A 56,743-nucleotide genomic window follows, 5' to 3' on the forward strand; every position below is an offset into this window, starting at 1 on the left:
GTGTGGCGGTCACGGTCAGCGTGCCCTGCGAGACCGTGCGCAGCAGCACCTGGAAGTCGCGAAGCTGGTTCGCCGCGAGCGTGATGCCCGAGCAGGTCAGCGTGCCGGGGCCGGCAGTGCCCACGGAAATGGTCGCCGAGCAGCTGCCCACGGGGACCGGGCCGGTGCCCATGTAGATCGAATTGCCGGGAATCGTGTACGTGAACGACGCACCCGGTGCGCCGATCGGCAGGCTGTCGGTCTCGGCGATGGTGACGGTGCTCGTCACCGTGCCGCCGGCGGGAAGGATGTCCGGCGAATGCACCAGGCTCGACACCTGCGGCACCGCGTGCGCGGCCGTGGCGAAGAGCAGCCCCGCGAGAGGCGCGGCGATGCGCCTCAGGCAGTGCCGCAGTCGCGCGGCGTTGGAAGACAAGTCGCGGCGCGCCTGCGCGTGCGACAGATTCGATGGGGTCCTGAACATCCCGTCCCTCGTGATGGCTCTGGTGGCCGGGCACCTTTCGTTCTGGCGCCGCGAAGGCGGCGGGGTGCTCCGGAAAGGGCGGGATTCTTCGGCGGCCCCCCAGGGGCCACTTTTGCGATTCAGGACAAAAGCTTTGCCAATGATGACATTTGTTTACTAATGCAACATAATGTGAACTGAATGTGAACTAATTCACGCTGCGTTTAGGCGACGCACTCCTACGCTCGACGCCCATGTCCTACTGGTCGACCACGCCGCCCCGGCGCGCGCACATCCTCGTCATCGACGACAACATCGAAGAGCTGCAGCTGTTGCTGGCAACGCTGCGAGAGGCGGGGCACCGCATCAGCCTCGCATTCGATGCGCTCGAGGGCTACCGCCGTGCGACCGCGCTGCAGCCCGACCTGGTGCTGCTGGACGTGCGCATGGGCGCCACCGACGGCTACGCCACCTGCCGGCTGCTGAAGGCAGATCGCGCGACGGCGCGCATCCCGGTGATCTTCGTGACCTCGTCGAGCTCGGTGGAAGAGCGCCTCACCGGCCTGCGCGAAGGCGCCGTCGACTACATCCTCAAGCCCTTCGAGCCGGCGGAAGTGCTGGCGCGCGTGGCCGTACACCTCGCGCTCGCGAGCTGCCGCGAGCAGGCGCAGGCCTGCATCGAAGAGGCCGAGAGCGCGCTGGAGCACGCCCGTGGCGAGCCCGCTGCGGACCATGCCGACCGCGTGCTCGCGCAGGCGGTCGAGCGGCTGGTGCGCGCCGACCTCGCGAACGTGCCGGCGCTGCCCGCGCTGGCGGCCAGCGTGGGCACGCACGAGAAGCGCCTGTCGCGCGTGTTCAGGGAGCAGACCGGCCGCACGGTGTTCGAGTTCGCGCGCGAGGCCCGGCTTGCCGAGGCGCAGCGGCTGCTCGCGGGCTCGGCGCTCAGCGTGGAAGAAGTGGCTCTGGCAGTGGGTTTTTCGGGTGCCGCCAATTTCTCGACCGCATTCCGCGAACGCTTCGGCCGCACGCCCACCGCATTCCGCCAGGCGCGCGCCGCGCCAGCCGCGCCGCCGTCGGTGCCTTCGGCCTGACGCGGCAGCGCAAAGGCGGTGACCACCCCGGGCCCTTGCGGCATTCGCGGCATTCACTGCGCTCGCGCGCTCCTGCTGTGCGCCGTCCTCTGGCTGATGGCGCTTCCCGCTGCCCGGGCGGACGTGCTGCGCATCGACGACGAGACCCGCTGGCCGGTGCTGCTCGACACGCGCGTCGAAATGTTCGAGGACACCGGCGCGCAGCTCACGCTCGACGAGGTCGATGCGCTGCAGGACGACTCGCCCGACGGCTTCCAGCCCGGTAACTCCGCGCGCATGCGTCCGGGCTTCTCCAGATCCGCCTTCTGGCTGCGCCTGACCGTGGTGAACGGCAGCGCCACCATCCAGCCGCTGCGGCTGGTGCTCGATGCCACCTGGCTGCAGTTCGTCGACTTCCACGCCCGCCGCGAACTCGCCGGCTGGGCCAGCTGGACGCACGAGCAGGCGGGCGTGTCGGCGCGCTCCAGCGCGGGCCGCGACCGTGACCGCGTGCCCACGCTGGACCTCGACCTGCGCCCCGGCGAGCAGGCGCGCGTGCTGGTGCGCGTGCGCACCGACAGCAGCGTCAAGCTCGTGCCGAAGCTGTATTCGGCGGAGGCTTGGCGCATGTCGGAAAGCAGCCACGCGCTGATCGACGGCCTGCTCATCGGCGGGCTGCTGGTGCTGTCGGTGTATTCGCTGTCGCTTTGGGTCATCTCGCGCAACCTCGCGATGGCGCTGCAGAGCATGGGCTTCGCGCTGGTGGCGCTCTACGAGAGCACCTACCGCGGCCACGCGCGGCTCGCGCTGTGGCCCGACAGCATCGAGTGGAGCTACCGCGCGGCCGGCGTCACCGCGGGCTGCTGCGTGCTCTCGCTGATGTGGTACCTGTACACCGTGTCGCGGCGCGGGCCGGTGCGCGTACCCGGGCTGCGATGGCTTTTCGTGCTCGCGCTCGCGCAGTGCGTGGTGGTGCTGGGCACGCTCGTCGGCCCCTATGCGCCCTTCGCGATGGCGGGCACGCTGAGCGCGCCGCTGGTGGTGGTTTCGCTGACCGTCAGCACCTTCATCTACATGCGCCGCGCGGGGCCGGGCGGGAGGCTGGCGTTTCCGGTGATGAGCATCGTCGCCGTCGGCGTGTGCCTGCGGCTGGTCGAGCTGGCGATGCCGGCGCACATGATCCGCGGCTTCGACGCCTATGCGCTGGGCTTCCCGGGCATGCTGGTCGGTCTGGTGGCGCTGGCGGCGTGGGCGCAGCACCTGTCGCGGCAGCGGCATTCGGCGCAGCGCACGCTGGCGCACTGGCAGGCGGAGGAGCAGCAGCGGCTGCGCGAGGAAGTGGAGCGCAAGACGCACGCGCTGAACGCGGCGCTGGAGCAGGCCGACCAGCAGGCGCGCGAGCAGACGCAGCTGCTGGCCTACATCAGCCACGACCTGCGCGCGCCGCTGTCGACCATCATCGGCAACGTGCGCCGGCTCAACGAAGACGACGCTGTGCCGCCCGAGAGGCTGCAGGCCATCGAGCGCAGCGCGGCCTACCAGCTCGCGCTCGTGGACGACCTGCTCGACTACGCCAGGAGCGAGCTGCTGCCCTTTTCCTTCGAAGCGAAGCCGGTGCACCTGCGTGCGCTGATCGACGACATCGCGCAGTACGCCGACACGCTCGCGCAGCGCCAGCACAACCGCTTCGAGCTCGACGTGCTCGGCGCGCTGCCGACCGCCGTGTACCTGGACAGCAAGCGCTTCCAGCAGCTGCTGCTGAACCTCCTGTCGAACTCCGCGAAGTTCACGCGCGACGGCAAGATGGGCCTGCGCGTGCAGGCCCGGCCGCGCGAGGATTCATGGCGGCTCGAGTTCGACGTGTGGGACAGCGGCGTGGGCATCGAGAAGGAAGAGCAGGCGCGCATCATGCGCGCCTTCGAGCAGGGTGCGCCCAGTTCCAACGGCCATGGGCTCGGGCTGGCCATCGCCCGGCGCATCGTGCAGCACATGGGCGGGCGGCTGCAGCTGGAGAGCCGCCGCAACCTGGGCACGCGCGTGCGCTTCTCGGTGATCGTGAAGGAGGCGCCGAAGGAACTGGTGCCCGTGGTCGCAAGGCCGCTGCCGAACCCGGCGCTGGTCCACAAGCCCAGGCGCATGCCGGTGCCCGCCATCGAGCCGTTGCCCGCGGCGGTGCGCGACGAACTGGAAACGCTCGCGCGCGACGGCCGCTGGAGCGACCTTCACGAATGGGCCGACCGCCTCGCGGCCGACGCGCGCCACTCGGCGCTGGTCGAGGCCGTGCGGCACGCACTGGACCTGCTCGATTTCGAGCACATCCGGCTGCTGGCGCGTGCGACGCCGAACGCCAGCCAGTGATCTTCGGCCCGGCTGAGGCCGGAGCTATTGCGGCGAGGCCTGTGCCTGTGCTTCCTGCGGCGGTGTCTGTGCCTGCAGCTGGGCCTGCTGCGCGTCGGGCGCGCCGGCCTGTTCGCTCCCGGCGTGGTGCCTTATCGCGATGCCCTTGACGAGGTGGCGGGGCAGGTGGTGCGTCTTCCGCAACTGAGCCAGCGCCTCGCTGCGCGCCGGCTCGCATACCGGTAGAAACATGTGCAAAACGCTCATGGTGTCGTCCCGTGGAGTAACCGGCGGACATTGTGAGCGCATGAAGACCGCAATGGGGGAATCGCCCTCCCGGCGCAGATGCTTTGGCCGCAGCGCCAGCGGCCCCGGTGCGGGATTCCACCAAGCTTGCGCTTCCGTAGGCGGGGCGCATACTGCGCAAAAAACACCACCAGCCACTCGTCGGCCCCTGCGGGGTTCCGGGCGACAGCCAGGAGACACGTGTTGCAGCGAACGAACATTGCCAACCCGGCCTACTTTCACAAGGTCGTCGATTGCCAGTACGCCTGCCCGGCGCACACTCCCGTCCCCGAGTACATACGCATGATCGCGCAGCGCCGATACGGCGATGCGTACATGGTCAACTGGGTCTCCAACGTCTTCCCCGGCATCCTGGGGCGCACCTGCGACAGGCCCTGCGAGCCGGCCTGCAGGCGCGGGCGTGTGGAAGAAAGCAATACAGAGGCCCCGGAGCCGGTCGCCATCTGCAGACTCAAGCGCGTGGCCGCCGACATGAAGGAGGACGTGCGCGCGCGCATGCCCAGGCCCGTGCCGAAGAACGGCAAGCGCGTCGCTTGCATCGGCGCGGGGCCGGCCTCGCTCACCGTCGCGCGCGACCTGGCGCCATTGGGCTATGAGGTGACGGTGTTCGACGGCGAAGCCAAGCCCGGCGGCTTCATCCGCACGCAGATACCGCGCTTTCGCCTGCCCGAGTCGATCATCGACGAGGAGACGGGCTACGTGCTCGACCTGGGCGCGGAGTTCCGCGGCGGCGAGCGCATCGATTCGATGAAGACGCTGATGGGGCAGGGCTGGGACGCGATCTTCGTCGGCTGCGGTGCGCCACGCGGGCGCGACCTGGACATTCCGGGCCGCAAGGAAGCCGCAGCCAGCATCCACATCGGCATCGACTGGCTGAGCTCCGTCTCTTTCGGCCATGTGAGCAGCATCGGCCGGCGCGTGATCGTGCTGGGCGGCGGCAACACCGCCATGGACTGCTGCCGCTCGGCGCGGCGCCTCGGCGGCAGCGACGTGAAGGTCATCGTGCGCAGCGGTTTCGAGGAGATGAAGGCTTCGCCCTGGGAGAAGGAGGACGCCGCGCACGAGGGCATTCCGATCATCAATTTCCACGTGCCCAAGGCCTTCGTGCACGACAAAGGCAAGCTCGTGGGCATGCGCTTCGAGATCGTCAAGGCCGTGTACGACGACAAGGGCCGCCGCACGCTGGAGCCCACGGGCGAGCCCGAGGCCTACTTCGAATGCGACGAGGTGCTGGTGGCGGTGGGCCAGGAAAATTCCTTCCCCTGGATCGAGCGCGACTGCGGCATCGACTTCGACAAGTGGGGCCTGCCGGTGCTGGACGCGAACACTTTCCAGTCGACAGTGCCCAACGTGTTCTTCGGCGGCGACGCAGCCTTCGGGCCGAAGAACATCATCACCGCCGTGGCGCACGGCCACGAGGCAGCGGTGTCCATCGACAGGCTGCTGCGCGCGGAGCCGATCGAGGTCCGCCCGCCGCCGATGACCAACCTGGTGTCGCAGAAGATGGGCATCCATGAGTGGAGCTACGACAACGACACCTCCAACGACCTTCGCTACAAGGTGCCGTGGGCCAAGGCCGAGGCGGCGCTGGCCAGCATCCGGGTGGAGGTGGAACTGGGCTTCGACGCCGCCACCGCCTTCAAGGAAGCCGCGCGCTGCCTGAACTGCGACGTGCAGACGGTGTTCAACGAGCCCGCCTGCATCGAATGCGACGCGTGCGTGGACATCTGCCCCATGGACTGCATCAACTTCGTCGAGAACGCCGATGAAGAGGGGTTGCGCTCGCGCCTGAAGGCGCCCGCGCTCAATCTGGCGCAGGACCTGTACGTATCCGGCGGGCTGAAGACGGGCCGCGTGATGGTGAAGGACGAGGACGTCTGCCTGCACTGCGGCCTGTGCGCCGAACGCTGCCCGACCGGCGCGTGGGACATGCAGAAGTTCCTGCTGAAGATGACGCTTGCCGGGCAGGAAAAGACCCCGGAGCAAAGCCGCAAGGAGACCGCATGAAGCAGATCGAGGCGGTCAACGACTTCGTCATCAAGTTCGCCAACGTCAACGGCTCGGGTTCGGCCTCGGCCAACGAACTGTTCGCCAAGGCCATCCTGCGCATGGGCGTGCCGGTGAGCCCGCGCAACATCTTCCCCAGCAACATCCAGGGCCTGCCGACCTGGTACGAGGTGCGCGTGACCGAGCAGGGACACCTGGGCCGGCGCGGCGGCACCGACATGATGGTGGCGATGAACCCGCAGACCTGGGACGCCGACATCGCCGAGCTGGCGCCCGGCGGCTATCTCTTCTACGACAGCACGCGGCCGCTGCCGCCTTCGAAGTTCCGCGAGGACATCCGCGTGATCGGCATGCCGCTCACCGAGATCTGCAACGCCGTCTACCAGGACCCGCGCCAGCGGCAGCTGTTCAAGAACATCGTCTACGTGGGCGCGCTGGCCATCCTGCTGGGCATCGAGCCCGAGGTGGTCGAGAAGCTCTTCGGCGAGCAGTACAAGGGCAAGGAGAAACTGCTCGCCTCCAACGTGCAGGCCCTTCACCTGGGCTGCGACTTCGCGCGCGAGAACCTGCGCGAGCCCGTGGGGCTGAAGGTGCGGCGCGCCGACCGGGTGGGTGACAGGATCTTCGTGGACGGCAACAGCGCGGCTGCGCTGGGTTGCGTGTACGGCGGCGCGACGGTGGCCGCGTGGTATCCGATCACGCCGTCGTCATCGGTGGCCGAGGCCTTCCAGAAGTACTGCACCAAGTTCCGCGTCGATCCATCCACCGGCCAGCACCGCTTCGCCATCGTGCAGGCCGAGGACGAGCTCGCATCGATCGGCGTGGTGGTCGGTGCCGGATGGAACGGCGCGCGGGCCTTCACCGCGACCTCGGGGCCGGGCATTTCGCTGATGACGGAGTTCATCGGGCTGGCCTACTTCGCGGAGATTCCGGTCACGCTCATCAACGTGCAGCGCGGCGGGCCTTCGACCGGCATGCCCACGCGCACGCAGCAGGCCGACATTCTTTGCTGCGCCTATGCGTCGCACGGCGATACCAAACATGTGCTGCTCTTCCCCGAAGACCCGCACGAGTGCTTCGAGCACGCGGCGGCGGCGCTGGACCTGGCCGACCGGCTGCAGACGCCGGTGTTCGTGATGACCGACCTCGACATCGGCATGAACCAGCGCCTGTGCAAGCCCTTCGAGTGGGACGACAGCAAGGCCTACGACCGCGGCAAGGTCATGACCGCCGAGGAGCTGGAGGCGGGCCGCGACTTCGGCCGCTACAAGGACGTGGACGGCGACGGCATCCCCTGGCGCACGCTGCCGGGCACGCACCCGACCAAGGGCAGCTACTTCACGCGCGGCACGACGCGCGATGCCTATGCGCGCTACTCGGAGCGCGGGCCGGACTACATCTACAACATGGAGCGGCTGCTGAAGAAGTTCGCGACCGCGGCCACGCTGGTGCCGCAACCGGTGCTGCGGCCTGCTGCCCAGAAGACCGGGCTCGGCGTGATCTATTTCGGCTCCACCAGCCCGTCCATGCACGAGGCGCTGCAGGAGCTGGAAGGGCGCGGCATCCATCTGGACGCGATGCGGCTGCGGGCCTTTCCGTTTCCCGACAGCGTGTTGCAGTTCCTGGCCGAGCATGAGCGCGTGTTCGTGGTGGAGCAGAACCGCGATGCGCAGATGCGCAGCCTGCTGGTCAACGAGCTGGATGCCGATCCGGCGAAGCTGGTACGGGTGCTGCACTTCGACGGAACGCCCATCACCGCGCGCTTCATCGTGCAGGCGATCGATGCGCACGTCGGCAAGGCGAACGTGCAAGGCAACACCACGACCGGCGCGAAGGAGGCCGCATGACTTACCTCGCCAAGCCGAAGCTGCGGCACCCGACGCTGGCCACCAACAAGGTCGGCTACACGCGGCGCGACTACGAAGGAAAGATCTCCACGCTGTGCGCGGGCTGCGGTCACGACTCCATCTCGGCCTCGATCATCGAGGCCTGCTGGGAGCTCGACATCGAGCCGCATCGCGTCGCCAAGCTCTCGGGCATCGGCTGCAGCTCGAAGACGCCGGACTATTTTCTCGGCGCATCGCACGGCTTCAACACGGTGCACGGCCGCATGCCCAGCGTGCTGACCGGCGCCAACCTGGCCAACCGCGACCTGCTGTACCTCGGCGTCTCGGGCGACGGCGACTCCGCTTCCATCGGCCTGGGCCAGTTCGCCCACGCCATGCGCAGAGGTGTGCGCATGGCCTACATCGTGGAGAACAACGGCGTCTACGGCCTCACCAAGGGCCAGTTCTCGGCCACGGCCGACCAGGGCTCCAAGAGCAAGAAGGGCGTGGTCAACACCGACAGCCCGGTCGACCTGGTCGCCATGGCGCTGCAACTCGGCGCGAGCTACGTGGGGCGGGGCTTCTCGGGCAACAAGGCGCAGTTGGTGCCGCTCATCAAGGGCGCGATCAGCCATGGAGGCTCGGCCTTCATCGACGTGATCAGCCCCTGCGTGGCCTTCAACAACCACCCGGGCAGCACCAAGAGCTACGACTACATCCGCGAGCACAACGAGGCAGTGAGCCGCATCGACTTCATCAGCGGGCGGGAGGAGATCGCCGTGGACATGGAGCCCGGCGAAGTGATGGACGTGCGCCAGCACGACGGCACGCTGCTGCGCCTGCGCAGCCTGCACCCGGACTACGACCCGGGCGACCGCTTCGCCGCCATGGCCTACATGCAGCGGCATCACGAGATGGGCGAGGTGGTGACGGGGCTGCTCTACGTCGACCCGCTGGCCACCGACCTGCACACCGCACTCAACACCTGCGACCGGCCGCTCAATGCGTTGGGGCCGCAACAGCTGTGCCCCGGCGCCCAGGCGCTGGAACGGCTCAACGCCTCCTTGCGCTGAGCAACGGCCGGCGGCACCATTCAGGGTTCGACTCACGGAGGGCGCATCATGTCCGAGCGCACCGTTTTCCAATCGATTTCGCGCAAGCACGTGCTCAGCGTGGCCCCGCAGGCCACGGTGCGCGACGCCGCATGCGTGATGACGCGCGCCAACTGCGGCAGCGTGCTCGTCATGGAGCTGCCCGACACGCTGCTGGGCATATTGACCGAGCGCGACCTCATGACCCGCGTGCTCGCCAGGGGGCTGGACCCCGACGGCACCTCGGTGCGCGAGGTGATGACACCCAACCCGATCTGCGTGCCGCCCGAGACGCTGGTGTCCGACGCCGTGGTGCTGATGCTGGAGCGGGGCTTTCGACATCTGCCGCTGGTGGCGGGCGCGAAGGTACTGGGCGTGTTCTCGGTGCGCGATGCGCTGCCGAGGGAGATCGGCGCGGCGGTGAGCCTGAGCGAGTTCAGGGAGCAGGTGAACGACGCGCTGGGCTGAAGCGCGGCGAGGCCCCGTTCAAGGGGTCACGTAGTCGGGATACTGCTTGCAGATATCGTTCACCGCGCTGAGCGTGCCCGACAGGTGCTTGCGCAGCGCGGCCTGGGCGGCGTCCGGATCCTTCGCCTCGATGGCCCGCACGATGGCGCGGTGGTCGCGCAGGATCGCCTCGGTCTTGCCGGCGGTCGGCAGGTGCAGGCGGCGCAGCCGGTCGACATGGCCCGAGACGCGGCCCACCAGGTCCCACAGGCCCAGCACGCCGCCGGCTTCGTACATCAGGCGATGGAACGCGCGGTCGGCGCTGACGAAATCGCTGTAGCGCTGCGAGTTGGCGAGCGATGCCTGCTGGGCGATGACGCCCTTGAGCTGGTCGACCAGCCCCGGCGATTCTTCGATTGCCAGCTGGTGCACCAGCTCCAGCTCGATGGAGCGGCGAAGGAAGTGCGCTTCGCGCGCGGCAGAGATGTCGATGCGGCTCACCAGCGTGGCGTGCTGCGGATACACGTTCACCAGCCCTTCCTCGTCGAGCCTGAGCAGCGCCTCGCGCACGGGTGTCTGGCTCACGCCGAAACGATCGGCCAGCTCCTGCCGCTGCAGCACGGTGCCGGGGACGAGTTCGAGCGCAAGGATGGCTTCGCGCAGTTTCTCCAGCACCTGGGGCGCGGCAAGGCGGGTGCGGTCAAGTCGGATCTTCGGGGAGGCGCTCATCGCCGGCGATTGTGTCATTGACGCACTAATATACTAGTGTTTTAATTCTCGGAAAGACGCCGGCGCGGGCCGGCAAGGCCGCACCTGCAGTGCAGCGCCCATGGAGACAACCCCTTGACGAAACGCCCCTACGAATCCCTTCGCAGCGCCCGCTGGTTCGCGCCCGACGACTTCCGCTCCTTCGGCCATCGCTCGCGCGTGCTGCAGATGGGCTACAGCTACGCCGACTGGATGGGCAAGCCCGTCATCGCCATCGTCAACACCTGGAGCGACGCCAACCAGTGCCACTCGCACTTCAGGCAGCGCGTGGAAGACGTGAAGCGCGGCGTGCTGCAGGCGGGCGGCTTTCCGCTCGAGCTGCCGGCCATCTCGCTTTCCGAGAGCATGGTCAAGCCAACCACCATGCTCTATCGCAACTTCCTTGCGATGGAAACCGAAGAGCTGCTGCGCAGCCACCCCATCGACGGTGCCGTGCTGATGGGCGGCTGCGACAAGACCACGCCCGGCCTCACCATGGGCGCGCTCAGCATGGGCATTCCCTTCATCTACCTGCCGGCCGGCCCCATGCTGCGCGGCAACTGGAAGGGCAAGGTGCTGGGCTCCGGCTCCGACGCGTTCAAGTACTGGGACGAGCGCCGCGCCGGCCGCCTTGGCGAACAGGCCTGGGCCGAGATGGAAGCCGGCATCGCCCGCAGCCACGGCACCTGCATGACCATGGGCACGGCCGCCACCATGATGGGCATCGCCGAAGCCGTGGGGCTGACGCTGCCGGGTGCGTCGAGCATTCCCGCGGCGGACGCCAACCACATCCGCATGAGCGCCGACTGCGGCCGCCGCATCGTCGAGATGGTGTGGGAAGACCTGACGCCCGCGAAGATGCTCACGCGCGCCAACTTCGAAAACGGCATCGCCTGCGCGATGGCCATGGGCTGCAGCACCAACGCCGTCATCCACCTGATCGCCATGTCGCGCCGCGCCGGCCACGCCGTGAGCCTCGACGACTTCGACGCCTTCAGCCGCCGCGTGCCCGTCATCGCCAACATCCGGCCCAGTGGCGATGCCTACCTGATGGAAGACTTCTTCTACGCAGGCGGCCTGCCCGCGATGCTGGAGCGCATCCGCGGCCACCTGCGCACCGAGGCGCTCACCGTCAACGGCCGCACCATCGGCCAGAACATCGAAGGCGCCGAGGTCTACGACGACGACGTGATCCGGCCGCTTGCCAACCCCATCTACGCCGAAGGCGCGCTGGCCGTGCTGCGCGGCAACCTCGCGCCCGACGGCGTGGTCATCAAGCCCAGCGCCTGCGCGCCGCACCTCTTGAAGCACACCGGCCGCGCGCTGGTGTTCGACGACTACCCGTCGCTCAAGAAGGCCGTGGACGATCCGGAGCTCGACGTGACCGGCGACGACATCCTCGTGCTGCGCAACGCCGGCCCGCGCGGCGCGGGCATGCCGGAGTGGGGCATGCTGCCTATCCCCACCAAGCTGCTGAAGCAGGGCGTGAAGGACATGCTGCGCCTGTCCGACGCGCGCATGAGCGGCACCAGCTACGGCGGCTGCCTGCTGCACTGCTCGCCCGAGGCAGCCATCGGCGGCCCGCTCGCACTCGTGCAGATCGGCGACCGCATCAGCGTCGACGTGCCCGCGCGCAGCATCCACCTTGAAATCGACGATGCCGAACTTGCCCGCCGCAAGGCCGCGTGGACACCGCCGCCACCGCGCTACGAGCGCGGCTACGGCTGGATGTTCGGCCGCCACATCCGCCAGGCCGACGAGGGCTGCGACTTCGACTTCCTCGAAACCAGCTTCGGCAAGCCGGTGCCCGAGCCCGACATCTTCTGACCCCAATCCGATTCCACCCACTTCCAGACAACGGAGACCCCACGTGAATCCCGCCACCCGCGAGCAGCTCATGAAGGTGAGCACCGCCACCCTGTGCACGGCCCTGTTCAAGCGCGGCCTGCGCCACCAGTTCATCCAGGACGTGCGGCCGCTCAACGCCGGCCTGCCCAACATGGTCGGCGAAGCCTTCACGCTGCGCTACATGCCCGCGCGCGAAGACCTGAACCAGATCGGCGTCTTCCTCGACCGCGACCATCCGCAGCGCAAGGCCGTGGAGCAGTGCCCCGAGGGCGCGGTGCTCGTCATCGACAGCCGCAAGGACGCGCGCGCCGCATCGGCCGGCGGCATCCTCGTCACGCGGCTCATGAAGCGCGGCGTGGCCGGCGTGGTCACCGACGGCGGCTTCCGCGACAGCCCAGACATCGCGAAGCTGGGCTTTCCCGCCTACCACCACCGCCCCAGCGCGCCCACCAACCTCACGCTGCACCAGGCCATCGACATCAACGTGCCCATCGGCTGCGGCGACGCGCCCGTCTTCCCCGGCGACGTGATCGTGGGCGATGCCGAAGGCGTGATCGTCATCCCGGCCCACATGGCCGACGAGATCGCCGCCGAGGCGACGGAGATGACCGCCTTCGAGGACTTCGTGCAGGAGAAGGTGCTCGAAGGCCGCTCCATCCTCGGCCTCTATCCGCCCACCGACGAACAGAGCCGCACCGACTTCGCTGCCTGGCGCCAGGCCAACGGCCGCTGAGCCCGCATCGATCACAGAAATCCAAGGAGACAAGACATGCGTTTCATCCGCTTCACTGCGGCGCTGCTTTCGGCTGCGCTCGTTCCCCTGGCCGCCACGGCCCAGACACCCGACTGGCCTGCCGCCAAGCCCATCGTCTACGTCGTGCCATTCACGCCCGGCGGCTCCACCGACATCGTGGGCCGTACGCTGGCCCAGAAGCTGGGCGAGAGCCTCAAGCAGTCGGTGGTGGTCGACAACAAGCCCGGACAGGCCGGAGGCATCGGCGCCGCCTACGTGGCGAAGGCGCCGCCCGATGGCTACACGCTCTTCGGCGGAACCATCAGCACGCACGCCATCAATGCCAGCCTCTACAAGAAGCTGTCGTACGACCCGATGAAGGACTTCGAGCCCGTCTCGCTGGTCGCGCGCCTGCCCAACGTGCTCATCGTCAACAGCCAGCTCGGCGTGAACTCGGTGGCCGACCTCGTGGCGCTGCTGAAGAAGGACGAGAGCAAGCGCACCTTCGCCTCATCGGGTGCCGGCACCTCGACGCACCTTGCCGGCGAGATGTTCGCCGACCTCATCGGCGTGAAGCTCACCCACGTGCCGTACAAGGGCACGCCTCCCGCGCTGACCGACGTGGCAGCTGGGCAGGTGCCTTTCATGTTCGACCAGGTCACGGCCGCGCTGCCGCTGGTCAAGAGCGGCAAGCTCAAGCTGCTGGCCGTGACCACTGCGAAGCGCATCGCGCTCGTGCCCGACCTTCCGACCATGATCGAGTCGGGCATTCCCGGCTTCGAGATGTCGTCATGGCAGGCCGTGTACGCGCCCAAGGGCACGCCCAAGCCCATCGTTCAGCGCCTCAACGCAGAGATCGTGAAGGCGCTGCACCAGCCCGACGTGCAGGCCAAGCTCTCCGGGCAGCTCGCGATGGAACTCGTGGGCAGCACGCCCGAGGAGCTGCGCGACCACATGGCCCGGGAGATTCCGCGCTGGGCCGAGCTGGTGAAGAAGTCCGGTGCCGTAGCCGACTGAACGACCCGGAACAACCGACAAGAACACCAGGAGACAACCGATGCAGAACAAGACGAACAACGGCCGCCGCCGATTCCTCAAGACAGCCGCGGGCGCCGGCGCCGCAGCCTTCGGCACGCTCGCGGGCGCACAGGCCTTCGATTTCAAGCCCAGCCAGCGCTACCCCGACCCGGCGGTGCTGATCCTCGACCCGAGCTTCACCAGGTACCGGCTCTACAGCAGCACGCTCGAGCAACTGGGCTCCGGCATGCGCTGGGCCGAAGGGCCGGTGTACTTTCCCGAGCACGGCTACCTGCTGCTGAGCGACATCCCCAACAACCGGCTCATGAAGTACGACGAGAAGACCGGCAAGTTCAGCGTGCACAAGACCGGCGTCAACTACGCCAACGGCAACACCCGCGACCGCCAGGGCCGCCTCGTCACCTGCGAGCACTCCGTCACGCGGCGCGTGGTGCGCACCGAGAAGGATGGCCGCATCACGGTGCTGGCCGACAGCTACCAGGGCAAGCGCCTCAACGCGCCCAACGACGTCGTCGTGAAGTCGGACGACACCGTCTGGTTCACAGACCCCACCTTCGGCATCAACGGCGAATGGGAGGGAAGCAAGGCCCCGTCCGAGCAGGCGACCACCAACGTCTACCGCATCGCGACCGACGGCAAGCTCACGGCGGTCATCACCGATCTCGTCAACCCCAACGGCATCGCCTTCTCGCCCGACGAGAAGAAACTCTACGTCGTCGAGTGGAAGGGAACGCCCAACCGCAGCATCTGGAGCTACGACGTGTCACCGGACGGCACGAGCGTCTCGAACAAGACCAAGCTCATCGACGCCGACGGCCCCGGCTCGCTCGACGGCTTCCGCGTCGACCGCGACGGCAATCTCTGGTGCGGATGGGGCCACTCCGGCGCCATCGCTTCGGAGCCCACCGACGTCGGAGGCGGCATGAAGGCCTACCTGCCCACTGGCAAGTCGGAGGAAATGGACGGCGTGAAGGTCTTCAACCCGCAGGGCAAGCCCATCGGCTTCGTCCGCCTGCCCGAGCGCTGCGCGAACCTGGAGTTCGGCGGGCCCAAGCGCAACCGGCTCTACATGGCGAGCAGCCATTCGCTGTATGCGCTCTATGTGGAGGCGCACGGGGCGGTTTGAGGGGCCGCTGCCGGGCGGGGGCGCCGAGCCCGCGCCCGGGCAGGAGTGGCTCAGTTGAACTTCGAATTGTCGGAGTCGCTGGTGTAGGCGGACTTCGTGACCGCTATGGACGAAATGGCAATCGGCTGCAGGAATGTGGTCACCGTGCCCGCGTAGGTCTTCAGGGCTTCCCAGTTCGTACCGGGGTCGTATTTCGCTTCCTTCTTGCAATAGCACCACAGCTTGCAGCCCACGTGCTTCGTCTTGTGCTCCAGGATCTTGGTGTCATGAGCGGGATTGCCGGGAATCAGGAGACCCATCTCGGCAATCTCTTTGCGTGTCTTCTCCATGATCTTGTTGGTGGCCTGCGTGAGCAGCGTCTCCTGGTTGCGCTCCAGGTCCGCGATCCAGCCGTCCACCGCGTCCATCACCCTCTTGAACTTTCCCAATTCCTGGTTGAGCCTCTTCTTGCGCCGCTGAACCTGCTCGTACAGAAGAGCAAACTGGTACATGTCGTCGCATGTCTGCCCGCTGTTGTTGTAGGCCTCGATTCCCTGGTTGAGCTCTTCGAATGCATGGGCCACCTTCCAGCGGTACCTGTCCAGGTTCTCGACGGTCAGCTCCTTGATGCCGAACTTGGCCACCTCCGCGTTCGAGGCGGTGGCACCAAGATGCCCTTCATGAAGCGCGCCCCGGACCTTTCCGTTGACCGCATCGACAACCGCGCCCACGACGGACCCCACGACAGGCACCGGTATGAGGGTAAGGAACAGTTTCCCCACGCCCACGAGGGCTCCGATGCCTTTGCTGGCGCGGGATCCGCCGCTCGAGAACGCACTGCGTGTCGAGTGGAAGATGCGGGAGTGCGCGATCTGCGAGCCCATGCTCTTGTTCGCCACCTCCAGCTCGGCCTGCTTGAATGGATCTGGATTGAACGCCATGTCATTTCCTCAAAAAATAAAACGTCGATGAATGAAGCGAAGCCATCCCGCTCAGAGAGGCATTTGTCCGAAACAGGAGCGGCTCGCGCAGGGCCATTGCCGGCTGGGGCGTCGGGTGGAGAACCCGGCCGGCTCACTCCGGCCTGATGCCCAGAATCGAGAAGTAGCGGTTCAGGTCGCCGTCCTCGCGCAACACCTCCTGCATCAACTGCGGCAGCGGCATGCGTCCCCAGGCCACGGCACGGTTCACGAGGTAGGGCGTCGGGCTGTGCGGCTCCTCGCGCATCAGGTAGGCGGCCGCGAGTTCCAGCAGCTGGTAGGCCTCGGCGCGGTTGCCGATGCGGCCGCTCGCCACGGCCTGCGGCAGCGACCCGGGAGCAGGGGAGAGGGGGGTGTCGCTCATGTCGTTGTCGTCCATCGGGATCGCGGGAGGGGTTGATTCGCCCGCCATCCATCTGGCGGGAGCTTCGGCCGGTGCAAGCGGTTCTTCTTCCTTGTCGCGCGGATCGCGCCCCTGCAGCAGGCTGCGCAGCGCCTGCCGCATGCGGGCGAGCATCTCCGTCACCTTCGACAGGCTCGGCGCATCGATGCCCAGCCGCCCGTCGAGCAGGGCTTGCAGGCTTTGCCACGCATCGGTGGCCGCGGCGACGCGGTCGTCGAGCGCGGCGAGCGCATGCAGGTCGCGCGCTGCACGGTCGAGGATGTCCTGGCGCGACACCGTCTGGGCGCTCGGCTCCTCGGCCACTTCCTTCGCTTTCGCCTTGGCGTTGCCCGCGGCGCCGGCAGCTGCCGTGCCGTACTCGCTGGTCAGCGCGCGCTGCCAGTCGCCCAGCGTGATGAAGGGCGGCGAGAAATCCGGCCATTCGAGCAGCGGCACCCGCATCAGCAGCACGTGCGCGATGGTGTCGTTGACCCACACGAAGGTGGCGGTGCGCATGTCGGCGTCGCCGTCGTCGCCGATGCGCGGATGCGCGTCTTCCCAGAATTCGCGCGCCAGCCCTTCGAGCAGGCGCGCACCGGCGGCCAGTCCGTCGATCGAATGGCGGTGCACCCAGGCCTCGGTGAGCCAGGCGGCCATCTGCAAGTCCTTGCTGCGGCGCTGCAGGACCTCGGTGCAGAGCATCTCGGCGGTACGCCAGTCGGCCTTCTTCAGCGGGCGGGTCCATTCGCCCATCGGCAGGCTGGCGTCTTCCTCGGTGCGCGCCTCGCGGATGCGGGCGCACACCGGGTCGTAGCGCAGCGGAGGGCCGGCGGGGCCTTCGGGGCCTTGCAGCGGCAGGAGAAAGCTCGCGAGGTCGGGCGCGAAACCGCCGGTGGTTTCGTCTGCATCGGCGTTCAGGGGGGGAAGCAGGGCGGCCATCAGGGCATGTTCCATTCGGGAGCGCGCGCGGGGAACGCGGCGGGCCAGATCAGGGCGTTCTTCTTGCCGGCGGGGCTGGCCGCGATGCGCAGGAACACGCGTGCGCGTCCTCCGTCGGGTGCCTGCGCGGCGTCGCCGGCCGACTGGGCCACCAGCGGAAACTCGAACTTCAGCAGCTGCGAGCGGCCGTCGGGGCGCTGGGCGGGGTCGCCTTCGCGCTGCCGCTGCGCCAGCGTGAACAGCGCCCACGGGTCGGCAAAACGGAAGCTCACGGTCTGGCCGTCGGTGATCAGCGCGTGCTGCTGCGGATCGGCGCGCGCCATCAGCGGAGAGTCCTTCGCGATGCGCAGCACCAGCGCCACCGGCGTGCCGTATTCCCAGCGCAGCGTGCGCGGCGCGTCGCGCAGCCTGAGCACCTGGTCGCCGACCTCGAAGGACCAGTCGATGATCTTGTTGCCCTCGATCTCGGCCGTGGTGTTGGCGCGGAAATCCACGCTCAGGTCATAGCCCGGTGCTGCACCTTCCTCGCTCGGGAACAGCGGCTGCAGGAAGTCGCGTGCACGGGCGAACTGCTCCGTGAAACGGCGCGCGCCCGCTCCGGGCATGCCTGCATTGCGCACCCCGGCGTCCGCGCCGCGGTTCTCCTTCAGCGCGCGTGCCAGCGGGTCGAAGGCGCGCGTCAGGTCGTTCACGTCGGCCGGGTCGGCCAGCTCGAAAGCCCGTCCCGTCGCCGGGCCGAACGGATGGCGGCCCGCCAGCGAACGGTTGAAGCGGGTGGAGAACTGCGTCCACAGCTCCTGCTGGTCGCCGAACTGCAGCTCCTGGCAGCGCGCGAGCAGGGCGCTGTAGATCTGCTGGTGGCGGTCGGCGAAGTAGTCGCCGATGCGCGTCGCCGGCGCCTTGCCGGCCAGCTTTGCGCCGCAGGTCTCGCGATCGATCTCCGCGCCGGTGGTGCCCAGGAACTGTTCGAGCAGCAGCAGGCTGCTGTTCGGGTTCTTCAGGCGGTAGCGCTCCAGGTCGCGGTTGATCGCCTGCCAGCGCTGCGCGAGCACCGAGCCGGCGCCCACGCCGTCGAGTGCCGCGATGTAGCTGTCGGCCTGCTTGCCCAGCGTTTCGGTGCGGTTGAACTGCTGGCCCAGGTAGGCGGCGAGCGAGCCCACGTCCGAGACGCCGAAGGCCACCAGCATCGGCCCGCGCTCGCCGCGCCAGGCCTGGAAGTCGCGTCCGCGCATGGCGTAGAGCTCCGACTGGTTGAAGGCCTCGTCCACGGCCTCCAGGCGCTGCAGCGCGTCGCGCGAGATCATCGCGCGAAGGTCTTCGGCGCGGGAGCCGGCTCCCAGCTCGTACAGCAGCGCCTGGATCTTCACGAGGCGCTGGCGCGAGGCCTCGTAGGCGGTCGCCTGGGTGTCGATGGAGCGGCCGCCGTCGCCCATGCCGTTCGCGGCCTCGGCCACCTGGTCGACCACCAGCTGCGCGAAGTGCGCGTTCAGCGCGCCCTCGATGCCGGGGCGCAGCGTGGCCGGGAATGCCTGCATGCCCTCGCTCATGTAGCGCTTGCGGATGTCGCCGACGGCCAGCGCCTGGTCGAGCCGGGGCAGGTCCCACACGGCCATGGTGCGCATTCCCGCGCCGGGCAGCTCGCGATCGCGCGCGGGCGCCATGAAGGGCTGCGCCAGCAGTGCGGTCAGCGCGTCGCGCAGCGCGATGCGCTCGGGCGCCAGCGCGAAGCGGCCGTCCTTGTCTTGCCACACCAGGCCGGGCTGCGCGCCGCCGAAGCGCAGGCTGAACTCGACGCGGAATTTCTGGAAGGCGTCCTGCGCGCGGTTTTTGACCGCGTCGGCCGATTCCAGCCCCAGCAGCCGGTTCTGCTCGATGCGCGCGATGGTCCGGTCATACGAAGAGCCCAGCACCAGCACCGGCTGGCGCATCCAGCCGCCCTTGCCCGATGCGACCAGGTCTTCCTGGTCCTTGATGGCGGCGATCACCTCGCGGTAGCTCGCGGTGGTGCGCGCGAAGGTGCCGGTGCTCGCGAGCGAGGGCAGCAGCCGCGCCAGCGACTGCTCCGACACCAGCAGCTCGTTGTTGACGAAGAGCCGGGCATCGAGCTGCGCCGTGCCCTTGTCGAGCGCGCAGCGCAGCGCCGTCTGCACGGGCGCCAGCGGAATGGCCAGCGCATTGCCCTCGGCCGCCTGGCGGAAGTAGCGCAGGTTGCGGCTCAGGTCGGCCGGCAGCTCGGCGCCCAGCGCGTAGCGCACGGCCACGCGCAGGTCGTCGGCATTGCCGGTGGCGGGCTGGCGCAGCCGCTCCACCGCCTGCAGGGCGGCATCGAGCTGCTCGACCGAGCCCAGGTAGCGCTGCAGCGCGCCGAACTCGGGCTGGTCTTCCACCAGCAGGCCGTTCTTGCGCGGCGCGTCGCCGATGGTCCTGAAGCTCGGCGGAAGGCCGCAGCTGGCGCCGACGATGAATTCGCCGGTCGCCTCGTCCTGCTCCACGCCACTGATCTGGCTCACGCGCGCCATCAGCTCGCGCCGCAGCGTGCTCACCGCGATGTCGCCGAATTCGCGCTCGATGCGCTCGATCACGCGCTCGTTCAGGTCGTCGAAGGGCTGCCACGAACCCGGCATGAAGAAGGAGTACGTGCCGTCGGTGCGCAGCCGTTCGTTCATGGCCAGCAGCGACAGCGCCTTGTTGCGGTACCACGCGGTGGGAATGGTCTCGCCGCGCTGCAGCGCGCGCATGCGGTACTGCGCGTCGTGCTGCAGCTGGGCCAGCGCCGGCACCAGCGTGGCGTTGTGCCGATGCAGCTGCCAGGTCGCGACCATCAGGCCGATGCCCCAGCCGCCGAGGAAGATCACCGCCGCCCAGCGCAGCGCACGGTGCAGCACCGGGCGCGTGAGCGTCTGCGTGCGCGAAGGCCTCGTGAGGCCGTACTCCAGGAATATCTTCTTCTCGAACAGGTCGCGCAGGAAGGCCGGCTGGCGCATCAGCTGCGCGATCAGGTCGCCGCCGATGGGCTCCAGGTCCTTGTGGCCGTAGGCGTCGTGCTGGGCATCGATGGCCGCGACCGTCTGCGCCGACTCGCCGCTGTCGCCCGTGAGGTAGATGCCGCGGAAGAAGAAGGGCTCGTGGTAAGCGCTGGGGCGCATGAGTTCGTCGACGTACAGCTGCAGCTGGCCGCGCAGCGCCTCGACGCGCGAGGGCAGCAGCAGCTGCGCGCCGGCGCCTTGCGGCTCGGTACCGGTGGCGAAGAGCTCGGCCGACACGTCAGACACCGAGCGCACCACCGTGCCCACCGCCTCGTCGACCCATGCCGGCTGGTAGGTGGTCGACAGGTCATAGGGCGAAGACCAGCCCAGCATGCTCGCGCGCAGCGGCTCGGGCAGCGCGCTCGCGAAGGCGCTGAAGCCTTCGAGCTGCTCCGCGCCGGTCACCAGCACGTACACCGCGAAGCGCATCGCGAAGCGGTTCTGCGCGAGCCACAGGCGCCGGTGCGCGAGCTTGGCGCGCTTGGAGAGTTCGAGCCGGCCGTCGGTGCTGTCGTCCAGCAGCAGCGCGGCCGGGATGGTGATGACCACCGAGTCGAAGGGCCGCTGCGGCCGGTAGGCGCGGCACATGCCGAGGAACTCGTCCCACGGCTTCTCGGAGGCATCGTCGTCATCGGGCGAGCCCAGGTACGCGCCCTGGATGTCGATGACCACGCCGCGGTCGAAGAAGTGCCACGAGATGCCCTGCGTGGCCGCGGCCGAAGCCGACTCGGTGCTCAGCGCGCTGGCCACGCCCGACTGCTCGATGGGCAGCTGCCGGTGGTCGTCGCCCTCGTTGAGCAGCATGATCCACGGAATGCCGTAGCGGTCGGCGCGCGAGGCGATGTTGCCCTCGATCAGCTCGACCGCCTGGCGGAACGAGCTGCGCAGCGAGTCGAAGCGGATGCGCGCGACCTTCGGGTCGCTCGACGGCTTGGCGTGCGAGCGCCGCGCCGCGAAGTACAGCACCATGCCGAGCACGAGCAGCACCACCAGCGTGAGCACCGCGATGGAAATGAGGAAGAGCTGGTCGGTCAGCATCGCGACGCGCTCCGGTGAATGCTGTGGAGACGCAAGTCGTTCATCGCAGGTAGGCCCCCGATGCGTCGACCGCGCCCGGTTGCAGCACCTGCCGCACCGGCCACGACTGCCACAGCCACAGCAGCTCCGACACCGCCAGCAGCGTGGCCACGCCCAGCAGGAACAGCACCGTCCAGCGGCTCAGCGTGGGCAGCTTGCGCGGCGCGATGTGCGAGAGCGTGCTCGCATAGGCCCGCTCCGACACCACGCGGTCGCGGCCCGAGAAGTCGGCGGGCCGCTGGTAGACGAACTGGAACAACTCCTCGCGGTAGCCGAGCAGGCGGGCTTCCTCGCCCGCGCCCCGGTACTTGCCCTGGAAGCCCAGTGCCAGCGCGAAGAGGTACAGCCGCGCGATGTCTCGCTTGGAGGGTTCGCGGCCCGACAGCAGCTCCTCGATGCGGCTGAACACCAGGTCGCCCGCGATGTTGGTGCGAAAGAGCGACGACTCCAGCAGGTGGCCCGTCCAGCGCTCGCGGCCGATCCACGGCGTGTGCAGCAGGATCTCGTCGGCCAGCGCGGCCTTCAGGTAGCGCGCGTCGGCCACGTTCTCCAGCTCGAAGCGCGAGCTCTCGCGGCGCGACTCGAGCGACTGCAGCTCCAGCAGGTTCTCCAGGTGGCGCGCCAGCGTCTGCGCCACCGCGTCGATGTCGCTCTCGCGCGATTCGGCGGTGCGGTCGCGTGCCTTCACGATCTCGTCGTAGAAGGCGCGGAACTGCCTCGTGATGTGGTCGTCGACCGCGAGGTCGGGGAGGTTGCGTGCCATGGTCCGGTCAATCCTTGATGAACAGCACGATTTCCTGCGGAGGCTGCGCGGTGGCGCCTTCGTTGGCATTGGCGATCACCAGGAGTTCGCCGGGCACGGTCAGCCCCGGGTTGGTCTGGATCGCGTAGAGCAGGTAGCCCGAGCCCGGGCGCAGGCCAAGTTCGTCGGCCGATTCGATGCAGCGGCGCACCGCGCCCAGCACGCGGCGTTCGCGCAGCGAGGGGTACGCCGACTGCGAACCGACGATGGCGCTGTCCATCCAGGCCATCAGGTCCTTGTCGGACTGCCCGCGCAGGCCCACCACGATGCGCGCGCCCGACACCCACTGCGGCTGCAGCGTGGTCTCGAAGGCGCCCTGGCGGAAGTCGAACTTGTGCTCGCGGTACTCCTGGCTCACCTCCGACACCGCGTCACGCAGCGCCAGCAGCAGCGGCTGGAACACGCGCGAGGGGTCGGCGTGGTCGTAGTCCATCGGCACCGGCGGCACGCCGCCCGGGCGCAGCAGGCTCAGCGAGGCGAGCAGCGCACAGAGCGACCAGTACATCGGCAGCGGATGCAGGTGCGGCGTGCGCATCACTGCCTCCGCATGCGGCAGGCCCGACAGCAGGCTGCGCAGCCGGTCCTTCAGCTCCAGGTGGGCGAGGCGGTCGTCGATGCGCGAGGAGGGCACGGCCGTCTGCTTGGCCACGAAGGCCGCCTTGCCGCGCAGCTGGCCGAGCAGGGCGGATGCGGCCGTCCACAGCGGGTTGTCGCGCGCCACTTCCAGCAGCGGCGGCTGCGCGTCGCCCAGCTTCACCACCTCGTTGTCCTTGAAGACCTGGCCCAGGCGCAGGTGCACGTGCGTGCCGGGCGGCACAGCGCCGGCGCTGAGCGCCAGGCGCGGCAGCATGCGCGGGATGTTCGCGGGCTCGGCGTCTGACACCGCATCTTCCACCGGCGCGCCGGCCACCGAACGGAAGCGCACGGTCGCGGCGCGATGCCGGTTGGGCGTGGTGACGGGCAGGGTGAGGTAGATGTCCAGCGGCTCGTTGGCCAGCCGCTCGGCGTAGGGCGCAAGCGAGAGTTCGAGCGCGCCGTGCGCGGCCTCGGCGGCGGAGAACTGCACCGCGGTGCCGTCCGGCAGGATGGCTTCGAGCACCAGCACGCGCAGCAGGCCGGCGGGCAGCAGGCCCTGGTCGAACACCAGGCGACGCACGCCCCAGGCGAAAGGCGCGGCGGCCAGCATCTGCCAGGCGACGAGAGTGTCCATGCGCGCGGAGAACTGCTGGAAGTGCTGCGGCGACAGCAGCATGCCTTCATGCCACTCGACGCGGTCGGTGATGGGGGCGGCGCGGTGCAGGTCAGACATGGCGTTCTCCCGCGCGGCTGTATCGAAGTTGTTTGTTCACTTGAAGGAATCCGGGTTGTTCAGCGTGCCGCGGCCGACACGTCGAAGCTCTGTGCATCGAAGCGGGCCACGATCGAGCCCTTGAGGTCTTCCACCCGGATGCGGTTGGCACCCGGCGTGGTGTAGTTCGCGAAGACGAGCACCGCCGCCACGCGCGGCGAGCCGATGGCGCTGGCGGGCACGCGAATCGTCTGGCCCGGCACCAGCTCCCACGAGAGGTACGACAGGCTCTGCGGAAAGGTCTTCTGCAGGTCGGCGCGTGCGCCGAACCACTTGGCGGCCGTGAGTTCGGTGACGCGCGCGAGCATCGCGTCGTCGAGCACCATCACCACGTCGACCGCGACCGGGCTGTTCTGGTTGGCGCCGGGCGCGGCCGAGAGCGTGAGTTCGTTCCAGTTCACGCGCGTGCCCTTGGGAAAGAGGCTGCCGCATGCGGCCAGCTGCACGACGAGCAGCAGCGCCGCCATCCGCCTGAGAAGGTTCCTGGTCCGGTTCATCGCGAAATTCCTGTGTTCGCCGTGGCGGGTGAGGCGTGCACGGCCGCCGGCTGCGCCTGCCGCACGCCCACGGCGATGCCCATCAGCATGATCAGCACCGAGGCCAGCACGCTGCAGCCCGCGAGCAGCGCGACGTGCCCGCGCGCGAACACGAAGCGCAGCGGCTGGGCGGGCTTGAGCTCGACGGCCGGCGCCGTCACGCGCTCCGAAGGCAGGCCGGCCGACACCACGGAAATCAGCGCGCAGGTGGCCAGCAGCGTCAGCACGTTGCGCGGGCCCTCGCAGATCAGGTCGATGGCCAGGAAGAGCGCGAGCGCGGCCTCGATGGGCAGCTGCAGCATCGACAGCACGATGCCCGCGTAGCCCACGTTGGTCATGCTGTTGTTGCCGGCCGAGGCGAAGGCCGCGATGGTCGCGCCGATGCCGATGGTGGCGAAGTCGGCCGGGACCAGCGTGCGGTCGTAGAGGTTGGCGACGAACAGCGCCGCCAGCACGTAGTAGAGCGCCGAGCCCGCGCGCAGGAACACCGAGGCCGTGGGCACCACCAGTTCGACGATGCCGCGGCTGAAGCCCAGGCGAGCGCTCATCGCCTCGATGGTGTGCGGAATGCTCGCCGTGGTGCTCGACGACATGAGGCTCACCAGCATCGGCGTCTTCAGGTGCTGCAGCACCTCGGCCAATGGCTGGTTGCCGCGCCGGTGGATCACCGCGATGGCCGCAGTGCCCAGCAGCGCCACCAGCACCACGAAGTGCAGCAGGAAGCCGCTCATGGCGCGGATCGTCACCGCGTCGGTCTGCGACAGCACGTGCGCCGACATGCCGAAGGCCACCACCGGCAGCAGGATGTTGGCGCGCGCGATGATGAGTTCGAGTGTGCGGTAGATGCCCTCGAACATGTGGTTGAGCGCCGTGTGCTGAGTGCGCGCCAGCGCCGCGAAGGCGAGCCCGAAGAGCAGCGCGCACGAGAGGATGCCCAGCGAGCGGCCTTCCGCCAGCACGCGGAAGAAGTTGTCGGGCAAGAGCGTTGCCCTGGGGCGCTCGATGGGGGTGGCCTGCGTGCCGCTCTCGTGCAGCCGCATCTCGATGTCGCCGCCGTCGCCGGCGCGTTGCACGAGCTCGCCCAGGTGCTCGCGCGAAGCGGCGTCGAGCTGCGTGCCCGGCGCGTTCACCCAGCCCAGCGCCAGTCCGATCGCCGCGCAGCTGGTCACCAGCAGCAGCGCCAGCCCCGCGATCATCAGGATGCGCCGACCCGGAAAGGGCAGCCCCATGGTCTGCCTCAGGCCGAAGAAGGTGGCCACCACCAGCAGCGGAATGGCAGCCATGCTCACGATCGACAGGTAGACCTGCGCCACCGCATACGCCACGTCGCCCGCCACCGGCAGGTACACGCCTGCGAGGCCGCCCGCCGCCATGCACAGGAGCAGGGCGAAAAGGCTGTGGGACATGCGCGTCAGGAAACCCATGTCGGCTTGTTCCATCCCTTGTCGAGAGCGAAGGCGACCGTGGCGCGGGCCAGTTCCAGCGAGCTGTCGACCAGGGCGAGGGGCGTGTGCTGCGCGGCACGAGCGGCCTGCGCTGCGATGGGCAGCTCGGTGCAGCCCATGATCACCGCCGTCGCGCCCGTGGCGGCCAGCGCCTCCAGGGCGCGCCCGAATGCGGCCGCGCCGGCCTGCACGTCGCCGCCCTTCACGGCGCGGATGCAGGCGTCGACGTGGTCCTGGCCGGTGGAGGCATCGGGCACGAGGAAGTCGATGCCGCGTTCACGCAGTGCATGCTGGTAGAAGCCGGAGGCCAGCGCGCCGCGCGTGGCGAGCACCGCCACCCGTAACGGCCGGTCTTGCGGCGCCGTCGCGATCGCGGCCACGCACGACTGCGCGATGTGGATCACCGGCGCGCGGCTGTGCGCCGCGATCTGCGCGTACCAGTGGTGCGACGAGTTGCAGGGGATCGCGATCACGCCCACGCCGGCGTCGTTGAGCACGTCGATGCCCGCGAGCAGCGCGTCCAGCGGATCGGGGCCCGTGCCCAGGATGGCGCTGGAGCGGTCGGGCACATGGGGCAGGTTCGCCACGATCACCGGCAGGTGTTCCTGGTCGCGCGTGGCGGGGGTGAGCTGGATGATCTTGTCCATGAAGTCCACCGTTGCCGATGGGCCCATGCCGCCGAGAACGCCGATGCGTGACATGAAGGCGCGCTCCCTAGATCTTCAATGGCCGCGGGCACACGACGGCCACGGCGGCCGTGTTGCCGATGACCAGCACCAGCGTGCGCAGCATGTCGCAAACCGGGTCCACCGCCAGGAACAGGATGAAGGCCGCCTCGAAGGGCAGGCCCAGGTAGGTGCAGGTCATGCCGATCAGCGACACCGTCACCAGCCCCGTCATGCCGGCAGAGGCGAAGCCGGCGAGCACCGAGGAGGTGAGCACGATGCCGATCTCCACCGGCGAGAGCGAGCGCCCGTAGATCTGCGCGATGAAGAGCGTGGCGCACACGTAGTACACGACCGGCCCTATGCGCAGCAGCGACACCGTGAGCGGCACCAGCAGTTCCACGCGCGAGCGCGCGAAGCCCAGCCGCGTGACCAGGCTCTCGATCATGATCGGCATGCAGGTCGCGCTGCTGCGCGTGGCCAGCGCCAGCGCGAAGGGGCCGCGCAGGGCGTTGAGCGTCTGGCCCAGCGTGCCGTTGGAGCGCTTCCAGATGATCACCGCCGCCACGGCCAGCAGCAGCGCCGACACGACGAGAAAGGCGACCACGAAGGCGCCCATCGCCTTCAGCGGCTCGATGCCGGTCTTGCCCAGCTGCGCCGCGCTCATGCAGAACAGCACCGCAGGCAGCGGAAAGCTCAGCCAGCGCATCAGCGTCTGGCAGGCGTGGTAGACGGTCTCCAGCGCCTGTGTGAGGCCGTCCGAGATGCGCGTGGGCACGTGTCCCACCGCCAGGCCGAAGAGCAGCGCGAACACCAGCGTCTTCAGCGTGTCGCCGTTGGCAAGCGCCGAGAAGATGTTGGCGGGCACCAGGCTCACCAGCATGTCGGCGAAGCTCGCGGTCTTCTTGACCTCGTCCACGCCGCGCAGGTTCATGGCCGTGTCGCTGGCGCTGAGGTCGCCGCCCACGATCTGGCCGAAGGTATGCATGGTGCTGCTCGGCAGGTTCTCGCCGGGGCGAAGAATGAGCAGCGTCGCCGCGCCCGCGATGGCCACGAAGGCCGAGAACGCGAGGAACACCAGCGCCACGCGGCCCAGCAGGCTGGCCGTGCCACCGTCGCGGAACAGCCGCTGCAGGCTGAAGATCACGGCCGAGACCATGAAGGGCAGCGTGATCATCTTCAGCAGGTCGACGTAGATGTCGCCCACGAAGGCCAGCGGCGTGGCCAGCAGCGGCGCGAGCATGCCGAAGGCGACACCGGCGCCCAGGCTGATGATGACCACCCAGGGGTTGAGGACGAAGGCGTAGATCTTGGAGGTATTCATGATGGTTCGGGCGTCCTGTGCGGCTCAGCGGTCGAGTGCCTGCAGCACCTTCTGGATGTCCAGCTTCTCGGCGCGCTGCGCGAGGAACTGGTTGACGTAGGCCAGCAGCGTGGTGTCGGTAACCGCCACGCCGATGCCCAGCGTGTCCTCCAGGTCCTTCAGCGTCACGGTGCGCAGCACGAGCGAGACGGTGGGGTCGGCCTTGAGCACGCGCTTGACCTCGAACTCGTCGCGGTAGGCGCTCACGATCTCTCCCTTGTTCACGGCCACCAGCACGTCGTTCCAGGTGGCGTACTCCTGCACCTTGGCGTGCGGGAAGTTGGTGCGCGCGTAGTCCGCGAAGGACGACTTGGCGATCACGCCGATGCTGCCGTCGAAGTTGCGGATGACCTCCGGCAGCGGCCGTCCGCGCGAGAGCTGGGCGAACTTCACGCGGTTGAGGATCAGCGAGTGGTTCAGCGTGAGGTAGGAGTCGCTGAAGGCGATGGTCTGAGAGCGCGCCAGCGTGCGCGACAGCTTGCTGATGGCCAGGTCGGCCTGGCCGTTGGCCAGCAGGTCCACCACCGCGTTGAAGGTACCGGCTTCGCGGTTGAAGCGCAGCTTCACGCCCAGTTCCTTGGCCAGCGACTGGGCCAGGCCCACCTCGAGCCCGGTCCACTGGCCGCTGTCGTCGAAGAAGAAGAACGGCGGCGTGTCGACCTTGAGCATGGCCACCACCAGTTCGCCGCGCGTCACGATGCGGGCGATGTCGGGCGCGAGCAGCCGGCCGTCGGGAACGCGCACGAGACCGTTGACGAGCACTGGCGGCGTGGCGGGGGCGGCCGGTTCGACGGCGAAGGTGGCCGCCGGTGCCGCAGGAGCCGCAGGCGCAGCGACGACGGGCGTCGCTGCCGCGGCGGGCACCGCGGTCGCGGGCGCGCTGAGCGTGCCCTGCACCACGGGCCTTTCGCCCGCCGCGAGCGCGCCGATGCCGGTGCAAAGGCCGGCGAGCGCCAGCAGTGTGGGAAGGGCAAGGCGGCGAAGCGCGTTGTGCATGCCCGTGAGGTGTCGTGCGTTGTTCGACATGCTTGGAGTCGGTTTGGTCATTGGGTGGAGGCCGCGGGAGCGGGTGCCTGTGCGGGTGCCGGCGCGGCGGAAGGGGGTTGCTGCTGCGCCGGTGCAACCGCGGCGGGCACCGGCAGCGGCGCGGGCGCCAGCAGCTTGCCGATCTCGATGCCCATCAGGAACAGCAGGACGCACAGCAGCACCAGGCAGGCCGCCGTGATGGCGACCATGCGTGAACTCATCGTGAAAACGTATTGGGACATGGGGTGGTCGGGCGTGCCGTTCGTTGGTCGTCGTTCGTGTCAGGGAACCATGGAGGTGAATTGCCCCGGCGCTGCCACCTGGATCACGCCGCCCCAGTTGCAGGCGAGCTTGGAGCTGTCCTGCAGCGCGGGCATGTTGCCGACCAGCACCGTGGGCGAGCCCGGCGCCCATGGGGCGGCCGTCACGGGGATGCAGGGCATGGGCGTGAAGGCGCCGAGCGCGGCGGCGGTGGCCGCGGCCACCATCGGGTTCGACATGCTGTTGCAGGTGCCGAAGGGAAGGATGTTGACGATCGGCTTGTTGTCCATGATGTTGGCCGCCGGCACGCCGCCGGTGACCACGCAGCTCGCGGGCAGCACCACGAGGCTGGAAGGCGCGGCGCCGAAGCTGCACTGCAGCGTGGCTCCCATGCAGACGTGCATGCCCATGGCTCAGCTCCCCCTCACGAGTTTTTCCAGGCTCTTCATGAAGCCCGGCAACGCGGCGGTTTCCACGATCTCGCGGCCGGCCTGGTCGAAGCGGCGCGCATTGCCGTACGGCTTGCCCTGGCGGTAGGCGACTTCTTCCATCAGCTGACCGTTGGGCCAGAAGCGGCGCAGCGGGCCGTGTAGCACGTTGGCCACGTAGGTGGACGACTGCGCCACGCCGCCGCCCGGCGCGTAGTCGACAACCTCGCCGTCGAGCAGCCCGGCGCGGTAGCGTTCGCGCCGCAGCATGCGGCCTTCGTGGAAGTAGCTGGCCTCGCCTTCGAGGCGGCCGGCCGCGTAGGGCAGGCGCGCGGTGACATCGCCTGATTCGGCATACGACACCGCCTCGCCGTGCAGAACGCCGCGCACGTGCTGCTGCGTCTGCATCAGCTTGCCGGTGGGGTAGTAGGTGCGCGTGATGCCCTCGGCCACGCCGCCAAGGCGCTGCGTTTCCTGCAGCAACTGGCCGCGCTCGTCGAAGAGCCGCATGGCGCCGTGCGGCAGGCCGGCCTGGTAGGAGGCGTCGAACGCGGGCTTGCCCGGGGCCGAGAAGACCTGCATCGGCCCGTGCGGCAGATCGCCCACGAAGGAGGCGCGCACCACCGTCTGGCCGGCATCGTCGAGCGTCTCGCGCACCACGGCGGCGGGAAGCGCGGCCGGCAGCGCGGCGATGTCCTTGGCGGGGAGGGAGGAAGGAAGTGCCATGGCGCCGCTCAATTGATCTTCACCAGCCCGCCCTTGAGCGTGACCATGCCGCCGCCTTCGACGGCGTTCATGCCCGAGGCCTTGCTGCTGATGGAAGGCGCCTCGTTCGAGAGCGTGGCGCCGCCCTTGGCCGACAGCGCCACGCCGGCTTCGGCCGCGAAGTTCATGCCGGCGTTGGCGCCCAGGTTGGTGCCGGCCTTCAGGTCCAGCGTCTGCGCCGACTTGATGAGCAGCGTGCCCGTCACGTCGATCACGAGGTTGCCCGTGACCTTGAGCTCGTAGTTGCCCGTCACCGTCTGCGTGAAATTGGCCTTGTTGTCGTGTGTCTCGTTGCCGGTGACATCGAGCGCGCGCGTGCCCTTCACCGAGTGGGTCTCGTTGCCGGTGTCGACCTTGACGGTGCGATTGCCCTTGGTGACGGTGTGCAGCTCGTTGCCGGCCATCACCGTGGTGGTGAGGTCGTTCTCGATTTCCACGCGCATGTCTTTCTGCGCGTGCATGTAGAGCTCCTCGGAGCCCTTCTTGTCCTCGAAGCGCATCTCGTTGCCGGCTTCGCCGGCCTTGGTCGAGCGCGAGCGGATGGTGCTTTGCGACGAGCTGCCCGGCAGGGCGACCGGCGTGGCGTGCGTGCCGTTGTAGACGCTGCCCGAGACCAGCGGCCGGTCGGGGTCGCCGTCGACATAGCTCACGACCACTTCCTGCCCGATGCGCGGCAGGAAGAGCGCGCCCCAGCCTTCGCCGGCCCACATCTGCGATACGCGGATCCAGCAGGAGCTCTTCTCGTCCTTCTTGCCAAGGCGGTCCCACGGAAACTGCACCTTGATGCGGCCGTGCTGGTCGGTCCATATCTCCTCGCCCGCGGGGCCCACCACCCGCGCCGTGTGGCTGCCCGCCACCACCGGCCGTGGGGTGAGGCGCGGCGGGCGGAAGGGCATGGCCGGGGGCAGGGTCTCGAAGCTGTTGCCGTAGTGCTCCAGGTCGGCGTGGTGCCGCACGCTGTGCACCATGTGCTGCGCGTTGAGGTCCGCGCGCGGATGGTCCTGCAGCGTGAAGGTGGTGCCCGGCGTGAGGTAGTGGCAGTGGCTGTCGCCGCGGCCCGACTGGCTGCCGCTCTGGTGTGCTTCCACGCGGATGCGTGCGCGCGGCTCGCCCGCCGAGATCGCCACGCGCGAGGGGTATTCGTAGTCGGTGCCGCGCCCGGTCTCGGCCTCCTGCTTCTTCAGCAGGCTGGTGTCGGGCGTGAGGAAGTCGTAGTCGTCGACCTCCTGGCCCTTGGTCACCAGCCGGGCGTCGGATTCGAAGCGCGTGACGGCGTGGGCATGCGCGAAACCTTCCTCGGCGCTGCGCACGACCAGCTTCTCCGCATTCGGGCAGGTGGTGCATGCGGAATTGCTGTCGGCCAGCACCAGCGTGTGCGCGCCGTCCGCGAAGGTGAAGAAGTAGAAGATACCTTCCTCTTCCATCAGCCGCGAGACGAAGTCGAAGGCCGTCTCGTCGTAGCGCACGCAGTATTCGCGCGGTGCGTAGCTGCCGGTGAGCGATAGCCTGAAGTCCACGCCGAAGTCGCCGAGCACCTTCTGCACGATGTCGGGCGTGCTCAGGTTCTGGTAGATCACGCGGTCGCGGCCCAGCGTGAGCAGCCACATGCGCGGCACCAGTTCGAGCGTGTAGGTCGCGAAGTCGCGATTGCTGCCCAGGTAGGTGAAGCGCGAGACGATGCCGTTGAAGAAGCGGCTTTCCTTCTCGGGCCGCTGCAGCACCACCGTGGCCGAGGTGCCGATCAGGTCGGCGGCCTGCAGCGTGCTGTTTGGCGAGCGCATGGTGAGCGAGCACGCGAACAGCTGCGACAGGCCCTCGGTGGCCTGGAAGGCGTCGAGCAGCAGCTCGTCCGGCCCGAGGGCGGTCTTCACCGTCAGGAAAGCGGCGTGCTGGGTGAAGCCTTCGCGCATGTTCATCGCTTGTTCGTCCCGATCCGGCTCAGCTCAGCGTCGACGGCTCGAAGCCGAAGGCGAAGGCACCGTCCGCGCCCACGCTCATGTGCACGCCGGTGAAGGCCGCGGCCATCGAGATGCGCTCCAGCACCTGGCGCGAGAGCTCGGGCAGCACCGCGTGCGCGAGGATGTGGTCGATGTTGCGCGCGCCGCTGTCCACCTCGGTGCAGCGCGCGGTGATGGCGTCTTCCACCTGCTCGTCCCAGGTGAAGCCGGCGTGGTGGTTCAGCGAGAAGCGCCGTGCCAGCTTGCCCAGCTTGAGGGCGACGATGGCGCGGATCTGCCCGTCGCCCAGGTGGTGGTACGGCACCAGCGCCAGCCGGCCCAGGAAGGCGGGGCTGAACTGCTTGAGCAGCTCGGGGCGCAGGCGCTCCACCAGCTCCTCGGGGTCGGGCCGGCGCCCGCCCTGCGAAGCCTGCGTGATGACGTCCTGCGCGGCGTTGGAGGTCAGCAGGATCAGCGTGTTCTTGAAGTCGATCGGCACGCCTTCGCCGTCTTCCATCGTGCCCTTGTCGAACACCTGGAAGAAGAGCTCGAGCACGTCGGGGTGCGCCTTCTCCATCTCGTCGAGTAGCACCACGCTGTAGGGCCTGCGGCGCACCGCCTCGGTGAGCACGCCGCCGCGCCCGTAGCCCACGTAGCCGGGCGGCGCGCCCTTGAGGCTGGAGACGGTGTGCGCTTCCTGGAACTCCGACATGTTCACCGTGATGACGTTGCGCTCGCCGCCGTACAGCAGGTCGGCCAGCGCGAAGGCCGTCTCGGTCTTGCCCACGCCGCTCGGGCCCACCAGCATGAACACGCCCACGGGCTTGCCGGGGTCGTCCAGGTCGGCGTGGAAGGTGCGGATGCGCCGCGAGATGGCGTCGAGCGCGTCGTCCTGGCCGACCACGCGCTCGGCCAGCTTTTCCTTCAGGTTGAGGACCGTGTGCAGCTCGTCGGTCATCATCTTGCCGACCGGGATGCCGGTCCAGCCGGAGATGACCTCCGCCACCATCGTGCCGTCCACGCAGACGGGCACCATGGGTTCGTCGTTCTGCAGCGCCTCCAGGCCCTTCTCCAGGCGGCGCAGCGCGGCGGTGAGCAGGGCGGGGTCGTTCTCCTCGTCGGCCGGCGGTGCGTCGCTGCGCAGGCTCTCGGCGATCTTGCGGCGCAGCGCGACGATCTCCATCACCGCGTGCTTCTCCTCGTCGACCTTGTCCGAGAGGCGCTTGTGTTTCTGGCGCAGCGCGTCGAGCCGCGCCGAGAGGGTGGCGATGGCTTCCTGGCGGTCGCTGCCCGTGGCCGCTTCATGGCGCAGCACGCGCAGCTCGCTCTCGCCGGTGGCGATGTCGCGCGCGGCCGATTCGAGCTCGGCCGGCAGCCCGTTCTGGCCGATGGCCACGCGCGCGCAGGCGGTGTCGAGCACGCTGATGGCCTTGTCGGGCAACTGCCGGCCGGTGATGTAGCGGTGCGAGAGCTTGACGGCTTCGCGCACCGCGTCGTCGACGATCTCCACGCCGTGGTGCTTCTCCAGCGTCTCGACCATGCCGCGCAGCATGTCGATGGCGACTTCCTCGCTGGGCTCTTCCACCTTCACGACCTGGAAGCGCCGCGCCAGCGCCGGATCGCGCTCGACGTATTTCTTGTATTCGGCCCAGGTGGTGGCGGCGATGGTGCGCAGCTCGCCGCGTGCCAGCGCCGGCTTGAGCAGGTTGGCCGCGTCGCCCTGGCCCTCGGCGCCGCCCGCGCCGATGAGCTGGTGCGCCTCGTCGATGAAAAGGATCACCGGCGTCGGCGATGCCTTGACCTCGGCGATGACCGACTTGAGCCGGTTCTCGAACTCGCCCTTCACGCCGGCGCCGGCCTGCAGCAGCGCGAGGTCGAGCGAGCGCACCGACACCTGGCGCAGCGCGGGCGGCACGTCGCCCTGCACCACGCGCTGAGCGAAGCCCTCGACCACGGCCGTCTTGCCCACGCCGGCCTCGCCGGTGAGGATGGGGTTGTTCTGGCGGCGGCGCAGCAGCACGTCGATGATCTGGCGGATCTCGCCGTCGCGGCCGCGGATCGGGTCGATGGCGCCGTCGCGCGCGAGCTGCGTCATGTCGACCGTGTACTGGTCGAGGGAGGGCGTGGCCGAGCTGCCGCGGCGCGCGGTGGGCATCTGCATCGCGCCGGCTTCGTTCGCCGGCCGTGGCGCGGCGGGCTGGTTCGCGGCGGGTGCGGAGGGTGCCGATGCGATCGGCGCGGCGGCCAGCGCGGCACCCGCCGCATCTTCGGGAGAAGACTGCAGCAGGCCCGCGAGCTCGTCGCGCAGCGAGCCGCGCGGAATCTGCAGCAGCGCGGGCGCGGCATCGACCAGCCGGCCGCGCAGGCGGTCGACCTCGAGCAGCGCCAGCATCAGCGTGCCCGAGCGCACGTGCTGCTGGCCCAGCAGCATCGAGCTCATGAGCCAGGCTTCCTGGAAGAGCGGTGCGAAGTCGGGCGCGAGGCTGGGCGTGCGCCCGTTGCCGCGCTTGAAGGTGTCGAGCGACTTCTGCAGCTGCGCCTGCACCGTGTCGGGCCGGATGCCGAAACGGCCGAACACCAGGCGCAGGTCGGGCGCCTCGTTGTCCACCAGCTTCATCAGCAGGTGCTCGATGTCGACGTTGTAGTGCGTCTGCTGCACGCACAGCTCGGCGGCCTGTTCCATGGCGCGCTTGCATTCCGGGTTGAGCCGGCCGAGCAGGGTGCGGATGTCGATGTCCATAGGAGTGTTCGGATCAGGCGTGGGGCGCGTCGCCGCCGTCGCTGGTCAGGGTGTGTTGAACGGGCGGCAGCGCGCCGCGGAAGGCCGGTCCGGCGACCCACGAGGTCCAGCCCAGGCGCATCGGGTTGGATGCGCCGAGCACGCTGCTGCGCGATTCGGAAGGGGCCAGCCGCAGCTCCATCTCGACCTTCAGGTCCTGCGGGATGAAGCGGCGCACCAGCCACTTGGCGAGTGCGTGGTCGGCGCCCTTGGGCAGCAGCTCGCGCAGCCGCTGCTGGCTCAGGTTGCCGAAGACGAGGCGGATGCCCGCGCCCTGGTCCCACACGCGCTTGCCGAGCACCGCGCCGCCGCCCAGCGGCGTGCGCATGTCCAGCCGCGCCGAGGCATCGGGCTCCAGCGCCAGCCAGCGGCCGCGGAACTGGGTGCCGTCCACCTGCACGCCCAGGCGGTCGCGCAGCAGCGCGAGCAGGGCGGTCATGCCGCGCGGCGCACCGCCGAGCAGGCCGGCATGGCGCAGCCACAGGGCGGAGCCGTCGGGCGCGCGCACGCCGGCGCGCAGGCCCAGCGCACTGGCGGCGTCGAGCGTGGAAGCCAGTGTGGAGCGCGCGGGCGACTGCGGGTTGAGCGCCACGTGGTGCTTGCGCCGGCTGCGGTAGAGAAAGGCCAGGAAGCGGTGGTTGAAGATGTCGAGGAAGTCGCCCGTGGCGTGGTCGCGCTGCTGGCGGCGCTCCAGCAGCATCTCGGTGAAGGGCATCGGCAGCGGGCCGCCGCTGCCGGCCAGCGAGAGCGCGGGCGTGGTGAGCGAGTAGGGCTCGCCGGTGACGGCCTCGGTGCCGACTTCTCGCACGTCGCTGGCCTCGAAGGCGAGCGAGACGAAGGCGTGCAGCCGCACGGCCTCGCGTTCGCGCGGGCCCTGCGAGCGGCCCACTGGCACAGCCTCGGGCGCGGCGCGCTCCAGCAGGCTGATGGCCTGGAACAGGTTGAAGTCCTGCGGGCGGGCGGCGAGTTCTTCGACGATCACAGCACCACCTGCCGGCCCGTCATCGGGGGCCATTGCTTGCGGATCTCCTCGCCGCTGCGCACCGCGAGGCGCACGAAGGAGTTGACCGAGGTGTACATCGCGAAGAAGCGCGCGAGCACCGCCGACATCATGAGCGGCGAGCCGCCGACGAAGGCGTCGTCCTCGAATTCGAGCGTGACCTGCGTGCCCCGGCAGTACCCGCGCCAGGCCTCGGTGCCCACGTGCGCCGTGACGCCGCGCGCCGAGAGCCCCTCGATGCCGCGGATCTGCGCATGGTCGCGGCGGCTGTCGGAGGCGAACAGCAGCAGCATCTCGCGCAGCTGCTCGCGGCCGGTGGAGCCGTCGACCAGCGACTGGTGGTTGAGCGTGAGCAGCGACACCAGCCGCCAGAGCGTTTCGCTGCCCAGCGGCGGATCGCGCTGGGCGGTGGGCTCGTAGAGGCAGCGCACGTGCGTCGGCTGCGGCGGGCCCTCGGCCAGCAGGCGCGCGCCCACGGGCACCTGCTCGGCCAGGCGCCGGTTGGTGCACAGCAGGTGCGCGTAGACCACGGGCTGCGCGGGGCGGGTGTGGGCCTTGCCCTGGTCGACGAAGGACAGGAAGACGTCGGTGCCCGGAATGTTCTGGCGCAGGCAGGGCTCGCGCCGCGCGGACCAGAAGACCGTGCCGTCCTTCGCGCCCGGCGCGCCGTCCACATGGCCCAGCGCGGCGAAGCCGGGTACGTTCACCGGCTTGTCGGCGTCCGGGTCGGACGCGACCACGGAGACGATGGAATGCACCTCGGTGGTCGCGTCGCGCTGGCGGTCGGGCACCAGCATGTATTCGTAGTGGCGCTGGTCCATCGCCAGCGGCTCGCTCACGCGCGGGAACAGGTTGACGATGGGCGTGCAGCCGAGCTGGAAGTTGTCGGCGTCGATGTAGCGCAGCGCGCGCGTGGAGCGGTCGAGCTGGAAGGCGATCTCGCAGCGGCGCCCGCCGCCCAGGCGCGAGCGCAGGTGATGCAGGTCGAAGAAATGGAACTTGCGCGGGAACGCGAAGTACTCCTGCAAGAGGCCATAGGCAGGCTGCGCGTTGGCGGGCTGCGGCAGAACTTCTTCTCCCTCGGCGAAGCCGACCTCGCGCCAGGCATCGGCCGGCAGCATCTGCGCCATGCCGCCTTCGGGAACGACGGCCACCGACTTCACCCCGGACACCAGCGCGTCGTACAGCGGCATGGTGGTCATCCAGTCGCCCTGCAGGTGGATGCGCAGGCTGTCGATCTCCAGCTCGGAGAAGTCGGTCTGCTCCTCGCATTCGAGCGCGAGCCGCAGCACGGCGTCGGTGTCGATGGCGGCACGCGTGATTCGCAGCGGCCACAGCAGGGTGTCCCAGGCGGTGCGGAAGCGGCAGTCCTGGGAGGAAGCCCCCGGAGCCCCCGGCGCGTGCGGCGATGTGCGCGCGTGCAGCATCGTGTGGCGAGGCACGCGAAAGCCCGCCGTGACCTTGCCCTGCGCCGGATCGAGGCCGAACTGCGCCACCGACATCGACGGCAGCGGCTGCACGAGCGAAGGGCAGAGGTTGTCGAGCAGGGCGTAGGCGACGTCGGGAAATTCCTGGTCGAGGTCGCGGTGAACGCGCGCAGACAGGAAGGCCACCGACTCGATCAGCCGTTCGGTGTGCGGGTCGAGCGATTCGCCGCCGTGCAGCGAGAGGCGCGATGCGACCTTGGGGTAGCGCTGGGCGAAGTCCGCCCCCTGTCCTCGCAGGTAGGACAGCTCGCGCTTGTAGTACTGCAGCAGGTCGCTGTGCTGGATGTCGGACACGTCAGGCGACTTTCATCAGGCTGTCCGGCGTGCCCAGGAGCATCTCGAAGTCCACGCGGCGCAGCGCGAGCCCGGCGCGCGCCTGCGCGCCGATGCGCACCAGCGCCACTTCGTGCCGGTTGGGCGCGGGGCTGACCTGCACGCTCACTTCCGACAGGCGCGGCTCGTAGCGCGAAACGGCCGTGCGCAGAAGCGCGGCCAACCTCTGCAGGTCGGCCGCGTTCTGCGAGCTGAACACGGAAAAGTCGGGAATGCCGTACTCCAGGACGGTGCCGCTGCCTTGCGCGTAGTCATCCGCCGAAAGCGGCGAGCGCGTGTTGAAGAGCCGGCGCAGCTCACGGCCGATGGAGTCCTGCACGGACTCCATCGTCTCGAGATGCGCGGCCCCCCGCACGTGCTCGGACTGCGCGGACGCCAACCGGTCGAACAGGGGGGCGACGCCCCCTTTGACGAGTTCGGACACGGTGGTTGGCGCCCGGGGTCAGCGGCGCCTCATCAGGCCACCGCGACGTTCTTCGAGATGTCCCAGCCGAACGGTGCGACGCCTTCCTGGCCGCCTTCTTCCTTCTGCTTCGTGTAGTCGACCTTGATGGCCGCGTAGTTCAGGGAGATGCTTTCGGAAGGCAGGTCGCCGCCGCTGGAGACCGAGAAGCCGCTGAGGATCACGTCGGTCAGCGTCACCACCATCAGGGGCAGCAGGCCGCTCTTGTCCTCGCGCGGGAATGTGATGACGGTGTCGCCCGCGAACACCTCGCCGCCGGCGAGCTTCTGCAGCAGCTGGGGCGTGGCCGAGTCGCTGATGCGCGTCACCGTGATCTCGGAGAAGCTGGGCTTGCCCGCGGTGCGTTCCTGGTTGGAGGTGCCCGAGGTCACGGCCAGGCCGGCGCCGAACTGGAAGCTCTGCACTTCCATTTCGTCCTTGTGGCCTTCGATCTGGGTCTGGCCGGTGACGCCCGGCATCTTGAGGTAGATAGGCATTTTCGAGAATTCTTTCTTTCAGTCGGTATGTCGACGTTGATTGAGACGGTGCGGTGCGATCAGGCGGCGGCTGCCGGCAGGTCGGCCACCAGGCGGATCGAGGCCGAGAGTTCCTCGAGCTGGAAGTGCGGCTTCAGGAAGGCGATGGCGCGGTACGAGCCCGGCTTGCCCGGCACCTCGGTCACGTCCACGCGGGCCTGGCTCAGCGGGTACTTGGCCTTCATGGCCTGCGGCGCCGAGGGGCTCACCAGCACGTAGTTCGCGACCCAGTTGTTCAGGTGCTTCTGCATGTCGGCCTGCGTCTGGAAGCTGCCGATCTTGTCGCGCACGATCACCTTCAGGTAGTGGGCGAAGCGCGACGCGGCCAGGATGTAGGGCAGGCGTGCCGACACTGCCGCGTTGGCATTGGCCGCGTCCTTGTCGTACACCTTGGGCCTGTTGACGGTCTGGCCGCCGAAGAAGGCGGCGGTGTTCGAGCCCTTGGAGTTGACGATGGCGATGAAGCCCAGGTCGCTCAGTTCCTTCTCGCGGCGGTCGGTGATGGTCACTTCCGTCGGCGGCTTCAGGGCGATGTCGCCTTCGTCCGTCTTGTAGGCGTGGGCCACCATGCCGTCGACCTTGCCGCCGCCTTCCACGCCGCGGATGGCCGTGGTCCAGCCGTACAGCGAGTGCGCCTGCGTGATGCGAAGGCCGAGCTGGTAGGCCGCGTTGGCCCACAGGTACTTGCCGTGGTCGGTGCCGTCCACGTCTTCCTCGTAGTTGAAGTTCTCCACGGGGATGGTCTTGGCGCCGTAGGGCAGGCGGGCCGCGTAGCTGGGCAGCACCAGCGACACATAGCGCGAATCTTCCGAATCGCGGAAGCCGCGCCACGAGGCGAGCTCGGCGCTCTCGAAGGTCTTGGACAGGTCGCGCGGAACGCCCAGTTCGGTGAAAGACTTGAAGTCGAACAGGGCCGGGGCGGCGGCGGCGATGAAGGGCGCGTGCGCGGCGGCGGCCACGCGGGAGATGCGCTCCAGCAGGGCGATGTCCTGCGGATGGCGGCCGAAGTAGTAGTCGCCGATCAGCAGCGAGTAGGGATGGCCGCCGTAGGTGCCGTATTCCTCTTCGTAGATCTTCTTGAAGAGCACGCTGGTGTCGTGGTCGACGGCGCCTTCCAGGTCCTTCAGCAGGTCCTTCTTGCTCACGTTGAGCAGGCGCAGCTTGAGGTTGCTGCCGGTCTCGGTGCCGAACACCATGTCGTGCAGGCCGCGCCAGGAGGCTTCGAGGGCCTGGAACTCGGGGGCGTGCAGGATCGCGTTGAGCTGGTCGGTCAGCAGGCGGTCGATCTCGGCGACGCGCTCGTTGATCAGCGTGACCACGCCCTTGTCGGGGCTGGTCTTCATGCCTTCGTCGAGGATCTGCGAAGCCAGCTGGCCGATCAGCTTCTTCGCATAGGCGCCCTGCGAGGGCTCGGTCGTCATGTTGCCTTCGTAGACGATCTTGTCGAGCAGGCTCATGTCACTGGTCGTGACGGTGGTTGCTGCTGCGCTGCCGGCTTCGGCGGCTTTGGATTTGTTGGCCATCTCTATCACCATTCATGAAGTGCCGGACTGCGCCGCGAGGGGCAGCGGCCGGCGTGGTTGATCACGCTGCCGGTGCTTCGGCTTCGGAGGAGGTCTGGGCAGCGGCTTCCGCGGAAGCCGAAGCCGAGGCTTGTGCCGGTGCCACGTCGGCTTCCGCCTTGGCCTGGCTCTGGACCGTCTTGAGGTCTTCGCTGTTCTGCACCACGCGCTCGAGCAGGCCGTCGAGTTCGTCGTTGCCGTCGAGCTTGGCCAGCAGGTCGCGCAGCTGCTGGCGCGCCTCGAGCAGCTTGGCCAGGCGTGGCACCTGGCTCACGATGGCTTCGGGATGGAAGTCGCCGAACTCCTTGAAGTTCAGTTCGATCTTCAGGTTGCCTTCGCCCTTCATGGTGTCGGGCACCGAGAGGTCCAGGCGCGGGGAGATGTTGCCCATCACGCCGTCGAAGTTGTCGCGGTCGATCTCGACGAAGCGGCGCTCCTTGAGCTTGGGCAGCGGCTGCGCGGGCTGGCCCGACAGGTCGGCCAGCAGGCCCACCACGAGCGGCAGCTCCTTCTTTTCGACTGCGTCACCGATCTCGACGTCATAGGTGATCTGGACGCGCGGAGGACGATTGCGTCCCACCCATTTTTGCAAGCTGTTCGACATTGTTCGCTCTCAGAAAAGGTTGAATTGACAAGAACACACGTTGGTGTCTTCGACGCTGCTGCGCCTTGTGGAAGCGCCCGCGCGGCCCGTTGCCGTTGCAGTCCCGGCATGCATTGAGACGAACGAAAGATACAAATCGAGATATCTGCTCACAATCCCCAGAATTGGGTAGGTACCCCATGAAGCGGGTAAAACCGCGCGAGAAAGCAAGCCATCGATCCGTAGAAAATCGTGTAATTGAGCGTTTTGTCACGCAATTGACGCGCAAAAGGCCGGCGTGGTAACGCAGACGCGCGCGAGCAAGCGCCTCCGGTCACGCGGATGAGCAAGAAAGGCGAAGCGGAGGATGGCCGCGAACCGGCCGGGTTACGCGGAAAAGAGGGCTATTTGTAACAGCCGATGGAGGGTGCCGACGCGCGGCCGCGGGGCTCGCGCGCAGGGAAGACGCAGCTGTGTCTTCCTACAGTTCGATGAATGCCGAGGTGGCCTTGTTGAGTGCCAGCATGCCCTTGGCCGTGATCGATTCGACCTGGGCGAGCTGGCGGATCGCGCGCTCGTCGGGCGCACGCTCCGAAGGCGGGATGAATGCTGTCACCAACTCTGCCGCACGCAGCACGCGCAGCCTGTCGATGTCGGCCGGCGTGTGGATGACATATGGCAATTTCTGCTCGGCGATGACCCGAAGAAATTCCATGGACATGAGCCGTCTCCTTTTGGTTGAGGGCGTTTCGGACATTGTGCGCACAAACAATTAGCGTTGTCTAAACCCTGTGCCGTGCGTGCCTTTCCTCGCGTGTACCGAAGTGTTCCTTTCGCAAAGAGAAGGGGACGAAGGTGCCAGTTTGTTTCCGGCGACCTGCCGCAGGCCTGACCGGTGCGCAGGCTGGTCGATGCCTAGTTGATGGCCTGCACGGGCCACTCGGCGGTGTCCGGCATCACGATGTGCCAGCGCACCGGATCGATGCCTTCGAAGGTCGCGCGATAGCGCTCGGAAGTGCGGCCTTCGCCCGTCACGTCACGGATCACGATGCTGTCGATGCGCCGAGGATGCGAGCGAAACGTTTGCGCGTAGATCTCGGGATCGGCTTCGCCCGAATCGCCCACCAGCACGAAGCGTCGCTGCGGAAATTCCGCGAGCAGCCGGCCGATCACGCCGAGCTTGTGCGCGCGCGAATCGTCGTCGCCCGGAATGAGCGTGCGCCACGTCGTGCTCTCGCGCAGGTGCATGCTGCCCTGCGGGAAGTCCGCGTTGCGGATGAAGTCCGACAGCGCCGGATACAACTGTATGGGACTCGCCGAGAGATAGTGGAAGCGCGTGCCCGGCACCTTCGCCAGTGCGCGATACCAGCCCGCCATGCGAGGCGCCGCCTCGAAGCGGCGGGCGAAGGTGTTGAGCAGCATCTCGCGCCGCTCGCGCACCTGCGTGCGCTTGATGGTGTCGTCGATGTCCGAGATGACCGACACACCCTGCTCGGGCACCACGAGCGCGTGCCCCCTGAAGCGGTGCAGCAACTCGCCCGGACCGGTCACGCCGTGGAACTGCACCCACTCCTGCGGCGAGGGCGAAGTCGGCAGCAGCGGTGCGCGCGGCGTGTCGATCACGACGCGCAGGTTGCAGCGGCCATCCTTGCCCGATGGCGGCATCGTCACGCGCGTGCGCCCGCCTTCGAAATCGACGTCGATCACCTTGCCTTCCTCCGACTCCGCGTGGAAGAGCGCGGTGCGCTGGTTGAAGCGCAGGCGCGCCGCGGGTGAGAGCTTCTTCAGGCTGAGGCCCAGGTAGCGCGCAAAGGCCGCGTTGAGGCCCCAGCGGTTCTCGCGCTCGAAGATCCATGCGTGGATGTCGACCTCGATGCGGCCATCGGTGGTGGGGCGCGCCGTGCCGGTCATGAAGAGCGCTTCCTCGTCGGGCTCCAGTGGCTCGGCCGCCTGCACAACTCGCATCGGCGCGAGGCCCGCGAGCAGGGCCGCGCCGGCGATCACCGAGCGGCGTCGCAAGCCGGGCGGAAGTGGCCGGTGCGCAACGCCTTCGCTCATGCCTGTTCGTCTATTTGTTCGCCGCGGCAGCGATGCGCTCGTAGGTCACGAAGCTGAAGCCCAGGCCGTCCTTGGCCGAGACATGCGATTCGCGCTGCGTCTCGCGCCAGGAGGCGGCATCGAGCTCGGGGGCGTATGCGTCGCCTTCGTACTCGCGGGCAACCTCCGTCACCACAGCGCGCTGCGCGAGCGGCGCGGCCTCTGCGTAGATCTGCGCGCCGCCGATGACCCAGGCGGTATCGACCTCGGGCTGTTCGCAAAGAGCGAGCGCCTCCTGCAGGCTGCCCGCGCGCTGCGCACCCTCGGCCTGCCAGTCGGCCTGCCGCGTGACAACGATGTTGCGCCGGCCCGGCAGCGGTCGGAAGCGCGGCGGCAGCGAGTCCCAGGTCTTGCGGCCCATGATCACCGGCGCGCCTGCGGTCTGCTGCTTGAAGTGCGCCATGTCCTCCGGGATGTGCCAGGGAATGGTGTTGTTCAAGCCGATCACGCCGTTGGCGGCGCGGGCGAAGATGATGTTGATGCGGGGCTTGCTCATACCGCCACAGGTGCCTTGATCGCCTCGTGATGCCGGTAGTCGAGCACTTCGAAGTCCTCGTACTGGTAGTCGAAGATCGACGCCGGCTTGCGCTTGATGTTCAGCGTGGGGTAGGGGTAGGGCGTGCGGCTGAGCTGCAACGCCACCTGTTCGGCGTGGTTGCTGTAGATGTGGCAGTCGCCGCCGGTCCAGATGAAGTCGCCCACATCGAGGTCGCACTGCTGCGCGATCATGTGCGTGAGCAGCGCATAGCTCGCGATGTTGAAGGGCACGCCCAGGAAGATGTCGGCGCTGCGCTGGTAGAGCTGGCAGCTGAGCTTTCCGCGTTCGCCCTCGGCCTGCGGCGGCGCCACGTAGAACTGGAAGAAGGCATGGCAGGGCATGAGCGCCATCTTCGAGAGCTCTGCCACGTTCCATGCGCTCACGATGATGCGGCGCGAGTCGGGGTTGGTCTTCAGCGTCTTGACGACTTCGGAAATCTGGTCGATATGGCCGCCATCGGGGGTGGGCCAGCTGCGCCATTGCACGCCGTAAACGGGACCGAGGTCGCCGTCCTCGCGCGCCCACTCGTCCCAGATGGTGACGCCGCGCTCCTTGAGCCAGTTGTTGTTGCTGGAGCCGGTGAGGAACCACAGCAGTTCCTGGATGATGGACTTCAGGTGCACCTTCTTGGTGGTCACCAGCGGGAAGCCCTCGTTCAGGTCGAAGCGCATCTGGTGGCCGAACACGCTCCTGGTGCCCGTGCCCGTGCGGTCGCTCTTGAAGACGCCATGGGTATCGACATGGCGCATGAAATCTTCGTACTGGGAGCGGACGGGGCGGGCGGGCGTGGAGGTCATGGACGAAAGGCTTCCGGGGGATCTGGCGGGAGGCTTCGAATTTTAAGTGCCCGGGCGTAGCATCGCCCGGATGAGCTCCGACCACCCCCACGACGACAGCGGTCACGACCACGGCCACCACCACGGCCACCACCACGGCCATGGCCACGATCACGAACACAGCGAACTCGGCGAGATGGACCTGCGCGTGCGCGCGCTCGAAAGCGTGCTCGCGCAGAAGGGCTACATCGACCCGGCCGCGCTCGACGTGCTGATCGACACCTACCAGACCCGCATCGGCCCGCGCAACGGCGCGAGGGTCGTGGCGCGGGCCTGGGTCGATCCGGCCTTCCGGCAGTGGCTGCTGGCCGACGCCACCGCGGCGATTGCCTCGCTGGGCTACACCGGCCGCCAGGGCGAGCACATGGTGGCGGTGGAGAACACCGACGACACGCACCACATTGTGGTTTGCACGCTGTGCAGCTGCTACCCCTGGCCCGTGCTGGGCCTGCCGCCCACCTGGTACAAGAGCGCGCCGTACCGTTCCCGCGCGGTGAAGGACCCGCGCGGCGTGCTCGCCGACTTCGGCGTGACCCTGCCCGAGACCACGCGCATCCGCGTGTGGGACTCGACCGCCGAGGTGCGCTACCTCGTCATCCCCCAGCGGCCCGCCGGCACCGAGGGCCTGAGCGAAGAGCAACTCGCCGATCTGGTCTCGCGCGATTCGATGATCGGCACGCGGCTGGCCGGTGCGCCGGCCGAAGCAGGGAGTGCCGCATGAGCTACGCGACGAAGGCCGACCTGGGCGGCCAGCCTGGCTTCGGCAAGGTGGTGCCCGAGGCTGAAGGCGAACTCTTCCACGCCGCCTGGGAGCCGCGCGCGCTGGCGCTGGTGCTGGCCATGGGCGCGACAGGCTCCTGGAACATCGATGCGAGCCGCTCCGTGCGCGAGACGCTGCCCGACTACAGCGAGCTGAGCTACTACCGGATCTGGCTTGGCGCGCTGGAGCAGCTGATGCTGCAGCGCGGCCAGATCTTTCCCGACGAGATTGCGAGCGGCGAGATGAGCCATCCGGCCGCGCCCGTGGCCCGCGTGCTGCGCGCGGCCGACGTGCCGGCGGTGCTGGCCAAGGGCTCGCCCGCGCAGCGGCCGGCACCTGCGCCGGCACGCTTCGCCGCGGGCCAGGAGGTGCGCATGCGTCTCGGCAAGGTCGGGCATCACACGCGGCTGCCGGCCTATGTGCAGGGCAGGCGCGGCACCGTCGTCCAGGTACACGGCGCGCACGTGTTCGCCGACACCAACGCGCAAGGGCTCGGCGAGCAGCCGCAGTGGCTCTACACGGTGGAGTTCGACGAGGCCGAACTGTGGGGCGAAGATGCGCCGCGCCAGAACCTCTCGGTGTCGGTCGATGCGTGGGAAAGCTATCTGGAGGCCGCTGCATGAGCAGCGAACGCATGCCCCTCGCGCCCGGCATGCCGCGCGATGCGCACGGGCCCGTGTTCAGCGCGCCGTGGGAGGCCCAGGCCTTCGCGATGACGCTGGCGCTGCACGAGCGCGGCCTCTTCACATGGCCCGAATGGGCCGAGGCGCTGGCCGCGCAGATCTCCGAAGCCCAGGCCGCGGGCGACCCCGACAACGGCCAGACCTACTACCTGCACTGGCTCGCCGCGCTAGAGAAGCTCGTGGCCAGCAAGGGCGCCAGCTCGGGCGACGAACTGGCCCGCTACCGGCATGCCTGGGAGCACGCGGCGGGCCGCACGCCGCATGGTCAGCCGATCGAGCTGCGCGGGGAAGACTTTCCCGGCTGAACTGTCTGTAGAGTGCGGGCGGCAAGGGGGGTGCGAGCCCGCCTTGCCTTTCCCGAACTTCCTTCAACAGAACGGACAACATGACGACTCACCCGCGCCATCCCGCATCGGCTTCTTCCGCTTCTTCGGCTTCTTCGGCCATGAAGTTCCCGGCACCCGCGCGCCGCCGCATGCTCGCCATCGCCCAGGGCACCGCGCTCGCATGCGCGCTCTTCGCCGGCAGCGCCATGGCGCAGAAGGCCCACCAGGGCGTGCTCGACGCGGCCACCCAGAGCAAGGACGGCGCGCTCAAGATGCTGGAGACCATGGTCAACATCGATTCGGGTTCGGCCGACACGGCGGGCCTGGCCAAGGTGCGCGAGCTGGCGGTGGAAGAGCTGCGCAAGCTCGGCGCGCGCATCGAGACCTTTCCGGCCGATCCGCATCCCGGCACCAACGTGGTGGCCACGCTGACGGGGCAGGGCAAGAAGAAGATCCTGATCCTGGCGCACATGGACACCGTCTTCAAGGAAGGCACGGCCGCGGCCAAGCCCTTCTACATCAAGGACGGCCGCGCCTACGGCCCCGGCGTGATGGACGACAAGGGCGGCGTGGTGGCCGGCCTGTACGCGCTGAAGATCCTGCAGCAGATCGGCTTCAAGGACTATGGGCAGATCACCTTCCTGCTCGACACCAACGAGGAGACCGGCTCCGTGGGCACCAGCGCGCTCATCGAGCGCGTGGCGAAGCAGCACGACGTGGCGCTGAACCTGGAGCCGGGCCGCCCGGCCGACGGCCTCGTGGTCGAGCGCAAGGGCTCGGCCACCGCGCTCGTCGAGGTGAAGGGGCTGGCGGCCCACGCGGGCGTGGCGCCCGAGGCCGGCCGCAACGCGGCGATGGAAGTGGCGCACCAGGTGCTGCAGCTGTCGAAGACGGCCGACGCGGCGAAGAAGACCACGGTCAACTTCACGGTGCTCACCGCCAACGGCCCGACCAACGTGATTCCCGCGACCGCGAGCGCCAAGGGCGACGTGCGCGCCGCCACGCCGGAGGAACTCGACCGCGTCGAGAAGGACCTGGTGCGCATCTCGCAGAATAAGCTGATTCCCGAGACCGAGGTGCGCGTGCGCCTGATCCGCGGCCTGCCGCCGATGCCGCGCTCGCCCGCTTCCGACAAGCTGGTGAACATGGCCGAAGGCATCTACGCCGAGATCGGCAAGAAGCTCACCATCGAGAGCAGCGGAGGCGCGGCCGATGCGAGCCTGGTGGCGGGCGTCGGAGTGCCGGTGCTCGACGGCTTCGGCATCGTGGGCGGCGGCATCCACACGCCGGAGGAGTACGCGGAAGTCGAGAGCGTGGTGCCGCGGCTTTATCTGCTCTCGCGCATGCTGATGGACCTGTCCACCGGCAACTGAGTGCAATCGAAAGGGGCGCGGGCTCCCAGCTCAGCCGCGCTTCGGAATGCCCAGCCCCGCCGCCACGGCGGGGCGCGCCACGAAGGCTTCGAGCGCGCGCGCGACGTTCGGGAAGTCCTTGAAGCCGACGAGGTCGCCCGCTTCGTAGAAGCCGATCAGGTTGCGGATCCACGGGAAGGTGGCGATGTCGGCGATGGTGTAGTCGCTGCCCATGATCCATGCGCGGCCGGCCAGGCGCTTGTCGAGCACGCCCAGCAGGCGCTTCGACTCGTTCACGTAGCGGTCGCGCGGACGCTTGTCTTCATAGTCCTTGCCGGCGAACTTGTTGAAGAAGCCGAGCTGGCCGAACATCGGGCCGATGCCGCCCATCTGGAACATCACCCACTGCAGGGTCTCGTAGCGGCCGGCGGCGTCCTGCGGAATGAACTTGCCGGTCTTCTCGGCCAGGTACATCAGGATCGCGCCCGATTCGAACAGCGCCAGCGGCTTGCCGCCGGGACCATCGGGGTCGAGGATGGCCGGGATCTTGTTGTTCGGGTTGAGCGACAGGAACTCCGGCGACATCTGGTCGCCGGTCTCGAAGCTCACCAGGTGCGGCTCGTAGGGCAGGCCGGTTTCCTCCAGCATGATCGACACCTTCACGCCGTTGGGCGTGGGCAGCGAGTACAGCTGCAGCCGCTCGGGGTGCTGCGCGGGCCACTTCTTCGTGATGGGGAAGCTCGAGAGATCGGTCATGAAAGGGTCCTTGGGGGAGAAGACTGCAAGCGCGGGATTCTGCCCGGGCCTGCGGCCGGGCGTGCGCGTGCGGTCTTGTCCTGCCGTCGGCCCTTGCGCGTCCCCCAAATCAGATGCCGAGCCAGTTCATCAGCGAAGCCTCGACATCGGCCGAGGGCTTGACGAAGCCCACGTAGCTCGATGCCGCCAGCGCGCGCTTGCCGGCGTCGGTCTGCGCCAGGCCCAGCAATGCGTCGCGCGCCGTGTTCACCGTGGCCGCGTCGAGCTTGCTGGAAGCCAGCCATTGCTTGATCGGCACCGCGCGCGATTCCGCGCAGATCTTGCCGCCGCCGTCCTTCCAGGTCTTGATCACGCCCGAAGCCGCGGTGGCGCCATAGGCCGCGAAGCCGTTCTGCACATAGAAGGGCACGGCCTCCTGGAAGCGCGTGTTCGTCACCTTCACCGTAGCCGGCCCCTGCAGGCCCTGCTCGCGCAGCATGGCGCGCGTGATCACCGAGGTGATGGAGTCGGCGTCGGGCATCACCAGCTGCTTGCCGGCCACGCTCTTCCAGTCGGAGATCGGCTGCTGCTCCTTGCACAGGAACGAAACCTTGTAGTCGGTGTAGCCGGTGGTCCAGGCGAAGGCCTTGTACTGTCCGCCCTTGATGGCGCCGAGCGCCACGTGCGAGGGATGCACGAAGGCCAGGTCGACCTGCTGCTGCTTCAGCGCCTCGCGCGTCCCGTTGTACGAATTGAGCACCTTGACCGTCACCGGCTGCTTCAACGCCTTGGAGAGCACCTCGGCGATCGGTTCGAAACGCGCCGTGACCTGCGCGTCGGACACGTCGTAGCTCACGCCTTCGCTGACACCGATCACGAAGGCATGCGCCGAGGCGCCGGCCGCGACAAGCGCGCCCGCGGCGAGGCGAGCGACGAGGCGAAGCGAGGGATGAAGGGGCAGGCGTTGCATGGCGAGGGCTTTCTTCGGAGGGTGGTAGTGAATTTTGTAACTAAATTATTACATTGATCCAGTCTGGTGCAACAGCCCCACGTATTCCATCGCACGCCGATGGCGGCAGATAGTAGGTTCGTGCTACGGCTTGCGCATTGACGCCGGTCAACGGGTGCACCCCTCGGAAGGCTGCCCGCCCGCCATCTATCGGAGGCGGAATACAAGGCGCGCCAGCTTTGTCCGACGCGACCGGAGCCCGGGGCCACGCAGACTCCTGCCGTCATCAACCGGAGGGACAAGAGATGAGAAGCCGCAGTCGACGAGGCCACCAGCAGCCACAGCCGCAATCCCAGCCCCAACCCTTGCGGGGAGAGCTATGGCTCGTGTTCGCCATGGCGGTGCTGATAGCAACCATTGCCCTCCTGCACCTGGCCGTGGAACGCGAGCGCGCCGGGGGCAGCTTCCAGTTCGATCTCCAGCAACTGATGTCCGAGGCGCCCGTCAAGAGCCCGGTGACGACGATGAGCCTGCAGCAGGAAATGCGTTGACGCCGGCGGAAAAAGCCCCGTACGGGAGGGACCTCAGGCCCGATGCCCCCCGACCGGATGCGACGCCACCTGATAGTTGTTGCGGCCCGCGCCCTTGGCCTGGTAGAGCATCTCGTCGGCCTGCCTGACGAGCGCGGCGGCCGTCGCGTCGCCGCCCTGGTAGAAGGCCACGCCGATGCTCGTCCTCACGAGGATCGTGCGCTCCTCCAGATCGAACGGCTGCTGCATGGCGTCGATCAGCCCGGAGGCCACCGAGATCGCGGCATCCGCGCCGGGCAGTCCTTCCATGATCACCGTGAACTCGTCCCCGCCCAGGCGCGCGCGGACGTCACCGGAGCGCAGCGCCTGCGACAGCCTGCCCGCGAAGCCGCGCAGCAGCTCGTCTCCCACCTGATGCCCGAACTGGTCGTTGATCTTCTTGAATCCGTCGATGTCCAGGTACATCAGCGCCATCAGCGCGCCGGCACCCCGGGCGCGCTCCATCGCTTCGTCCAGGCGCGCCTCGAAGCCCGAGCGATTGGCGAGGCCGGTCAGGGGATCGACCTGCGCGAGAGTCACGAGGCGCTTCTCCTCGAGTTTCTGCCGAGTGATGTCGGTGATCACGGCATGGAAGCCGACGATGGTCTCGTCGTTGACCGCGGGCTGCGGGATGTACTGGGCCTCGTAGCAGTAGTAGCTGTCGCTCCTGGCGACCTCGCTCTGGAAGGTGACGGTTTCGCCGGCCAGTGCCGCGCGGATGTGCGGCTGCAGGGCCAGGTAGTCGGGCTCGCCCAGCAGCTCCTGCACGGTGTGCCCCTGGATCTGCTCGCGCGAGAGCCCGAAGCCGCGCTCGTAGGCCAGGTTGTTGAACCGGTAGCGCTCCTCCGCGTCGATGTAGGCCACGCGCATCGGCAGCGCATCGGCCACGGTGCGCAGGCGTGCCTCGCTTTCCTGCAGCGCCTCTTCCGCCTCGTGGTGCGCGGTGATGTCGCTGTCCAGCGTGTAGAGGCCGATCACCTCGCCGTGCTCGTCGCGCTCCGGTACCACCGTGGCCTGGACGTCGCGGCGTCCGCCAGGCGTCTTCAGCCTGCGCTCGTAGGTGACCTGCCTGCCGGCCAGAGCCGCGCGCAGGTGCGGCTCCATCTCGGCCCATGCCTCCTCGCCGTAGAACTTCCACAGGCCCATGCCCAGCAATTGCTCGGTGGGGATGCCGAACCAGTCCTGGTGGGCCTTGTTGACGAACCGGAACCGCAGGTCGCGATCGAGGTAGGAGATCAGCGCCGGCAGGTGGTCCGTCACCATGCGCAGGCGATGCTCGCTGTCGCGCAGCGCCCGTTCCGCGGCCTTGGCCGCGGATATGTCGCGCATCAGTCCGGAGAAGTACTCCACCTTGCCGTGCTTGTCGCGATGCGCGATCACCATGTGGCTCGCCGGGAACGCCTCGCGCCTGGCGTCCCACACCATCGACTCGCCCACCCAGATGCCCGCGCGCACGGCGGTGGGCACGATCTCCGTGGCGAGCCTTTCCATGGTCTCCGGCGGGTTGAAGTCGGCCACGCTGAACTGCTCGATCGGCGCGTCGAGCGCCAGGCCCGTGCGCAGCCGCGCCGCCGGATTCATGTAGATGAGCCGCCCCTTCGCGTCCAGCTGGACGATGTAGTCGGTCGTCATGTCGAAGATGGCGGTCAGCGTGCGCAGCGCCTGCTCGGCCCGGGTGCGCTCGGTGATGTCGGTCACCGTGCCCACATGGCCGAGCACGCGGCCGTCCGCCGCGAGCACCGGCCGGCTCCTCAACGCAACCAGCACGCGGGTGCCGTCCCTGCGATGGAGCCGGCGCGTGACCGCCACCGGCGTGGCCGAGTTGGCAAGGCGCGCCCACTCCTGGCGAACCGTCTCGCGGATCTCCTCGCGCACCAGCGTGAGCCAGCCCGCCGCCGCATCCTTGCGCGCGAGGCCGTGGATCGCCAGGTACTCGTCGTTCACGTAGGTCATGCGGCCTTCGCTGTCGCAGCGGAAGAGGCCCACCGGCGAAGCGTCGGTGACCGCGGCCATCTCGAGCCGCTGCTCGCGCAGCTCGGCCATCAGCGCGTCGAACTCGCGCGCGAGGTCTCCGCGCTCGTCGTTGGCGACGACATCGAGGCCGACCTGGCTATCGGGCGAGCGGCGCAGGGTGCGGATCGCGCCGCTCAGCGCCTCCAGGGGGCGCATCACCCATGTAGTGCCCACCCAGACCAGGAGCGCGCAGCCCAGGCCGAGCCAGAGCATCTGCAGCAGCAGGTTGCGCCGCACCTGTTCCAGCGGCGCGTAGGCGATGGCGGCGGGCACGACCAGGCGCAGCTCCCAGCCGGCGGCGGGAATGGATGCATGAGTGGCGACGTCCTTGCCGATGCCGTCGCCGGAAGCGAGGGCGCTCGCGGGCTTGAGCAGCAGGTTCGCATCGGGGTGCATGACGATCTGCGGGGAGGGGCCGCGCGTGACGATCACGTAGTGGCCGCCCCGGCCGACGGTGGCGCGGCTGAGATCGCCGAGCACGTTGGCGCGCTGCAGGTTCAGCGCCGCGCCCAGCACGCCGGCGAGGCGGCCGTCCGTTCCGTCCACGGGCACGGCCATGATGACCGCCGGCTGCCGCGCGCTCCTGGTGAGAAGGGGCGCCGAGATCGTGGGCTGGCCCGTGTCGCGCACGCGGCGGAAGTAGTCGCGGTCGGCAATGCTCGAAGGCCGCTCGGCGGGAGGGTTGATCGCCACGATGGCGCCGTCGGGCGTGGCCAGCGCGGCGTTGTCGAACATCGTGCGCAGGTCCTGGTCCCTGAGAAAGCGCTGCTGCGCCGCGGGGTCCGCGAAGCCCTGCGCGCCGAGTTCGCGGGCCGCGCGCGCCAGGGCCGACAGATGGATGCCGAGCTTGTAGTCGAGGTCGGCCGCGGCGCTGTCGGTCAGCGCCTGCTGCTGCTCGCGCATCAGTTCGATGTACTCGCTGGACAGGCTGCGGTATTGCCACCCGCCCGTCACGCCGACCAGCACGAGCACCAGTGACGTGATCAGCAGTGCCGTCTTCGTTCTCAGCTTGAGCCGCACTCGCTTTCCTCCGCCACCACGGGGTGGCCGTGACTGCATGAGTCGATGATAGCAACGGGGGTTTTCTCTCGACCGCACGAGCAATGCCCTTGCGCCTGTAGGCATGGCGCTGAGGCGCAACGGTTCCTTTCGCCCGCGATGGACAATGAATCGGGCGCGGATGCCCCTGTGCGAAGGCCATCGTTAGGTCGAAGGTACAGGTGTCATCGCGATCCCTCCTGCGAATGAAGACAAATGGATCTACGGATGACGGAAGAACATGCGGTAGTGATTGTCGGAGCGGGCCCGACGGGCCTGGTGCTGGCGGGTGAACTGGCTCTGGCGGGCATCGATGTCGCCATCGTCGAGCGCCGACCGGACCAGGAGCTTGCCGGCTCGCGTGCCGGCGGCCTGAGTTCACGCACGCTGGAGGTGTTCGACCAGCGCGGGATCGTGGACCGGTTCCTCGCGCAGGGACAGGTGGCGCAGGTCACGGGGTTCGCGGTCACGCGCCTGGACATCAGCGACTTTCCGACCCGGCACAACTACGGGCTGGCGCTGAGGCAGAAGCACATCGAGCGCATCCTCGCGGGCTGGATCGACGAGCTCGCGGTGCCGGTCCATCGCGGCCGCGAGCTGAAGGGCTTCGTGCAGGACGATGCGGGCGTGACCATCGAGCTGTCCGGCGGCGAGACGCTGCGCGCGGGCTACCTGGTGGGCTGCGACGGCGGACGCAGCCTGGTGCGCAAGACCGCGGGCATCGAGTTTCCGGGGTGGGACGCGACCACCAGCAGCATCCTTGCCGAGGTCGAGATGGCCGAGGAGCCGCCGCTGGGCGTGCACCGCACCGCGCGGGGCGTGCATGCCTTCAGCAGGGAGCAGTACGAGATCCGCGACGGCAGGATCATCTTCGCCAGGGAAGGTCCTGTCGGCGTGATGGTGACCGAGAAGACCGCGGGCGCCACGAGCGAACCCACGCTGGACGAGCTGAAGGAACTGCTCGTCGAGGCCTGTGGAACGGACTATGGAATCCGGCGCCTGAACTGGATCTCGAGGTTCACCGACATGTCGCGCCAGGCCGCGGCCTACCGCAAGGGCCGGGTGCTCCTGGCCGGCGACGCCGCGCACGTGCATTCCCCGGTGGGCGGGCAGGGCCTCAACACGGGCGTGCAGGACGCGATGAACCTGGGCTGGAAGCTGGCTCAGGTGGTCAAGGGCGTCTCGCCCGAAGGCCTGCTCGACACCTATCACGCCGAGCGGCATCCGGTGGCGGCTCGCGTGCTGCGCACGACGATGGCGCAGGTCGCGCTGCAGCGCACGGACGACCGCACCGAGGCTTTGCGCGAAATCATGTCGGAGCTTCTCGGCATGGAAGAGCCCCGCAGGCGGATCGCGGCGGAGATGTCGGGGCTCGCCATCCGCTACGACCTGGGCGAGGGACACCCGTTGCTCGGTCGCCGCATGCCGGATCTCGACGTGCTCACCGCCGATGGCCCCGTGCGCGTGTTCGCGCTGCTGCGGGATGCGCGGCCGCTGCTGCTGGATTTCGGCGCGCCAGGCCGCTTCGATGTCTCGCCGTGGGCTGGCCGCATCAAGCTGGTCAATGGCAGATGCGACGGCCCGTGGGAGCTGCCCGCGCTCGGAGCGGTCGCGGCGCCGGCCGCGGTGCTGGTCAGGCCCGATGGCTATGTGGCTTGGGCGAGCGATGGCGCATCGGATGGTCTCCAGCAGGCGATGAACAGGTGGTTCGGCGCCTGAGCGCAGCCGCCTTGCTCAGCGTGACGCAGTCACATCCTTGCCCGGTCGCGCCGCCATGTAGCCGAGCGTGCTGCCCACCAGCGCACGCACGCCGATGCGCAGGGCCTTCTCGTCGATGACGAACTCGGGCGAATGATTGGGCGCGCCGGGCTTGTCGCCGAACGGGGATGCGTTGACGTTCCAGAACACCACCGGCAGGTTCCTTCCGAAGGCGCCGAAGTCTTCCGAGGCCATGCGCGGGCCGATCTCGCGGGCCTGCGCGTTGGGGCCCGCCGCGGCTTCGAGGCTCTTCACCACCGTCTGGGTCGCCTCGGGGTCGCTCACCAGTACCTCGTAGCCGGTGTCGATGTCCACCTTGGCCGTCAGGCCGTACTGCTCCGCGATCTTCTGGGCCTTCAGTCGGATGTTCTCGTGCGCCACCTTCTGGTTCCTGGCCGACAGCGAGCGCACCGTGCCGGCGAGCTCCGCCGTCTCGGGCAGGATGTTCGCGCGGTTGCCGCTTTGCAGCATGCCCACGGTGACCACGGTGGGGCCGTCGAGCGGATCGATGCGCTGGCTCACGATGTTCTGCAGCGCCAGCACGATCTCGGCCGCCGCCAGCGTCGGGTCTTTCGCGGTCCAGGGCGAGGAGCCGTGGCCGCCCTGGCCCTTCAGCGAGATCTTGAACATGTCGCCGCTGGCCATCAGGGCGCCGCGCCGGTAGCCGATGCCCACCGCGCCGCTGGCGTTGATGTGCTGTCCCATCACCACGTCGACCTTCGGGTTGTCGAGCACGCCCGCCTGCACCATCGCCGAGGCACCGCTCGGCACCGGCCCCGGGCCCAGTTCCTCGGCCGGCTGGAACAGGAAGACCACCGTGCCGGGCAGGTCGGCACGCATTTCCGACAACGCCTGCGCCGCGCCAAGCAGCATCGCGACGTGCGTGTCGTGGCCGCAGACGTGCGCTACGGGTACCTCCTTGCCGAGCCAGTCGCCCTTGGCGAGCGACTTGAAGGGAAGGTCGTTGCGCTCCTCCACCGGCAGCGCGTCCATGTCGGCGCGAAGGGCCACCACCGGCCCCGGCTTGCCGCCGCGCAGCACGGCCTTGATGCCTGTCCTTGCAACGCCGGTCTGCACCTGGATGCCCGGCATCTTGCGCAGCGCCTCGGCCACGTACGCGGCCGTGCGCACCTCCTGGAACGAGAGCTCGGGGTTCTGGTGGATGTGGCGGCGCCACGCGATCACCTGCGCCTCGGTGGCGTCCGCCAGCGACAGCCCGCGCTGCTGCAGTTCGGAGGGTGCCGCCGGGCTGTTGCCCTGGGCGACGGCATTCAGGTTGAACAGGCAGGCCGTGGCGAGTGCGGCAAGGAGATGCAGTTGCTTCATGCTGGTGCTCGAAAGGTTCGAAGGAGGAGGAGGGGGCAGTCGTCGGTCGGCGCGAAGTTAATGGACCGGGGGATAGAAGAAAAGACAAAAATCTCCATCCGGCGATCAAACTTCTCGATCACCTTCCCGTGTACTCCGTACCCCGATGAGCTCCACGATGAACCTGCGACACCTGGAAATCTTCCGTCTCGTGGCCGAGGCCGGCGGCATCCGCGCCGCGGCCCGCAATGCCGCGCTGACGCAGCCGGCCATGACCTATGCGATCCGCGAGCTGGAGCGATCCATCGGCGCGCCCGTGCTGGTGCGCAGCGCCAGGGGCATCGTTCCCACGGAGATCGGCCAGGTCCTGCTGCGGCGCGCCGCCGTGCTCTTCGACGAGATCCGCCGCACGGAAAGCGAGATCGCGCAATTGCGCGACGGCGGCGGCCACCTGCGCGCCGCCTTCAGCTCGCTCGCGGCGGCGCGGCTGCTGCCGCGGGCATTGCTGGCCTTTCGTACGCGCTGCCCCGGCGTTTCGCTGGAACTGGTGGAGATCACCAGCGCCGAGGCCGCCGGCCTTCGGGCAGGCCACGACCTCGCGGTGCTCAGCGATCTGGAAGGCGCGGCCGTGCAGGACGGCCTGACGAGCGAGGTGCTGCTGCAAGCCCCGCTGGCCGCCATCGCCCGCGCGGGGCATCCGATGGCGCGCGTGCGCACCATCGAGCGGCTGCAGGACGCGCTGTGGGCCGTGCCGTCCTACGGCGTGCGGGCGTTGGGCCAGGCCGGGCTGGCGGCGCCGCGCAACATCGTGGTGTGCCAGTCGGTCCAGTTCGGCCTTTCGCTGGTTCGCAATGCCGACGCGTTGACCCTGGCCGCCGCTTCGCTGGCGGACGACCCCGTCGCCGCCCGCGGGCTGGTCCGCCTGCCGCTGGCCGCGCCGCTGCCGCGCGTGCAGGTGTCGGTGTGCCTGCCCGCCGGCTCCGGGCCTACGCCGGCGGCGCAGGCCTTCGTCGAATGTCTGCGCGATGCCGCCGCGGGCCAGCGGGATCGTCTACCTGCGAAGCCGGCTTCGCGGCAGAAAGGGC

General features: G+C 68.7%; 49 protein-coding genes (2 of these 49 running past the window's edge). 17 read left to right on the plus strand and 32 right to left on the minus strand.

The window, feature by feature from the left end:
* On the minus strand, nt 1–463 hold the 5' portion of the coding sequence (locus tag EJP67_RS25755; protein ID WP_126024588.1) for an SdrD B-like domain-containing protein. 7,601 nt of this gene lie to the left of the window's left edge; the window shows 463 of its 8,064 coding nt (coding positions 1–463); its start codon is at nt 461–463; its stop codon lies off the left edge, out of view.
* 233 nt (nt 464–696) lie between these two features.
* On the opposite strand from EJP67_RS25755, the gene EJP67_RS25760 reads away from it, so the two are divergent.
* Nucleotides 697–1,533: a response regulator transcription factor gene (locus EJP67_RS25760; RefSeq protein WP_126024589.1), complete on the plus strand. Its 837-nt coding sequence runs from the start codon at nt 697–699 to the stop codon at nt 1,531–1,533.
* A gap of 96 nt (nt 1,534–1,629) precedes the next feature.
* Nucleotides 1,630–3,870, plus strand: coding sequence for a sensor histidine kinase (locus EJP67_RS25765; RefSeq protein ID WP_126024590.1), 2,241 nt, complete (start codon nt 1,630–1,632; stop codon nt 3,868–3,870).
* A 24-nt stretch (nt 3,871–3,894) separates the two neighbouring features.
* Here the strand turns inward: EJP67_RS25765 and EJP67_RS25770 are convergent, their stop codons facing one another.
* The gene (locus EJP67_RS25770) at nt 3,895–4,116 is read right to left on the minus strand and encodes a hypothetical protein (RefSeq protein ID WP_240650786.1); all 222 of its coding nucleotides are present in this window, start codon (nt 4,114–4,116) and stop codon (nt 3,895–3,897) included.
* A gap of 222 nt (nt 4,117–4,338) precedes the next feature.
* Between EJP67_RS25770 and EJP67_RS25775 the strand changes: the two genes are divergently transcribed.
* Genes EJP67_RS25775 through EJP67_RS25790 form a run of 4 tightly spaced genes read left to right on the plus strand, consistent with a single transcriptional unit; the run spans nt 4,339 to nt 9,547 of the window.
* Nucleotides 4,339–6,162 (plus strand): FAD-dependent oxidoreductase, encoded by a 1,824-nt coding sequence (locus tag EJP67_RS25775; RefSeq protein WP_126024591.1) that lies wholly within the window; start codon nt 4,339–4,341, stop codon nt 6,160–6,162.
* Nucleotides 6,159–8,009: a 2-oxoacid:acceptor oxidoreductase subunit alpha gene (locus EJP67_RS25780; RefSeq protein WP_126024592.1), complete on the plus strand. Its 1,851-nt coding sequence runs from the start codon at nt 6,159–6,161 to the stop codon at nt 8,007–8,009. Before EJP67_RS25775 ends, EJP67_RS25780 begins: the two co-directional genes overlap by 4 nt.
* Nucleotides 8,006–9,061 carry a 2-oxoacid:ferredoxin oxidoreductase subunit beta gene (locus EJP67_RS25785; RefSeq protein WP_126024593.1) on the plus strand — a complete coding sequence of 352 codons (1,056 nt, stop codon included), beginning with the start codon at nt 8,006–8,008 and terminating at the stop codon, nt 9,059–9,061. Before EJP67_RS25780 ends, EJP67_RS25785 begins: the two co-directional genes overlap by 4 nt.
* A gap of 48 nt (nt 9,062–9,109) precedes the next feature.
* Entirely contained in the window at nt 9,110–9,547 is a 438-nt protein-coding gene (locus EJP67_RS25790; RefSeq protein ID WP_126024594.1) for a CBS domain-containing protein, read from the plus strand.
* Nucleotides 9,548–9,565: 18 nt separating this feature from the next.
* Here EJP67_RS25790 and EJP67_RS25795 read toward each other — a convergent pair whose 3' ends face one another.
* The gene (locus EJP67_RS25795; protein ID WP_126024595.1) at nt 9,566–10,255 is read right to left on the minus strand and encodes a GntR family transcriptional regulator; all 690 of its coding nucleotides are present in this window, start codon (nt 10,253–10,255) and stop codon (nt 9,566–9,568) included.
* Between the two features lie 114 nt (nt 10,256–10,369).
* On the opposite strand from EJP67_RS25795, the gene araD reads away from it, so the two are divergent.
* Genes araD through EJP67_RS25815 form a run of 4 tightly spaced genes read left to right on the plus strand, consistent with a single transcriptional unit; the run spans nt 10,370 to nt 15,018 of the window.
* Nucleotides 10,370–12,100, plus strand: a complete 1,731-nt coding sequence (araD, locus tag EJP67_RS25800) for an L-arabinonate dehydratase (RefSeq protein ID WP_126024596.1) — start codon at nt 10,370–10,372, stop codon at nt 12,098–12,100.
* A gap of 43 nt (nt 12,101–12,143) precedes the next feature.
* Entirely contained in the window at nt 12,144–12,854 is a 711-nt protein-coding gene (locus EJP67_RS25805; protein ID WP_126024597.1) for a ribonuclease activity regulator RraA, read from the plus strand.
* A 36-nt stretch (nt 12,855–12,890) separates the two neighbouring features.
* The gene (locus EJP67_RS25810) at nt 12,891–13,871 is read left to right on the plus strand and encodes a Bug family tripartite tricarboxylate transporter substrate binding protein (protein WP_126024598.1); all 981 of its coding nucleotides are present in this window, start codon (nt 12,891–12,893) and stop codon (nt 13,869–13,871) included.
* Between the two features lie 40 nt (nt 13,872–13,911).
* On the plus strand, nt 13,912–15,018 hold the full coding sequence (locus EJP67_RS25815; RefSeq protein ID WP_126024599.1) for an SMP-30/gluconolactonase/LRE family protein: 1,107 nt from the start codon (nt 13,912–13,914) through the stop codon (nt 15,016–15,018).
* Nucleotides 15,019–15,068: 50 nt separating this feature from the next.
* Here EJP67_RS25815 and EJP67_RS25820 read toward each other — a convergent pair whose 3' ends face one another.
* From EJP67_RS25820 to EJP67_RS25940, 25 genes are all read right to left on the minus strand, one after another.
* Nucleotides 15,069–15,938 carry a hypothetical protein gene (locus EJP67_RS25820; RefSeq protein WP_126024600.1) on the minus strand — a complete coding sequence of 290 codons (870 nt, stop codon included), beginning with the start codon at nt 15,936–15,938 and terminating at the stop codon, nt 15,069–15,071.
* Nucleotides 15,939–16,071: 133 nt separating this feature from the next.
* Nucleotides 16,072–17,298, minus strand: a complete 1,227-nt coding sequence (gene tssA / locus EJP67_RS25825; protein ID WP_165909703.1) for a type VI secretion system protein TssA — start codon at nt 17,296–17,298, stop codon at nt 16,072–16,074.
* Complete coding sequence (locus EJP67_RS25830) at nt 17,298–21,362, minus strand: type VI secretion system protein (protein ID WP_126024602.1); 4,065 nt, start codon at nt 21,360–21,362, stop codon at nt 17,298–17,300. The genes tssA and EJP67_RS25830 overlap by 1 nt, the downstream gene beginning before the upstream one ends.
* A gap of 40 nt (nt 21,363–21,402) precedes the next feature.
* Entirely contained in the window at nt 21,403–22,164 is a 762-nt protein-coding gene (locus tag EJP67_RS25835) for a DotU family type IV/VI secretion system protein (RefSeq protein ID WP_126024603.1), read from the minus strand.
* A 7-nt stretch (nt 22,165–22,171) separates the two neighbouring features.
* On the minus strand, nt 22,172–23,512 hold the full coding sequence (gene tssK, locus EJP67_RS25840) for a type VI secretion system baseplate subunit TssK (RefSeq protein ID WP_126024604.1): 1,341 nt from the start codon (nt 23,510–23,512) through the stop codon (nt 22,172–22,174).
* Nucleotides 23,513–23,571: 59 nt separating this feature from the next.
* Complete coding sequence (locus EJP67_RS25845) at nt 23,572–24,048, minus strand: hypothetical protein (protein WP_126024605.1); 477 nt, start codon at nt 24,046–24,048, stop codon at nt 23,572–23,574.
* A complete protein-coding gene (locus EJP67_RS25850) occupies nt 24,045–25,511 on the minus strand; it encodes a dicarboxylate/amino acid:cation symporter (protein ID WP_126024606.1) in 1,467 nt (488 codons plus the stop codon). Before EJP67_RS25850 ends, EJP67_RS25845 begins: the two co-directional genes overlap by 4 nt.
* Complete coding sequence (cuyB, locus tag EJP67_RS25855) at nt 25,499–26,233, minus strand: cysteate racemase (RefSeq protein ID WP_126024607.1); 735 nt, start codon at nt 26,231–26,233, stop codon at nt 25,499–25,501. The genes EJP67_RS25850 and cuyB overlap by 13 nt, the downstream gene beginning before the upstream one ends.
* 13 nt (nt 26,234–26,246) lie before the next feature.
* A complete protein-coding gene (locus tag EJP67_RS25860; RefSeq protein WP_126024608.1) occupies nt 26,247–27,521 on the minus strand; it encodes a dicarboxylate/amino acid:cation symporter in 1,275 nt (424 codons plus the stop codon).
* A gap of 24 nt (nt 27,522–27,545) precedes the next feature.
* Nucleotides 27,546–28,586, minus strand: coding sequence for an ABC transporter substrate-binding protein (locus EJP67_RS25865; RefSeq protein ID WP_126024609.1), 1,041 nt, complete (start codon nt 28,584–28,586; stop codon nt 27,546–27,548).
* 17 nt (nt 28,587–28,603) lie between these two features.
* Nucleotides 28,604–28,828, minus strand: coding sequence for a hypothetical protein (locus EJP67_RS25870; protein WP_126024610.1), 225 nt, complete (start codon nt 28,826–28,828; stop codon nt 28,604–28,606).
* A gap of 39 nt (nt 28,829–28,867) precedes the next feature.
* A complete protein-coding gene (locus tag EJP67_RS25875; protein WP_126024611.1) occupies nt 28,868–29,257 on the minus strand; it encodes a DUF4280 domain-containing protein in 390 nt (129 codons plus the stop codon).
* A 3-nt stretch (nt 29,258–29,260) separates the two neighbouring features.
* Nucleotides 29,261–30,001, minus strand: a complete 741-nt coding sequence (locus EJP67_RS25880) for a toxin-antitoxin system YwqK family antitoxin (protein ID WP_126024612.1) — start codon at nt 29,999–30,001, stop codon at nt 29,261–29,263.
* 8 nt (nt 30,002–30,009) lie between these two features.
* Nucleotides 30,010–31,956 carry a type VI secretion system Vgr family protein gene (locus EJP67_RS25885; protein WP_338067721.1) on the minus strand — a complete coding sequence of 649 codons (1,947 nt, stop codon included), beginning with the start codon at nt 31,954–31,956 and terminating at the stop codon, nt 30,010–30,012.
* A gap of 22 nt (nt 31,957–31,978) precedes the next feature.
* The gene (gene tssH / locus EJP67_RS25890; RefSeq protein WP_126024613.1) at nt 31,979–34,717 is read right to left on the minus strand and encodes a type VI secretion system ATPase TssH; all 2,739 of its coding nucleotides are present in this window, start codon (nt 34,715–34,717) and stop codon (nt 31,979–31,981) included.
* Nucleotides 34,718–34,730: 13 nt separating this feature from the next.
* Nucleotides 34,731–35,771 (minus strand): type VI secretion system baseplate subunit TssG, encoded by a 1,041-nt coding sequence (gene tssG / locus EJP67_RS25895; RefSeq protein ID WP_126024614.1) that lies wholly within the window; start codon nt 35,769–35,771, stop codon nt 34,731–34,733.
* Entirely contained in the window at nt 35,735–37,528 is a 1,794-nt protein-coding gene (tssF, locus tag EJP67_RS25900) for a type VI secretion system baseplate subunit TssF (protein ID WP_126024646.1), read from the minus strand. Before tssF ends, tssG begins: the two co-directional genes overlap by 37 nt.
* A gap of 10 nt (nt 37,529–37,538) precedes the next feature.
* Nucleotides 37,539–38,000: a type VI secretion system baseplate subunit TssE gene (gene tssE, locus EJP67_RS25905; protein WP_126024615.1), complete on the minus strand. Its 462-nt coding sequence runs from the start codon at nt 37,998–38,000 to the stop codon at nt 37,539–37,541.
* Nucleotides 38,001–38,032: 32 nt separating this feature from the next.
* Nucleotides 38,033–38,515 (minus strand): Hcp family type VI secretion system effector, encoded by a 483-nt coding sequence (locus EJP67_RS25910; protein WP_126024616.1) that lies wholly within the window; start codon nt 38,513–38,515, stop codon nt 38,033–38,035.
* Nucleotides 38,516–38,574: 59 nt separating this feature from the next.
* Entirely contained in the window at nt 38,575–40,077 is a 1,503-nt protein-coding gene (tssC, locus tag EJP67_RS25915; RefSeq protein WP_126024617.1) for a type VI secretion system contractile sheath large subunit, read from the minus strand.
* Nucleotides 40,078–40,138: 61 nt separating this feature from the next.
* Nucleotides 40,139–40,720 (minus strand): type VI secretion system contractile sheath small subunit, encoded by a 582-nt coding sequence (gene tssB / locus EJP67_RS25920; RefSeq protein ID WP_126024618.1) that lies wholly within the window; start codon nt 40,718–40,720, stop codon nt 40,139–40,141.
* A 460-nt stretch (nt 40,721–41,180) separates the two neighbouring features.
* On the minus strand, nt 41,181–41,420 hold the full coding sequence (locus tag EJP67_RS25925; protein WP_126024619.1) for a hypothetical protein: 240 nt from the start codon (nt 41,418–41,420) through the stop codon (nt 41,181–41,183).
* A 194-nt stretch (nt 41,421–41,614) separates the two neighbouring features.
* On the minus strand, nt 41,615–42,757 hold the full coding sequence (locus EJP67_RS25930) for a phosphatidate phosphatase App1 family protein (protein WP_126024620.1): 1,143 nt from the start codon (nt 42,755–42,757) through the stop codon (nt 41,615–41,617).
* Nucleotides 42,758–42,767: 10 nt separating this feature from the next.
* The gene (locus EJP67_RS25935) at nt 42,768–43,292 is read right to left on the minus strand and encodes a dihydrofolate reductase (RefSeq protein ID WP_126024621.1); all 525 of its coding nucleotides are present in this window, start codon (nt 43,290–43,292) and stop codon (nt 42,768–42,770) included.
* Nucleotides 43,289–44,131 (minus strand): thymidylate synthase, encoded by an 843-nt coding sequence (locus tag EJP67_RS25940; protein ID WP_126024622.1) that lies wholly within the window; start codon nt 44,129–44,131, stop codon nt 43,289–43,291. Before EJP67_RS25940 ends, EJP67_RS25935 begins: the two co-directional genes overlap by 4 nt.
* A 70-nt stretch (nt 44,132–44,201) precedes the next feature.
* Here EJP67_RS25940 and nthA point away from each other — a divergent pair, with 70 nt between their 5' ends.
* The 4 genes from nthA (at nt 44,202) to EJP67_RS25960 (ending at nt 47,312) form a co-directional block, all read left to right on the plus strand.
* A complete protein-coding gene (nthA, locus tag EJP67_RS25945; protein ID WP_126024623.1) occupies nt 44,202–44,891 on the plus strand; it encodes a nitrile hydratase subunit alpha in 690 nt (229 codons plus the stop codon).
* Complete coding sequence (nthB, locus tag EJP67_RS25950) at nt 44,888–45,553, plus strand: nitrile hydratase subunit beta (protein ID WP_126024624.1); 666 nt, start codon at nt 44,888–44,890, stop codon at nt 45,551–45,553. Before nthA ends, nthB begins: the two co-directional genes overlap by 4 nt.
* Nucleotides 45,550–45,918, plus strand: coding sequence for a nitrile hydratase accessory protein (locus EJP67_RS25955; protein ID WP_126024625.1), 369 nt, complete (start codon nt 45,550–45,552; stop codon nt 45,916–45,918). Before nthB ends, EJP67_RS25955 begins: the two co-directional genes overlap by 4 nt.
* A gap of 170 nt (nt 45,919–46,088) precedes the next feature.
* Nucleotides 46,089–47,312 (plus strand): glutamate carboxypeptidase, encoded by a 1,224-nt coding sequence (locus EJP67_RS25960; protein WP_126024647.1) that lies wholly within the window; start codon nt 46,089–46,091, stop codon nt 47,310–47,312.
* Between the two features lie 30 nt (nt 47,313–47,342).
* On the opposite strand, the gene EJP67_RS25965 is transcribed toward EJP67_RS25960, so the two are convergent.
* Entirely contained in the window at nt 47,343–48,047 is a 705-nt protein-coding gene (locus EJP67_RS25965) for a glutathione S-transferase N-terminal domain-containing protein (RefSeq protein WP_126024626.1), read from the minus strand.
* Nucleotides 48,048–48,156: 109 nt separating this feature from the next.
* The gene (locus tag EJP67_RS25970; protein WP_126024627.1) at nt 48,157–48,996 is read right to left on the minus strand and encodes a phosphate/phosphite/phosphonate ABC transporter substrate-binding protein; all 840 of its coding nucleotides are present in this window, start codon (nt 48,994–48,996) and stop codon (nt 48,157–48,159) included.
* 344 nt (nt 48,997–49,340) lie between these two features.
* Between EJP67_RS25970 and EJP67_RS25975 the strand changes: the two genes are divergently transcribed.
* Complete coding sequence (locus EJP67_RS25975) at nt 49,341–49,526, plus strand: hypothetical protein (RefSeq protein ID WP_126024628.1); 186 nt, start codon at nt 49,341–49,343, stop codon at nt 49,524–49,526.
* 33 nt (nt 49,527–49,559) lie between these two features.
* Here the strand turns inward: EJP67_RS25975 and EJP67_RS25980 are convergent, their stop codons facing one another.
* Complete coding sequence (locus tag EJP67_RS25980) at nt 49,560–52,577, minus strand: PAS domain-containing protein (RefSeq protein ID WP_126024629.1); 3,018 nt, start codon at nt 52,575–52,577, stop codon at nt 49,560–49,562.
* A 246-nt stretch (nt 52,578–52,823) separates the two neighbouring features.
* On the opposite strand from EJP67_RS25980, the gene EJP67_RS25985 reads away from it, so the two are divergent.
* Complete coding sequence (locus tag EJP67_RS25985) at nt 52,824–54,314, plus strand: FAD-dependent monooxygenase (protein ID WP_126024630.1); 1,491 nt, start codon at nt 52,824–52,826, stop codon at nt 54,312–54,314.
* 15 nt (nt 54,315–54,329) lie between these two features.
* Here the strand turns inward: EJP67_RS25985 and EJP67_RS25990 are convergent, their stop codons facing one another.
* Nucleotides 54,330–55,679 (minus strand): M20 metallopeptidase family protein, encoded by a 1,350-nt coding sequence (locus tag EJP67_RS25990; protein ID WP_126024631.1) that lies wholly within the window; start codon nt 55,677–55,679, stop codon nt 54,330–54,332.
* A 157-nt stretch (nt 55,680–55,836) separates the two neighbouring features.
* On the opposite strand from EJP67_RS25990, the gene EJP67_RS25995 reads away from it, so the two are divergent.
* Nucleotides 55,837–56,743, plus strand: partial view of a LysR family transcriptional regulator gene (locus EJP67_RS25995; protein WP_165909704.1) — the 5' portion only. It continues 14 nt past the right edge of the window; 907 of the gene's 921 nt are visible here — the first part of the coding sequence; it begins with the start codon at nt 55,837–55,839; its stop codon lies beyond the right edge, outside the window.

The organism is Variovorax guangxiensis (assembly GCF_003952165.1).
In the GTDB taxonomy this organism is placed as follows: Bacteria; Pseudomonadota; Gammaproteobacteria; order Burkholderiales; family Burkholderiaceae_C; genus Variovorax; species Variovorax guangxiensis.

Coding starts and splice junctions, on each gene's coding strand:
- EJP67_RS25940 (WP_126024622.1), bottom strand. CDS start 44,131: ATGACCTCCACGCCCGCCCGCCCCGTCCGCTCCCAGTACGAAGATTTC.
- nthA (WP_126024623.1), top strand. CDS start 44,202: ATGAGCTCCGACCACCCCCACGACGACAGCGGTCACGACCACGGCCAC.
- EJP67_RS25875 (WP_126024611.1), bottom strand. CDS start 29,257: ATGGGCATGCACGTCTGCATGGGAGCCACGCTGCAGTGCAGCTTCGGC.
- EJP67_RS25935 (WP_126024621.1), bottom strand. CDS start 43,292: ATGAGCAAGCCCCGCATCAACATCATCTTCGCCCGCGCCGCCAACGGC.
- EJP67_RS25790 (WP_126024594.1), top strand. CDS start 9,110: ATGTCCGAGCGCACCGTTTTCCAATCGATTTCGCGCAAGCACGTGCTC.
- EJP67_RS25830 (WP_126024602.1), bottom strand. CDS start 21,362: ATGCTGACCGACCAGCTCTTCCTCATTTCCATCGCGGTGCTCACGCTG.
- EJP67_RS25835 (WP_126024603.1), bottom strand. CDS start 22,164: ATGGCACGCAACCTCCCCGACCTCGCGGTCGACGACCACATCACGAGG.
- tssC (WP_126024617.1), bottom strand. CDS start 40,077: ATGGCCAACAAATCCAAAGCCGCCGAAGCCGGCAGCGCAGCAGCAACC.
- EJP67_RS25765 (WP_126024590.1), top strand. CDS start 1,630: ATGGCGCTTCCCGCTGCCCGGGCGGACGTGCTGCGCATCGACGACGAG.
- EJP67_RS25885 (WP_338067721.1), bottom strand. CDS start 31,956: ATGAACATGCGCGAAGGCTTCACCCAGCACGCCGCTTTCCTGACGGTG.
- EJP67_RS25870 (WP_126024610.1), bottom strand. CDS start 28,828: ATGTCCCAATACGTTTTCACGATGAGTTCACGCATGGTCGCCATCACG.
- nthB (WP_126024624.1), top strand. CDS start 44,888: ATGAGCTACGCGACGAAGGCCGACCTGGGCGGCCAGCCTGGCTTCGGC.
- EJP67_RS25865 (WP_126024609.1), bottom strand. CDS start 28,586: ATGTCGAACAACGCACGACACCTCACGGGCATGCACAACGCGCTTCGC.
- EJP67_RS25910 (WP_126024616.1), bottom strand. CDS start 38,515: ATGCCTATCTACCTCAAGATGCCGGGCGTCACCGGCCAGACCCAGATC.
- EJP67_RS25990 (WP_126024631.1), bottom strand. CDS start 55,679: ATGAAGCAACTGCATCTCCTTGCCGCACTCGCCACGGCCTGCCTGTTC.
- tssA (WP_165909703.1), bottom strand. CDS start 17,298: ATGGCCGCCCTGCTTCCCCCCCTGAACGCCGATGCAGACGAAACCACC.
- EJP67_RS25815 (WP_126024599.1), top strand. CDS start 13,912: ATGCAGAACAAGACGAACAACGGCCGCCGCCGATTCCTCAAGACAGCC.
- tssH (WP_126024613.1), bottom strand. CDS start 34,717: ATGGACATCGACATCCGCACCCTGCTCGGCCGGCTCAACCCGGAATGC.
- cuyB (WP_126024607.1), bottom strand. CDS start 26,233: ATGTCACGCATCGGCGTTCTCGGCGGCATGGGCCCATCGGCAACGGTG.
- EJP67_RS25960 (WP_126024647.1), top strand. CDS start 46,089: ATGCTCGCCATCGCCCAGGGCACCGCGCTCGCATGCGCGCTCTTCGCC.
- EJP67_RS25965 (WP_126024626.1), bottom strand. CDS start 48,047: ATGACCGATCTCTCGAGCTTCCCCATCACGAAGAAGTGGCCCGCGCAG.
- EJP67_RS25780 (WP_126024592.1), top strand. CDS start 6,159: ATGAAGCAGATCGAGGCGGTCAACGACTTCGTCATCAAGTTCGCCAAC.
- EJP67_RS25770 (WP_240650786.1), bottom strand. CDS start 4,116: ATGAGCGTTTTGCACATGTTTCTACCGGTATGCGAGCCGGCGCGCAGC.
- EJP67_RS25955 (WP_126024625.1), top strand. CDS start 45,550: ATGAGCAGCGAACGCATGCCCCTCGCGCCCGGCATGCCGCGCGATGCG.
- EJP67_RS25820 (WP_126024600.1), bottom strand. CDS start 15,938: ATGGCGTTCAATCCAGATCCATTCAAGCAGGCCGAGCTGGAGGTGGCG.
- EJP67_RS25860 (WP_126024608.1), bottom strand. CDS start 27,521: ATGAATACCTCCAAGATCTACGCCTTCGTCCTCAACCCCTGGGTGGTC.
- EJP67_RS25760 (WP_126024589.1), top strand. CDS start 697: ATGTCCTACTGGTCGACCACGCCGCCCCGGCGCGCGCACATCCTCGTC.
- tssK (WP_126024604.1), bottom strand. CDS start 23,512: ATGTCTGACCTGCACCGCGCCGCCCCCATCACCGACCGCGTCGAGTGG.
- tssB (WP_126024618.1), bottom strand. CDS start 40,720: ATGTCGAACAGCTTGCAAAAATGGGTGGGACGCAATCGTCCTCCGCGC.
- EJP67_RS25930 (WP_126024620.1), bottom strand. CDS start 42,757: ATGAGCGAAGGCGTTGCGCACCGGCCACTTCCGCCCGGCTTGCGACGC.
- EJP67_RS25985 (WP_126024630.1), top strand. CDS start 52,824: ATGACGGAAGAACATGCGGTAGTGATTGTCGGAGCGGGCCCGACGGGC.
- EJP67_RS25845 (WP_126024605.1), bottom strand. CDS start 24,048: ATGAACCGGACCAGGAACCTTCTCAGGCGGATGGCGGCGCTGCTGCTC.
- EJP67_RS25880 (WP_126024612.1), bottom strand. CDS start 30,001: ATGGCACTTCCTTCCTCCCTCCCCGCCAAGGACATCGCCGCGCTGCCG.
- EJP67_RS25970 (WP_126024627.1), bottom strand. CDS start 48,996: ATGCAACGCCTGCCCCTTCATCCCTCGCTTCGCCTCGTCGCTCGCCTC.
- EJP67_RS25925 (WP_126024619.1), bottom strand. CDS start 41,420: ATGTCCATGGAATTTCTTCGGGTCATCGCCGAGCAGAAATTGCCATAT.
- EJP67_RS25850 (WP_126024606.1), bottom strand. CDS start 25,511: ATGGGTTTCCTGACGCGCATGTCCCACAGCCTTTTCGCCCTGCTCCTG.
- EJP67_RS25785 (WP_126024593.1), top strand. CDS start 8,006: ATGACTTACCTCGCCAAGCCGAAGCTGCGGCACCCGACGCTGGCCACC.
- EJP67_RS25795 (WP_126024595.1), bottom strand. CDS start 10,255: ATGAGCGCCTCCCCGAAGATCCGACTTGACCGCACCCGCCTTGCCGCG.
- tssG (WP_126024614.1), bottom strand. CDS start 35,771: ATGGCCCCCGATGACGGGCCGGCAGGTGGTGCTGTGATCGTCGAAGAA.
- EJP67_RS25810 (WP_126024598.1), top strand. CDS start 12,891: ATGCGTTTCATCCGCTTCACTGCGGCGCTGCTTTCGGCTGCGCTCGTT.